We start from the raw sequence: 57,293 nt of genomic DNA, 5'->3' as shown, positions 1-57,293 counted from the left end.
GAGACCGGCATACGGCATGCCGCCGGCAAGGCGGGGTTCACCTGCGAGATCCGCACTGTGCTCAGCCCGGCCTGGACCACGGACTGGATGAGCGAGCGCGGGCGGGAGCGACTGCGCGAGTTCGGGATCGCGCCTCCCACGCCGCACGACGGTGGGCCCGTAACGCTGACCCTGCGACAGCGGCTCGTCGCCTGCCCACAGTGCGGGAGCACCGACACCGAGGAGCTGGCGCGGTTCGGGTCGACCGCGTGCAAGGCGCTGCGCCGGTGCCGGGCCTGCCGCGAGCCGTTCGACGAGTTCAAGGCGGTGCTCCCGTGACGCCCCTGCTCTCCGGACCGAGGACCGACACCGTCCGACGCCGCCGCGCGGAGTTCCACCCGCTCACCGTCGCGGCCGTGGAGCGCCTGACCGACGACGCTGTGGCCATCACCTTCGCCGTCCCCGACGAGCTCCGCGATGACTACCTCTTCCAGCCCGGTCAGCATCTCACCCTGCGCGCCACCATCGCGGGCGCCGAGGTGCGGCAGTCCTACTCGATCTGCCTGTCCCGCAACGCAGCCGAGCGATCGGGGACGGTGCGAGTGGCTTCCGCCCGCGTGGCTGAGGGCCGGATGTCGAACTGGCTGAACGACTCGCTCGCGCCCGGTGACGTCGTCGAGGTGATGACACCCCTGGGGTCGTTCACGTGTCCCACCCAGCCGGACGGCATACGCCATCACCTCGCCATCGCGGCAGGCTCGGGCATCACGCCCGTGCTCTCGCTGCTCACCTCGGTCCTCGAGGAGGAGCCCCGTTCGCGGGTCACCCTGCTCTACGGCAACCGCACCACGGGCTCGGTGATGTTCCTGGAGGAGCTCGAGGACCTGAAGAACCGCTATCTGGGCCGGTTCCAGCTCGTGACCGTGCTGTCCCGCGAGCCGCATGACGTGGAGCTGTTCACAGGACGCCTCGAGCCCGAGCGGGTGGCGCGGATCCTCGAGGTGCTCGCGCCGGTCGACACCGTGGACGAGTGGTACCTCTGCGGTCCCTACGGCATGGTCGTCGGGGCGCAGGAGCTGCTCGCCGAGGCCGGGGTCGACGCGACGCACGTCCACCACGAGATCTTCCACGTCGCCGAGCAGGAGTCCCCTCGCCGGGAGGTGGCGGTCGTCGAGGGCGCGCCCCCGGCGGCAGTGGTGACCGTCAGCCTCGACGGCCGCACGACGCGCATCGAGATGCCCTCGGTCGAGGAGACCATCCTCGACGCCACCCTGCGGGTGCGGCCGGACGCGCCGTACTCGTGCACCGGCGGCGTCTGCGGCACGTGCCGGGCGCGGCTGGTGTCCGGCGAGGTGCGGATGGACCGCAACTACGCGCTGGAGCCGGCCGAGGTCGCGGCGGGGATCGTGCTGGCGTGCCAGAGCCACCCGGTGACCGAGGAAGTCGCCCTGGACTACGACGCCTGACCGCGGGCTGCTGCCTGCTGCCTGCTGCCGGCTGCCTGCTGCCTGCTGCCTGCTCCGGAAACGTGACCTCTCGACGCGTTTTCCGTGGGCCTAGACGCCGGAGTCCCAGCATTCGTGACCACTGAACGCTTTTTGATGGTGCCTGTGGATGACGGCGGCGCGGCATACGTCCGTCCCGGCAGGCTCGGGGTATGCCGCTTCGCTCGCCCAGAGCCGGTCGGCTGGACGCGCGTCAGCCGTTTCTACGCTGCGAGGCGATCAAGGCAGGTCTGACCGACCTGGAGCTCAGCGGTCCCAGGTTTCGGCAGCTGTTCTGGGGCGTACATATCAGCGCGTCGGTGGCGCCCACCTTGGCTCTGCGGTGCAGAGCAGCCCTGCTCATCGCCCCGTCGCCAGCCCTGCTGACCCATCACACAGCGGCGATCCTGTGGGGGGCGACCGTTCCCCCCAGTCCGGCGATCCATGTCGGCATCCTTGCGGGCGCGAGACTGCGTGCCGAGGGCATCACCACCCATCGGTATGCCGGGCTCCCGGCGTCCGCTCGCCGCAACGGCCTTCCGGTGCCCACCCCTGAGCAGACCTTCCTCGACCTGGCTTCGTGGCTCAGCCTGGTCGACCTCGTGGTGCTGGGGGACTCCCTCGTGGGCCAGGGAGTGACGACCCCACAGAGGCTCGTCGACACGAGCGCCGACGCGCACGGCAGGGGAGCGCGACTTGCCCGACGAGCGGCTCGACTGGTCAGGGCAGGCGTGGACTCGCCGATGGAGACTCGGGTGCGGTTGCTGTTCGTCCTGGCTGGGCTTCCCGAGCCCGTCGTCAACTTCGCTATCCGCGACGAGACCGGCCGCACGATGTACCGGATCGACCTGTCGTTCCCCGACCTCTTCCTCGCCATCGAGTACGACGGCCGTCATCACATCGCCCGCCAAGGCCAGTGGCGCCAGGACCTCGCGCGACGCGAGGAGCTCGAGAGCGATGGCTGGCGCTTCGTCGTCCTCGTCGCGGAGGACATCTACAGCACGCCTGAACAGACCTTGGCTCGGCTCGTCAACGCCTTCGCCGAGCGCGGACGCAGAGTCCGCATCCGCCGTGAGGAGTGGCGTCGATACTTCCCAGGTCGGCAGCCCGGCTGACTCGCCCGCGATTCGTGACCACTCGACGCTTTTTGCGCGGTGCGGGGGACTACTCCAGCGCAGTTCGTGACCACTCGATGCTTATTGCCGGGGAGGGGGAAGGGGAGGCGCCTACGCCCGCTCGTAGGTCACCCAGCTGAAGCCGTCCTGGTCGTCGCGAGCCACCTCACGCCATCGGTGCGGGTCGATCGTGGGGAAGTGGACGTCACCGTCGGGCGACTGGTGGACCTCCGTGATGAGCAGGCGGTGCGCCCAGGGCATGGCCTCGGCATAGATCTGGCCGCCACCGCAGATGAAGACCTCGTCGGCCGGGCCGGCCAACGACAGTGCCTCGCTGAGGGAGTGCGCCGTCTCGACCTCGGCGTGGTGCCAGTCCTGCTGGCGGGTCACGACGATGGTTCGGCGGCCGGGCAGCACGCGGCCGATGGAGTCGAAGGTCTTGCGGCCCATCACCATGGCGTGGCCCATCGTGGTCCGCTTGAAGAAGGCGAAGTCCTCGGGAATCCGCCACGGCATGTCGTGGTCGGCACCGATGACGCCGTTGCTCCCGACTGCGGCAATGAGCGTCACGTTCGTCATGGCCCCAGGCTAGGGCTCGACCCGCTCAGACCGCGATGGGCGCCTTGATCGAGGGATGCGCCTCATAGCCCACGAGCTCGAAGTCGCCGAGGTCGTAGTCGTCGATCGAGGCCCGGGGCGTGATGCGCATCGTCGGCAGCGGAAGCGGCTCGCGGGTGAGCTGCAGGCGCGCCTGCTCGACGTGGTTGGAGTAGAGGTGGGCGTCGCCGAGGGTGTGCACGAAGTCGCCCGGCTCGAGGTCGGTGAGCTGCGCGACGATCATCGTCAGCAGCGCGTAGGAGGCGATGTTGAACGGGACGCCGAGGAAGATGTCGGCAGAGCGCTGGTACAGCTGGCACGAGAGCCTGGCCCGGTGGCCGTCCACTGCGGGCGTGACGTAGAACTGGAACATCGTGTGGCACGGCGGCAGCGCCATCGCGTCGACGTCGGCGACGTTCCAGGCGGAGACGATGTGCCGCCGGGAGTCCGGGTTGGTGCGGATCGACTCGATGACCTTGGCGATCTGGTCGACGTGGCGCCCGTCGGGCGTCGGCCACGAGCGCCACTGGTAGCCGTAGACCGGGCCGAGGTCGCCGTGCTCGTCGGCCCACTCGTCCCAGATGGTGATGCCGCGCTCCTGGAGCCAGCGCACGTTGGAGTCGCCGCGCAGGAACCACAGCAGCTCGCCGATGATCGAACGCAGGTGCAGCTTCTTGGTCGTCAGCACCGGAAAGCCGTCGGCGAGGTCGAAGCGCATCTGGTAGCCGAACACCGACCGGGTCCCCGTGCCGGTGCGGTCGGACTTGTCGACCCCGGTCGTCATCACATGGTCGAGGAGGTCGAGATACTGCTGCACGCGGGCAGCGTAACCCGCGGCGGTGACGGTCGGCGTCAGGTGGGGGCGATAACCTGCGGGGTATGAGTGCGACGTCTCCGTTCGGCCGGATGGTCACGGCCATGGTCAGCCCCATGCGTCCCGACGGGACCCTCGACCTCGACGCCGCCCAGCGTGTGGCCACCCATCTGGTCGACCACGGCCACGACGGCATCGTCGTCAGCGGCACCACCGGCGAGTCGGCCACGACCTCCGACGCCGAGAAGGTCGCGCTCCTTCGCGCCGTCCTGGAGGCGGTCGGCGACCGGGCCGTCATCACCGCCGGCGCGGGCACCAACGACACCGCCCACTCGGTCGAGCAGGCCAAGGCCGCCGTCGCCGCCGGCGCTCACGCGCTGCTCACCGTCACCCCGTACTACAGCAAGCCGCCCCAGGAGGGCCTGCGCGCCCACTTCCGGGCGGTCGCCGACGCGGTCGACGTGCCCGTCATGCTCTACGACATCCCCGGCCGCACCGGCACCGCCATCTCGACCGAGTCGCTCGTCGAGCTCGCCGACCACCCCAACATCGTCGGGGTCAAGGACGCCAAGGGCGACCTGTTCGCGATGACCGAGGTCATGCGCCAGTGCGACCTGCTGTTCTTCTCGGCCATCGACGACCTCAACCTCGCCTACCTCGCGCTCGGGGCCGCCGGTGTGGTCAGCGTGGTGGGCCACGTCGCCGGCGACCTCTATGCCGAGATGCTCGCCTGCGTCGACAAGGGCGACCTCGCCCGTGCCCAGGAGCTGCACCGCCAGGCCGTTCCCGCCGTCAAGGCGGTCATGACCATCACGCAGGGGGCCATCATGGCCAAGGCCGCACTCAAGGAGCTCGGGGTCCTCGACTCCGCAGCGGTGCGGTTGCCCCTGGTCGAAGCCACCCCGGACCAGGTCGCCGCGCTGCGCACCGGTCTCACCGAGTCAGGACTGATGTGAGCCATCCCCACCCCGAGCTGACCACCCCACCCCCGTTGGCGCCCAACGGCGTCCGCATCGTCGCCCTCGGCGGTCTGGGCGAGGTCGGCCGCAACATGGCCGTCCTCGAGCACGCCGGGCAGCTGCTCGTCATCGACTGCGGGGTGCTCTTCCCCGAGGACCACCACCCCGGAGTCGACCTGATCCTGCCCGACTTCGAGTACCTCGATGACCGGCTCGACGACATCCAGGCGATCGTCCTCACCCACGGCCACGAGGACCACATCGGCGCCGTCCCCTACCTGCTGAAGCGCAAGCCCGACATCCCGCTGGTCGGCTCCATGCTGACCCTGGCGCTCGTCGAGGCCAAGCTGAAGGAGCACCGGATCCGCCCCTACACGCTGGGCGTCAAGGAGGGCATGCGCGAGGGGCTCGGGGTCTTCGACTGTGAGTTCGTCGCGGTCAACCACTCCATCCCGGACGCGCTCGCCGTGTTCGTCCGCACGCCCGGTGGCACGATCCTGCACACCGGCGACTTCAAGATGGACCAGCTGCCGCTGGACGGCCGCCTCACCGACCTGCGCGCCTTCGCCAGGCTGGGGGAGGAGGGCGTCGACCTGTTCATGACCGACTCGACCAACGCCGAGGTCCCCGGTTTCACGACCCCGGAGAAGGACATCGCCCCGGCCATCGACAAGGTGTTCCGCGACGCCCGACGCCGGATCATCGTGGCCTGCTTCTCCAGCCACGTGCACCGGGTCCAGCAGGTCCTCGACGCTGCCGACAAGGCCGGCCGCAAGGTCGCCATGGTGGGCCGCTCGATGGTGCGCAACATGGGCATCGCGGCCGAGCTCGGCTACCTCCATGTGCCCGATGGTGTGCTCGTCGACGTCAAGCGGCTGGACCAGTTCCCCGACGACCAGGTCGTCCTCATCTGCACCGGGTCCCAGGGCGAGCCGATGGCGGCCCTGTCGCGCATGGCCAACCGTGACCACCGCATCGACGTCGGCGAGGGCGACACGGTCCTGATGGCCTCCTCGCTGATCCCCGGCAACGAGAACGCCGTCTACCGCGTCATCAACGGCCTGATGCGGCTCGGCGCCGATGTCGTCCACAAGGGCAACGCCAAGGTGCACGTGTCCGGTCACGCCAGCGCCGGTGAGCTCCTCTACTGCTACAACATCGTCAAGCCGCGCAACGTGATGCCCGTCCACGGCGAGTGGCGCCACCTCGTCGCCAACGCCGCCCTGGCAGTGCAGACCGGCATCCCGCCCGAGCGCGTCGTGCTGGCCGAGGACGGCGTCGTGGTCGACCTCGTCGACGGCAAGGCGAGGATCGTCGGGGCCGTCCCGTGCGGCTACATCTACGTCGACGGCTCTTCGGTGGGCGACTTCGACGAGGCGCTGCTCAAGGACCGTCGTATCCTGCGCGACGAGGGCTTCATCTCGGTCATCGTTGTGATGGACGCGGCGACCGGCAAGATCGCGGCCGGCCCCGAGATCCAGGCTCGTGGGTTCGCCGAGGACGACGAGATCTTCAAGCAGGTCCGGCCCAAGATCGAGCAGGCTCTCGCCGAGGCCACCGGCAACGGCGTCACCGACAGCTACCAGCTCGAGCAGGTCATGCGTCGCGCGCTGGGCGGCTGGGTCGGTGGCAAGATCCGCCGCCGCCCGATGATCATCCCGGTGGTCATCCAGGCCTGAGCGCCGGCCGGCGCCAGCGTGCCCCCGCTACCAGCGCCGCGCCGCTACCAGCTGCGCCGCGCGGCTACCACGGCCGCGCAGGGAGCGCCTCGCGCGGGTCATCGCTGGTGACCCAGCCCTGCGGGGTCTGCACGTACTCCGCCTGAGGGCCGTTCGCGGCCAGCTCGGCGACGGCGGCGAGCAGGCGCTCGACGTGGGCGGCGGTGGTCGCCAGCCCGATGCTGGCGCGCACGGCGGTCGCCGGAGCGGCGGCATACGGGTCGGTGACGTCGTCATCGAGGTCGTCAGGGAGGACGTCGAGGAGCGCGTCGACGCACAGGTGCGCGCAGAACTTGCCGTCCCGCACGCCGATCCCGTGCTCGGCCGACAGCACCGTCGACACGAGCGAGGAGTCGAGCCCGTCAATCGTGAACGTCGCGACGGCGACCCGGTCGTGGTCCTCGCCGAAGAGCGAGTAGGTCTGCACCCCCTCGATCGACCGCAGCCCGTCGAGCAGGCGGCCGCCCAGGACGCGCTCGTGGGCCTCGACGGTCTCGGCGTTTGCACGCAGCGTGTGGCAGGCGGCGGCGAGGGCCACGGCGCCCACGACGTTCGGGCTGCCCGCCTCGTGCCGGGCCGCGCCGGTGTGCCACACCGTGCCGCGCTCGGTGACCGACTTCGTCGCCCCGCCGCCGGCCAGGTAGGGGTGCGCCGCGTCGAGCCAGTCGGCCCGCCCGGCCAGGACACCTGCCCCGTACGGCGCATAGAGCTTGTGCCCCGAGAGCACGATGTAGTCGACGTCCAGCTCGGCGAGGCTGACCCGTCGGTGGGGAGCGAGCTGAGCGGCGTCGAGGACGACGCGGGCGCCGGCTTCGCGCGCGATCGCCGCCAGCCGGCGGACCGGCCAGACCTCGCCGGTGACGTTGGAGGCGCCTGCCAACACGACGAGCCGGTGGCGACCATGGCGGGTCTTCAGCGCGGTGCGCAGCAGCGTCTCGGCGTCCCGGGCGCTGCCGGGGACGGGGAGGCGGACGGTGTTCCGGTGCTTCCACGGGAGCAGGGCGGCGTGGTGCTCGGTCTCGAAGACGAAGACCGTGGTGTCCCGGGGCAGGGTCGATGCCAGCAAGTTGAACGAGTCGGTGCTGTTGCGTGTGAAGACGACCTCGTCGTGAGAACGCGCGCCCACGAACTCCGCAACCTCGGCGCGGGCCTGCTCGTACCAGGCGCTGGTCACCCGCGAGGCGTAGCCGTTGCCGCGGTGCACCGAGGAGTAGGTCCGCAGCGTGCTCTCCACTGCCTGGGCGACGCTGACCAGGGCCGGCGTCGACGCCGCGTGGTCGAAGTTCGCGTAGTCCACGACGCCGCCGAGGGTCGGCACCGGCAGGGCTGCCGTCACCACCGCGGGCACGGCGGGTGCGGCGTCGGGCCGCAGGGGCGGGACGGCGCGCAGGTGGTCGCGGGCCTGCGCCAGCGGGGCGGTGTGGCGCAGTGCGGGAGGTGGGGTACTGGCGATCGACATCGGCGGTAGCTCCTGGGTCCGGTGGGACCCGCAAGGTGCTCGCGGGTCCGCGCTTGCCGGCTGCGGGTGCAGACGGCCCGGTCGTCACCCGGAGCACCCCACCGCGGAGGAGGGTTGCTGGTCAGCAAGCCGGGGCTTCGCGCTGACACTCATGACCTGATCAAGGACTGTAGCCGCGGCCCCGGCCAGGTATCCAGCACGTGAGCGGTGGTTCTCGTCACGTGAGACCGCCCGAGGTCCTGACGGACGTCGGCTGCGGACACTCGTGATGTCTGGGGCGCGTGTGACACGTGTGTCCGGTGTGTCGGTCGCGTACCCTGCGAAGCATGGCGACTCGTCCGTCCACCTCGACGCGCTCCTCGAGCGGTCGCGGCACCGCAACGCGGCCCGCGAACCGCAAGGCCGGCGCGCCCCGCAAGGCCCCGGCCCGTGGCAAGACCGGCGGGGGCGGCCTCCCGTTGCCGCTGCGCGCGGTCAAGGGCACCTGGATGGGCGTCGCGCACGTGGCCGGTGGCGCCGTGCGCCGGGTGGGCAACAGCGCCAGCGAGCTGGACCCGGAGCACCGCCGCGACGGCATCGGCTTCTTCCTCATCGGCATGGCGATCCTCGTCGCGGCCAGAGAGTGGTGGGCGTTCCAGGGGGTCCTGGGGGACGTCGTCCACGCCGTGGTGGCGGGCACCTTCGGCCGCGTCGCGTATGCCGTGCCGCTCGGCCTCCTCTTCCTCGGCCTGCGCCTGCTGCGCTCGCCGCAGGACGACGCCGCCAACTCCCGCATCGGCATCGGCCTCGGGGCGATGACCGTGGCGGCCTCCGGGCTGGCCCATGTCGCCGCGGGCATCCCGGCGCCGCCCCAGGGCGCTGACGTCATGCGCGCCGGTGGGGGCATCATCGGTTTCCTCGCCTCGAGCCCGCTGGCGGCGGCGGTGTCCGTCTACGGGACGGTCCCGATCCTGCTCATGCTGGGCTTCTTCGGCCTGCTCGTCATGACGGCGACCCCCATGCACCTGATCCCACAGCGTCTCGGTGAGCTGCGCGACCACCTGCTGCATCGCGGTGCGCCCGTCGACGGCGAACCGGTCGTCGACGTTGAGGCGGCCGAGTCCAAGCCGCGGCGACGCCGGCGCGTCATCGACCCCGACGAGCCGATGGACGGCGACGAGGCGTTCGAGCAGGCCGCCCTCGTCGCCCCGGGCGGCCGCCGCTTCCGCCCGGGCGAGAAGCGTCCGACCTCGCCCGGCGTGCTCGCGCCGTCGGCCACGGACGCGCCGCGGCGTGCAGCCGCCGGACCGGCGGTCGAGGTCAAGACGTCGCTCGAGGCGCCGCCCACCACGCCCCTGCCGCAGCGCGTCGAGCAGCTCGCGCTCGCCGGCGACATCACCTACACCCTGCCCGACAACGCCCTGCTTGAGCCCGGCTCACCCCACAAGACCCGCAGTGCCGCCAACGACCGGGTGGTCGAGTCCCTCACGGGCGTCCTCGAGCAGTTCGACATCGACGCGCAGGTCACCGGCTTCACCCGCGGCCCGACGGTCACCCGCTACGAGGTCGAGCTCGGCCACGGCACCAAGGTGGAGCGGGTCACGGCCCTGTCCAAGAACATCGCCTATGCCGTGGCCTCGGCCGACGTCCGCATCCTCAGCCCGATCCCGGGCAAGTCCGCGATCGGTATCGAGATCCCCAATGCCGACCGCGAGAAGGTCAGCCTCGGCGACGTCCTGCGCAGCCAGGCCGCCCGGGGGAACCAGCACCCGATGGTCATGGGTGTCGGCAAGGACGTCGAGGGCGGTTATGTCATCGCCAACCTCGCCAAGATGCCCCACCTGCTCGTCGCGGGCGCCACCGGCGCGGGTAAGTCGAGCTTCGTGAACTCCATGATCACCTCGATCCTCATGCGCTCCACGCCCGACGAGGTCCGCATGGTCCTGGTGGACCCCAAGCGGGTGGAGCTCACGGCATACGAGGGGATCCCGCACCTCATCACGCCCATCATCACCAACCCCAAGAAGGCCGCCGAGGCGCTGCAGTGGGTGGTCCGCGAGATGGACACGCGCTACGACGACCTGGCGCAGTTCGGGTTCAAGCATGTCGACGACTTCAACAAGGCGGTCCGGGCCGGCAAGGTCAAGCCGCTGCCGGGGTCGGAGCGGGTCATCCACCCGTACCCTTACCTGCTGGTCATCGTCGACGAGCTCGCCGACCTGATGATGGTCGCGCCGCGTGACGTCGAGGAGTCGATCGTCCGCATCACCCAGCTGGCCCGGGCAGCGGGCATCCACCTCGTGCTGGCGACCCAGCGCCCGTCGGTCGACGTCGTCACCGGTCTGATCAAGGCCAACGTGCCGTCGCGGATGGCCTTCGCGACCTCCTCGCTCGCCGACAGCCGCGTCGTGCTCGACCAGCCGGGGGCCGAGAAGCTCATCGGTCAAGGTGACGCGCTCTTCCTGCCCATGGGTACGAACAAGCCGATGCGCGTGCAGGGGGCCTGGGTCACCGAGTCCGAGATCCAGAACGTCGTCAAGCACGTCACCGAGCAGCTCAAGCCGAGCTACCGCGACGACGTCACCGTGGTCGCCGCCAAGAAGCAGGTCGAGGACGACATCGGCGACGACCTGGATCTGCTGCTGCAGGCGACCGAGCTCGTCGTCACCACGCAGTTCGGCTCGACCTCGATGCTCCAGCGCAAGCTGCGGGTCGGCTTCGCCAAGGCCGGTCGTCTGATGGACCTGCTGGAGTCCCGCGGTGTGGTCGGTCCCTCCGAGGGCTCCAAGGCGCGCGACGTCTTGGTCAAGCCGGACGACCTGCCCGTGACCCTGGCGCTCATGCGTGGCGACGAGGTGCCCGACCCGGAGCCGGTGTTCGACGGCCAGAGCGTGGACAGGCCGAGCGCCGATGGGCGCAGCGTGGACGGGCACGCCGCGGCGGCGGGGAACGAGCGCACCGACGAGGTGGCGGTCGGCGGCTACGCCATGGACGCGCGGTACGCCGACGACCCGGTCGCCCGGCAGTATGCCGGGCTGGAGGAGGTCGAGGAGTCGCAGGACGCCTGGGAGCTGACCGGTCGGGACTGAGCCCGGCGGGCACAGACGAAATAGATCCGCTCCTGCGGTCGTTGCGCGATGGTGACCGCCGCGCCCGAGACACTTCCCGACGCCCCGACCAGCCTCCCGATCGTACTCGAGCCGACCCGTCCCGCCGCTGCCCCTGCGGGGGCGGCCGCGCCCTCCCGCCGCTCCTCGCTGCGCTTCGTCCTCGTGCTGGGCGCGCTCACGGCCATCGGCCCGCTGACCATCGACACCTACCTGCCGGCGCTGCCCTCGATCTCCCGGGACCTGGCCGCCTCGGAGTCGGCGGTGCAGGCCACCTTGACCGGCATCCTGCTCGGGATGGGCCTCGGGCAGCTGCTCGTGGGCCCGCTCTCGGATGCCATCGGGCGCCGCAAGCCTCTGATCGCCGGTATCTCCCTGCACATCCTGGCCTCGGTGCTGTGCGCGTTCGCCCCGTCGGTGGAGGTGCTCACGGTCGGACGGGTGCTCCAAGGGCTGGGCAATGCCGCGGTGGCCGTGGTCGCCATGGCGACGGTGCGCGACGTGTTCGTGGGCTCCGCCGCGGCCACGCTGCTCTCCCGCCTGATGCTCGTCTCGGGTATGGCGCCCATCCTGGCCCCCAGCCTCGGGGGCGCCATCCTGCGACTCACGTCCTGGCGCGGCGTCTTCGCTGTCCTCGGCGTGGCCGGGGTGCTGCTGGTGACGCTCGCATCCACCGCCCTGCGCGAGACGTTGCCCGTCGACCGGCGTCGCCCGGCTGCTCCGCGGGAGGTCCTCGACACCTACCGACGGCTTCTGCGTGACCGGACGTTCGTCGGGCTGGTCCTCATCGCCGGGCTCGGCTTCGCCACGCTGTTCGGGTACATCGGCGGGTCGTCGTTCGTGCTGCAGAACGTCTACGGACTGAGCGCGGCCGAGTTCGCGCTCGTGTTCGGGGCGAACTCGCTCGGCCTGATCCTCATGTCGCAGCTCAACCCGGCCCTGGTGCGACGGCATGGGCCGCGGGCCTTGCTCCGCTTCGCGGTGGTGACCGCGGCAGTCGCCGCCGTGGTGCTTCTGGCCTCCGCCTGGTCCGGCATCGGAGGGCTGTTCGGACTGCTCCTGCCGCTCTGGGTGATCCTCGCGACCTGCGGGCTGACCTTCCCCAACACGCCCGCCCTGGCCCTGAGCCGGCACGGCGAGGCAGCTGGAACCGCCTCGGCGCTGCTCGGTGCAGCCCAGTTCGCCATCGGCGGTCTGGCCGCCCCCGTGATCGGTCTGCTGGGCTCGGGCTCCGCTGTGCCGATGGCTGCGGTCATGGCCACCACGGCCTGCCTTGCCGCCGTCGTGGCGGCTCGCACGCTGCGCGTCACCACGGTGACGGCCTAGCCGCAGCTAGCCGACCGTCGCCTCCTCCGAGGGTCCGTCGAGCTCGGCGATCGTCGCCAGGCTCGGGCCGCGCTCGGCCTGCAGCGTCTTCGCGCCGGACTCGGCCTCCCGCAGGACGCGCAGGACGTTCCCGCTCGTGAGCCGACCCAGCTCGTCATCCGACCAGCCCCGGTCCGCGAGCGCCTCCAGTAGCCGCGGATAGCCGGTGACGTCGCCGAGACCCTCGGGGAGCACCTCGACCCCGTCGTAGTCGCCGCCCAGGCCGACGTGGTCCACACCGGCCACTTCGCGGACGTGCTCCACGTGCGCCACCACATCAGCCAGGGTCGCCGGCGGCTCGGGAGTGGAGGCCCGGTAGGCGGTGAGGAACGCGCCGTACTCGTCGGCGTCTGCGAGGGTGATGCCTTGCGCGGCCGCCTGGGCCGTTCCCTCGGCCCGCCAGGCCGCGGCATCCGGGTTCACGAAGCTCGGCACGAAGGTGACCATGCAGACGCCGCCGTTGCCGGGCAACGTGGCGAGGACGTCGTCGGGGACGTTTCTGGGGCTGTCACACACGGCCCGGGCCGACGAGTGACTGAAGATCACGGGCACCTGCGCGACGGCCAAAGCCTGCCGCATGGTGTCGGCCGAGACGTGGGACAGGTCGACGAGCATCCCGATGCGGTTCATCTCGCGCACCACCTCGACCCCGAACCGGGACAGGCCACCGTGGACGGGGACGTCCGTGGCCGAGTCGGCCCACGGGACGTTGCTGTTGTGGGTCAGCGTCAGATAGCGCACGCCGAGCACGTGCAGCATCCGCAGCGTGGCGAGCGAGCTGTTGATGGAGTGGCCGCCCTCCGCGCCCAGCAGCGACGCGATCCGGCCGCTGCGCCAGGCCGCCTCCACCTCGTCCGCGGTCCGGGCGAAAGCCAGCTGGTCGGCATACCGAGCCACGAGCTGGTGGCCCGCATCGACCTGCTCCAGCGTGGCACTGACGGCGTCGTCCCCACTCAGCGAGGCAGGCACGAACACCGACCAGAACTGGCCGCCGACGCCACCCTGGCGCAGCCGCGGCAGGTCGGTGTGGGTCGGCGTGCCGCCCGCGCCGACGTCGAGCCGGTCGAAGTCGTACCCGACCTGTAGGCGGGCCTCCCAGAGCAGGTCGTTGTGCCCGTCCACGACGGGATGCTCGCGCAGCACGGCGGCAACCCGGTCGGTGGAGCTGGCGGACGGACTGAGGGAGAAGACGGAGGGGGTCGCGCTGGTCATGGCGCCACGGTACCCACCCTTAGAGTGGGGCCATGAGCTCGACCGCACAGCGCAGCGTCGCCCTGGTCACCCTCGGGTGCACGCGCAACGACGTCGACTCCGAGGAGCTGGCCGGACGGCTCGCCGCCGAGGGGTGGCTGCTCGTCGACGACGCGGCCGAAGCCGACGTGGCGGTCGTCAACACCTGCGGGTTCGTCGAGCAGGCCAAGAAGGACTCGATCGACGTCCTCCTCGAGGCGTCGGCGCGCAAGGGCGAGGGTCGCACCAAGGCGGTGGTGGCCGTGGGCTGCCTGGCGGAGCGGTACGGCAGCCAGCTGGCGGAGGAGCTGCCCGAGGCCGACGCGGTGCTGGGGTTCGACTCCTATGCTGACATGTCCACCCACCTTCGGGCGGTCCTCGACGGGCACGCGCCCGCGTCGCACACCCCGCAGGACCGGCGTCGCCTGCTGCCGCTGTCGCCCGTGCAGCGCCAGGCGGGCGCGGCCGCCTTGGCGATCCCGGGTCACGGGGCCCCCTCGTCGCCCACCACCGAGGTGGTCGACGAGCCCCTCGACGGGCCCGTCCCGGCCTCCGGACCGCGAGTGATGCGAGCGCGCTTGGACGGGCGCCCCTGGGCTCCGCTCAAGATCGCGAGCGGCTGTGACCGTCGGTGTGCGTTCTGCGCCATCCCGATGTTCCGCGGGGCGTTCGTCTCGCGGCGGCCCCACGACATCCTCGCCGAGGCCCACTGGCTGGCCGAGCGCGGCGTCAAGGAGCTCTTCCTCGTCAGCGAGAACTCCACCTCGTACGGCAAGGACCTCGGCGACCTCGCCCTGCTCGAGAAGCTTCTGCCGGAGCTGACCACCGTGCCCGGCATCGAGCGGGTCCGGGTGTCCTACCTCCAGCCGGCTGAGATCCGGCCGGGTCTGCTCGATGCGATGGCGACAGTCCCTGGCGTCGTGCCGTACTTCGACATCTCCTTCCAGCACGCCTCCGCCCCGCTGCTGCGCTCGATGCGCCGGTTCGGCGGCCGCGAGGCCTTCCTCGCCCTGCTGGACGACGTGCGAGCCCGCGTGCCGCAGGCCGGCATCCGCAGCAATGTCATCGTGGGGTTCCCCGGCGAGACCGAGGAGGACCTCGACGAGCTGGAGGCCTTCCTGGTAGCGGCGCGGCTCGACGTCGTGGGGGTGTTCGGCTACTCCGACGAGGACGGCACGGAGGCCGAGACGTATGCCGCGAAGGTCCCCGACCTCGAGGTGACCGCACGCGTGGCTCGGTTCACTGCCCTGATCGAGGAGCTCAACCTCCAGCGCGCCGAGGAGCGCATCGGCGAGACCGTCGAGGTGCTGGTGGAGTCGCTGCCGGACGACGAGCCCTGGGTGGTCGGTCGCGCAGCCCATCAGGGACCGGATGTCGACGGCGTCACCTACCTCGACCCCACCGAGTTTCCCGGTGCCGCGGTGGGTGACCTCGTGCGCGCCAAGGTGGTCGGTACCGAGGGGATCGACCTCGTGGCGGCGCCGTGCTGAGCGAGTCCGCTCGCACACCTGACCCGGCCGTCACGCCGGTCTCGAGCCCCGCGCCAAGCGCCTGGAACGTCGCCAACGCCCTGACCGTGTGTCGGATCCTCCTGGTCCCGGTCTACGGGTGGCTGCTCGTCGCCCGGGGTGAGAACGCCGGCATGCGGTGGTGGGCCGCCGCGGTTCTGGTCGTGGCCACGGCCACGGACCGCCTCGACGGCGACCTCGCCCGACGGCACGGTCTCGTCACCAACCTCGGCAAGATCGCCGACCCCATTGCGGACAAGACCCTGATGGGGATGGCCTTCGTCGGGCTGTCGATCCTCGGGGAGCTGCCCTGGTGGGTCACCGTCGTGGTCCTGGTCCGCGAGTGGGGGGTCACCGTGCTGCGGTTCTTCGTGATCCGGCACGGGGTGATGCCCGCCGGGCGCGGTGGCAAGGTCAAGACGACCCTGCAGTTCTTCGGCCTGCTGCTCTACACCATGCCCTTGGAGGCGTTCCCCCATGCGGCAGCGTGGGAGCTGGTGGCGCGCGTGGTCCTGGGTCTGGCCGTGGTGGTGACCCTGGTGACCGGTCTCGACATCGTCGCCAAGGCCGTGCGGCTGCGGCGCACCAGCCTACGGACGGCGATGAAGCGTGAGCGCCGGGCGGCCGGCCGCCCATGACGAGCGCGGCGGGGCTCATCTCGGCTCTGACGGCCAGGTCACTGACCATCGCCACCGCCGAGTCGCTGACCGGTGGCCTGGTGTGCGCCGCCCTCACGGACGTGCCTGGAGCCTCGGCGGTGGTTCGGGGCGGCGTGGTGGCCTACGCGACGGACCTCAAGGCTGGTCTCCTCGGGGTCGACCCAGCCCTGCTTGCCGCCGGTGGCGCGGTCCAGGAGGAGGTGGCGCGCCAGATGGCCCTGGGCGTATGCCGCCTGCTCGGCGCCGCGGTGGGTGTCGCGACGACCGGGGTGGCGGGTCCGGACCCCCAGGACGGTCGTCCGGTCGGGACGGTTTTCGTGGCCGTGGCGTGCGATGGTGAGGCTCGGGTCGTCGAGCTGAGGCTGCAGGGGTCACGGGACACCATCCGTACGGATACCGTCTCGGCGGCCATGCGGCTGGCGACCTCGCTGGTCACGGGCGCGTAGGCCCCCGGCGCAGCGCCGGAAGATTTCGGCCCCAGCGCTGGTTGACCCCTGTGCAGCAGGGCATTCTGCAAACCTCGACGCGCGCCGTCAGGGTCGCGCGGTAACGTAAGGGCATTCGGTCCGGCGTCCAGCCAGCTCCGAGTCCTGCCAGCTCCGAACTCAGCCAGCCAAGAGGGAGGCGTCATGATCCTGCTTCGTCGAGAACTCGGTGACGTCCTCCGTGAGCAGCGACAGGCGCAGGGGCGCACCCTGCGCGAGGTCTCTGCGGCGGCAGCGGTCTCCCTCGGCTATCTCAGTGAGGTCGAGCGCGGCGAGAAGGAAGCCTCCTCCGAGCTGCTCGCGTCGATCTGTGGGGCGCTACGCCTTCCGCTGTCCGAGGTGCTTGGGCAGGTGTCCGAGCGCGTGGCCGAGACCGAGGCGCTCACCGCGCCGGTGGCACTGCCCATCCCGTCGGCCCGCATGGTGTCTGCGTCCGCTGCCTGACGACGCGGCAGGCCTCTGGGGGCGGCCGCGTCCTAGACGCGGCGATACGGGGTGGCCCGGCCGGACGAGCCGAGCGGACGTTGTGGCCTGCCCTCGTCCGTGGGGCCCACGCCGCCCTGGCAGCCCGGACAGTAGAACATCGTGCGCTCCTGGCCCGCCGGCCCGATCATCGCCACCCGCACCGTCCCCCCACAGCGGCGGCAGGGCCGACCCGAGCGCGCATGCACGTAGGTCTCCTCGCCACGCCGGCGCACCCCCGTGCTGGCCTGGACGGCATGGTGGCGGGCCGTGTCGATGAGCCGGTGCACCCGGGCGACGAGCGCGTCGACGGCCGGGACAGACAGTGTGGACGCCGCCTGCCAGGGGTGGAGGCGTTCGAGGAACAGTGACTCCGCGGCCCACAGGGTGCCGACGCCGGCGAGGTTGCGCTGGTCGAGCAACCCCGCGCCGATCGTCGTCCCGCTCGCCCGCAGCCGAGACGCCGCCGACCCGGGGTCCCAGTCGGGACCGAGGAGGTCCGGGCCGAGGTGACCCACGACCTCGTGCTCACGGTCGGTGGGGAGCACCTCGAGCAGCCCCAGGCGCAGCCCGAGGGCGGTCCAGGTATCGGTGCCGACCGCCGCGCGCAGATCCTGGCGCCGCAGCCACCTGGTCGACTGGTCGGCGGCCTCGACGCGCCACTGACCCTCCATGCGCAGGTGTGAGTGGACGGTGACGTCGCAGTCGAGCCGGTGCAGAAGGTGCTTGCCCCGGCTGACCACCTCGATGGTCGAGCTCCCTCGGAGGTCGACCGTGGCCACAGCGGGGAAGCGCAGGTCGCTGAGCACGATGGGCGCGCCCGCGAGTGCCTGGTTGAGCCGCTGGGCGGTGCGCCAGACGGTGTCGCCCTCAGGCATGGCTCATCGGCGCAGCCGCAGCCCGCGAGGAGTGGCCCGGAACCCGGCACGGCTCAAGGCCCCCGCCAGCGGGTGGTCTGACCCGAGGACGGCATCGCCATCGGCCTTCTCGACGGTGAGCCGTCCGAGGGCGCCCTCGCGGACGGCGAGAGCGAGTGCGTCCGCGGCGCTCTGGAGAGGCTGGGGCTCGTCGGTCCACGACAGCAACGTCTTCCCCCCACGCTCGACGTAGAGGACGAGCTCGCCGTCGACGAGCACCACGAGGGCCCCGGCCTTGCGGGCAGGCTGATGCCCGCGTCTCGAGGCGCCGACCGAGGAGTCGTCGCCCTCGTGGCCCGCGTGCTCGCCTTGGTCGTCACCACGCAGTGAGCCTCGATCCGGCCAGGGCACTGCCGCACCGTAGGCGTTGGCCGGGTCGGTGGCGGCGAGCACCAGGGCCGGAGTGGACGGGTCGGTCTCTGCGCCGACCACCCGAGCCCCCGCCCGCAGGCGGTCGATGGCTCCAGTGGTGGAGAACTGCGAGGCGCCCAAGGACTCGACGAAGTACCCCCGGCGCACGCGGCCGGACTCCTCGGCCGCGGCCAGGACGCGGTAGACGGCCGCGAACCCACCCGGGACGTCCTCGGCCACGACCGAGCCCCGGGTGACGACCCCGTAGCGGTCGAGGAGGACCTCGGCGGTGGCGTAGGCGCGGACCGTGGCGTCGGTCTCCACCGACGGCAACAGTGACCAGCGGCCGGCTCCCGTGGGCGGCCCGCCGCGCACGGGCATCGCCGGCCGCCCTGCTCCGCGCTGGCCCGAGAGAGCGCCCAGGGAGCCTCGGCGACCGGCATACCTCGTGGCGCGCGGGCCCGAACGGCCGCGCGTGTGGGTCGTGCGGCCACCGGCGAGGTGCGCACGAAGGGGGGTGAGGGTGTCGTTGCTCACCTGTCCCGCCCAGGTCAGGCTCCACAGGTCTGCGAGCAGGGCCTCGTCGTCGAGGCTGCCCAGGGCGTCGGAGAGGGTGCGGAAGAAGTACGCACCGCCGCCGGCGAGGGCGTCGAGTAGGGCCTGCTGCTGCTCGGAGACGGCAAGGTCGGACGGGGGGGCCAGGGTCAGGTGGGCCGTGTCCGCCAGATGCAGGGACACCCAGCCGTCGTCGCCGGGAAGTGAGCCGTGGCCGCGCCAGAGGACCTCGCCGCTGCTGGTGAGGTCGTCCAGAAGGGCGGGGGAGTAGTCGACCACCCGGCTCGGCAGGACCAGTGTCTCGAGGGCGCTCGCGGGCACCACCGCTCCGGCGAGCTGCTCGACCGCCCTGACCAGCCCCTCGCGCCCGCGCAGCCGACCGCCGATGCCCTGCCAGGTCGGCAGGAACCGGGCCAGCTCGACCGCCGGGACCGGCTCGACCTCGGCGCGCAGGGCGGCCAGCGAGCGACGTCGCAGCAGCCGCAGCACCTCGGCGTCGCAGTAGTCGAGACCGTGCAGGCCGCCACCGTTCTCGGCGGGCAGCAGCTCGCCCTCGACGACGCGGCCCGTGGCCACGAGTCGGCGGAGGGCGTCGTGGGCGACCGCCGGGCCGACGCCCCACCACGCCGCCACGGCCACAGCGGGGAACGGACCATGCGTCCGGGCGTAGCGACGGACGAGGTCGCCCAGTGGGTCGGGCACCGGGTCGAGGAACGCCTGCGGAACGCCGACCGGGAGGGAGCAGCCGAGGGCGTCGCGCAGGCGGCCGGCGTCCTCGATGGCGGCCCACCGCTCCTCGCCGGCCACTCGGGTCCGGATGAGCCGGCGCGCTCCCTCGAGGTCCACGAGCCAGACCCCGAGGGTCGTCGTGGACACCTCGTCGCGGCAGCGGCGGCGGATCTCCTCCAGTGGGAGCGGGCCCAGGGCGCGGAGCAGGTCAGCGACGTCCTCGGCGTCGCGGCAGGCTCGCTCCGGGACCAACCGCTGTAGCTCGGACTCGGTGCGGGTCACCTCTGCAGGGTCGAGCAGGTCGCGCAGAGACAGGCCCTCGCCCCGGCCGAGGAGCTCGGCGAGCAGGGTCGGGTCGAGCGACAGCGCTGCGGCGCGCTTCTCGGCCAGGGGCGAGTCGCCCTCGTAGAGGAACTGGGCGACATAGCCGAACATCAGCGAACGGGCGAACGGTGACGGCTGGGCCGACTCCACGTCGACCAGGCCCACCGCGCGGGACTCGATGGCGCGCATGAGAGCGGTCAGCCCGGGCACGTCGAACACATCCTGGACACACTCGCGCACCGTCTCGAGCACGATGGGGAACGAGGCGTACTGGCTGGCGACCTCGAGCAGCTGGGCTGCCCGTTGACGTTGCTGCCACAGGGGCTGCCGACGGTCGGGACGGCGGCGCGGCAGCAGCAGGGCCCGCGAGGCACACTCTCTGAACCGTGCCGCGAACAGGGCCGAGCCGCCGATCTCGGAGGTGACCAGGTCGTAGACGTCGTCGGCGTCGAGGCGCACCAGCTCGAGCAGCTCGGCGCCGATCCCTCGCCCCGTGGACCCCCCGGTTGACCCGTCGTCGTCGAACTCCAGGTCGGGCAGGCGGAACACAATGCCGTCGTCGCCGTGCATGGCCTGGACGTCGACACCGAACCGCTCCCGCATCCGCGCCGAGACGCACAGCGCCCAGGGGGCATGGACCTGACCGCCGAAGGGCGAGTGCACGGCGACCCGCCAGTCGCCGATCTCGTCACGGAACCGCTCGACGACGATGGTGCGGTCGTCGGGGACGTGCCGGGTGGCCTCCTGCTGCTCGGCGAGATAGGCGAGGAGGTTGTCAGCAGCCCACTCGTCGAGCCCGGCTGCCCTGACGCGCGCGCGCGCCTTAGCCGGTGAGAGTGCGATGACCTCGCGGACGAAGGCCCCGACGGCGCGGCCCAGCTCCGCAGGGCGCCCGAGCTGGTCGCCCTTCCAGAAGGGGAGCTTGCCGGGGAGGCCAGGAGCGGGAGTCACGAGCACGCGGTCATGGGTGATGTCCTCGATCCGCCAGGTCGAGGTGCCCAGCGTGAACAGGTCACCCACTCGTGACTCGTAGACCATCTCCTCATCGAGCTCGCCCACCCGCCGGCCGGCGCCCTCGGACGAGGCGAGGAACACGGCGTAGAGGCCGCGGTCGGGGATGGTGCCGCCGGAGGTCACGGCGAGGCGCTGGGCGCCCGGCCGCCCACTGAGCAGGCCCGTCACACGGTCCCAGACGATGCGGGGACGCAGCTCGGCGAACTCGTCGCTCGGGTAGCGGCCCGAGAGCATGTCGAGCACCGACTCGAGGATGGAGCGGGGGAGCGCGGCGAACGGTGTGGCGCGGCGAACGGTCTGCTCGAGATCGTCGACGGTCCAGTCGTCCATCGCGCACATGGCGACGATCTGCTGGGCGAGCACGTCGACCGGGTTGGCGGGGACACGCAGCGACTCGATCGCGCCGGCCCGCATGCGCTCGACCACGACGGCGGTCTGCACCAGGTCGCCACGGAACTTGGGGAACACCACTCCCCGGCTGACCGCGCCCACCTGGTGACCAGCGCGTCCCACCCGTTGCAGGCCCGATGCCACCGACGGGGGCGACTCGACCTGCACCACGAGGTCGACGGCGCCCATGTCGATGCCGAGCTCGAGTGAGCTGGTCGCGACGACAGCGGGCAGCCGGCCGGCCTTGAGGTCCTCCTCGATGAGGGCCCGATGCTCCTTGCTGACCGAGCCGTGGTGCGCCCGCGCCAGCACGGCGGGGGCACCCGCCGAGGCCCCGGCCTGCGCCATCAGCTGGGCTGGCGTCCGAGCGGCCTGAGCGGGCGTCACGGAAGCTTGGGCAGTAGGGGCAGCCCCCTGGTCCGCCGTCTCGAGCCGCTCCTGCCAGATCTCGTTGAGGCGGCTCGTCAGCCGCTCGGCCAGCCGTCGCGAGTTGGCGAACACCAGCGTGGACCGATGCTGGGCGACGAGGTCGACGATCCGCTCCTCGACGTGCGGCCAGATCGAGGCCCGGCGCTCGGCACCCGAGGCGGGACCGGACAGGTCGTCGGCCACTGCCTCGCCCAGGGACGACATGTCGGCGATGGGCACCACGACATCGAGGTCCCACTCCTTGGTGGAGACCGGACGCACCACCTCGACCGGGCGGCCGCCGGCCAGGTAGCGGGCGACCTCGTCGACGGGCTCGACAGTCGCGGAGAGCCCGATGCGCTGGGCGGGCCGCTCGAGCAGCGAGTCCAGGCGCTCGAGGGTCAGGGCCAGGTGGGCGCCGCGCTTGGTGCCCGCCACCGCATGGACCTCGTCGAGGATGACCGTCTCGACGCCTGCCAGCGCCTCGCGGGCCTGGGAGGTGAGGATGAGGAACAACGACTCGGGAGTCGTGATCAGCACGTCTGTGGGCGTGCGGGCGAACGCGCGTCGCTCGCCCGCTGGAGTGTCCCCGGACCGCACCGACACGGTGATGTCGGGCGGGGCCAGCCCCAGCCGCGTGGCGGCGTGCCCGATCCCCACCAGCGGGGAGCGCAGGTTGCGCTCGACGTCGACGGCCAGCGCCTTCATCGGGGACACGTAGAGGACCCGGCATCGCTTCAGCCGCTCCTGCGGCACCGTCTCGCTCGCCAGACGGTCCAGCGCCCACAGGAACGCTGACAGCGTCTTGCCCGAGCCGGTGGGCGCCACGACCAGGGCATGCTGCCCGGAGCTGATGGCCGCCCACGCCCCCGCCTGGGCGTCGGTGGGCGCCGCGAACGAGCTCCGGAACCACTCCGCGGTGGCTGGGGAGAAACGGTCGAGCACGTCGGCTGTCATGAGGTCTCCAGCCTCTCACCCCGCACCGACAGCGGTCGGCGGGCGTCCTGGCCTGTGCCTAGACTTGCCCGGTGCGTCTGAGCCGCTTCTGGGAGCTGATGAACGACGAGTTCGGCGAGGCCTACGCGGGCTCGCTCGCGCGCGGACACACCCTCCACTCCCTGGGTGACCTCACCGTGCTCGAGGCGCTCGAGCGCGGCGAGCCGCCACGGCGGGTCTGGCTCGCGGTCTGCGACGACATGGACGTCCCCGAGTCGCGTCGCCTGGGCGTCGACCGCAGACCGGCGAGGTAAGCGCCAGGTGAGCCGGGTCGACTGGTCGGCCCACCCCCTGGTGCTGGCGCCCATGGCGGGCGACCCCAGCACGGTGGCCCTGGCTGCGGCGGTGGCAGGGGAGGGCATGTTCCCCTTCCTCGCCGGCGCCTACGTGACCGTCGAACGCCTGCGCGCCGACATCGTGGCCCTGCGCGCCTCGACCTCCGCGCCCTTCGGAGTCAACCTCTTCGCGCCCTCGCCGAACCTCCCGTCGATGCTCGACGACGCCCGCACGTATGCCGCGTTGCTCGACCCGTGGGCGCAGGCCGCCGGGGTGGCCCTGGGGGAGCCGCGCTATGACGACGACGGGTTCGACACGAAGGTCGCCGCCCTTGTGGAGCTGGCGCCGGCAGTGGTGAGCTTCTCGTTCGCGTGGCCGCCCGCCGAGACCGTTGCAGCCCTGAGATCCGCAGGCTGCGAGGTGTGGGTGACCATCAACGACCCGGCCGAGGTCGCGTGGGCCGTCGAGCTCGGCGTGGACGGCCTCGTCGCGCAGGGCTGGGAGGCTGGTGGCCACCGGGGCGGCCCGCAGGACACCGGAGAGGACCAGCTGCCCGTCCGCAAGCTGGTGATGGCCGTGCGGAGCCTGACCCGGCTGCCCGTGATGGCGGCCGGCGGCGTGATGACCGGTGGAGACGCCCACGCACTCCTGTCGGCTGGAGCCACCGCGGTCGCGTTCGGCACGGCGTTCCTCGCGTGTCCGGAGGCAGGGACCGCCGACGTCCATCGCCACTCGCTGACCCACCGCGAGGCCACCACGGTGACCCGGGCGTTCACCGGGCGTAGCGCCCGTGCGCTGGTCACGACGTGGACACAACGGTTCGGACCGGCCAGCCCCGCGGCATACCCGCACGTCCATCACGTCACCGCGCCGCTGCGAGCCCATGGCAAGGCCACCGGGGAGGCGGAGCTCGTCCACCTGTGGGCGGGCACCGGCCACGCGCAGGTCCGGGAGCTGCCGGCGGCCGAGCTGGCCCGTCTGCTGACGGCCGAGCTGAAAACCGGTTGAGCGCCTGTGGGTGAGGGTCGGTAGCGTGCTACCTCGTGCCCGACGATGAGATCCTCCTGAGCGCCTCAGGCCTGACCAAGACGTTCGGGGACTTCACCGCCGTCGACGCCATCGACTTCGCCGTGCGCAAGGGCGAGTGCTTCGGCTTCCTCGGTCCCAACGGCGCCGGCAAGTCCTCGACGATGCGCATGGTGGGGTGCGTGTCGCCGGTCAGCTCCGGCGAGCTGCGCCTCTTCGGGCTCGACCCCGCCACGGACGGTCCCGCGATCCGGGCGCGGCTGGGCAGCTGTCCGCAGCGTGACACCCTCGATGAGGAGCTCACCGTCGAGGAGAACCTCTGGGTCTACGGCCGGTATTTCGGCCTGTCGCGCAAGGAGGTGCGCGCTCGGGCCGCCGAGCTGCTCGACTTCGCCCAGCTCACCGACCGGGCGGCCGACAAGGTCGAGCCCCTGTCGGGGGGCATGAAGCGGCGTCTGACGATCGCGCGCTCACTGATCAACTCGCCCGAGATCCTGCTGCTCGACGAGCCAACCACCGGGCTCGACCCCCAAGCGCGCCACGTGCTGTGGGACCGCCTCTTCCGTCTGAAGCGCTCCGGCGTCACGCTGGTGCTCACCACCCACTACATGGACGAGGCGGAGCAGCTCTGCGACCGCCTGGTCGTCATGGACCACGGCCGGATCGTCGCCGAAGCGTCGCCGCGCGAGCTCATCGACACCTACTCCACCAAGGAGGTGCTCGAGCTGCGTTTCGACGTCGAGGACCACGCGGAGTGCGTCGACCACCTGGCGGGGATCGGCGAGCGGGTCGAGGTCCTGCCCGACCGCCTCCTCGTCTACGCCGACGACGGCGACGCCGCCGCGGCGGCAGCTCACGCCCGTGGCGTGGCGCCGCTGTCGTCCCTCGTGCGCCGGTCGACGCTCGAGGACGTGTTCCTGCACCTGACCGGCCGGACGCTGGTCGACTGATGTCCCCACCCGAGGCAGACGTGGCCACGGCCCAGCCGCGGCAGGACCGAGCGGCGCGTGGTCCACGGCCGCCGCTGAGCGCTCGCGAGAGGGTGCTGGCCGTCTGGGAGTACCACGCGCGGGTCTACCGCCGGACGTGGCGTGGCTCGGTGATCTCGCGGGCGCTGATGCCGCTGCTGTTCCTGTTGTCCATGGGTGTCGGGCTGGGCTCGCTGGTCGACCATCGCGCCGGTGGCGTCCATGGCACGAGCTATCTGCACTTCGTCGTCCCAGCCATCCTCGCGGTGCAGACCATGTGGGTGGCCAACGGTGAGTCGACCTACCAGGTCCTCGGCTACATCAAGTGGAACATGACCTACCACGCCCAGCTCGCGACGCCGCTGAGCGTGCGTGACGTCCTGTCCGGTCACTTCCTGGCGGTGGCGTGCCACCTGGTCATGTCGACGAGCCTGTTCATGGTGGTCGCGGCGCTCTTCGGTGGCTTCAGCTCGTGGTGGGCGCTGCTGTGCCTGCCCGTCGCGGTGCTCGTCGGCATGGCGTTCAGCATTCCGATGTTCGCGTTCACCGCGGCTCAGGAGGGCGACAACGGCTTCAACATCCTCTTCCGGTGGATCATCACGCCGATGATGCTCTTCTCCGGCACGTTCTTTCCCATCGAGCAGCTCCCCGGGTGGATGCAGCCGGTCGCGTGGGCCACGCCGCTGTGGCACGGGGTGGAGATCTGCCGCATGATGGCGACGGGCGCGGTGGCGTGGGCGCCGTTGGCCGGTCACCTCGTCGTGCCCGTCCTGTATGCCGCGGTCGGCTGGTGGCTGGCCGAGCGCGGCTTCGCCAAGAGGCTCGTTCCGTGAGCACGGCTACGAGGTCCGCAGCATCGAGGGTGTCCGCCGCCTCGCGGATGGCGCGGCTTCTGCCCATGCCTGCGGGTGCCGGGCTCGCGCGGATGATGGTCGAGCGCAACATCACGGCTTTCCGGCGCGGCTGGGTCGCCTTGGTGACCGGTTTCGCCGAGCCGGTGTTCTACCTCTTCTCGCTGGGGGTGGGCATCGGTGCGCTGGTGCACACGGTGACGACGGACTCCGGCAGGGTCGTGACCTACGTCCAGTTCGTCGCGCCAGCGCTGCTGGCCAGCTCGGCGATGAACGGCGCGGTCTTCGACTCGACCTTCAACGTCTTCTTCAAGCTGAAGTACGCCCGTCTGTACGACGCGGTGCTGGCCACTCCGATGGGGCCACGCGACATCGCTGTCGGCGAGGTCTGCTGGTCGCTGGTTCGCGGTGGCCTTTACTCCACGCTGTTCCTCCTGGTGGCCCTGCTGGCGGGGGCGGTGCCGTCGTGGTGGGCGCTCCTCGCGCTGCCGGCAGCGGTCTTCATCGGGTTCGCCTTCGCGGCGGCCGGCATGTTCGCGACGACGTTCATGCGGTCCTGGGTGGACTTCGACTTCGTGACCCTGGCGATCCAGCCGATGTTCCTGTTCTCCGCCACCTTCTTCCCGTTGTCCACCTATCCCGAGGCGCTCCAGTGGGTGGTGCGGTGCACGCCGCTCTACCACGGCGTCGCGCTCGAGCGGGCGCTCGTGCTGGGAGACGTAGGATGGGGCGTCCTGGGCCATGTGCTCTATCTCGCGGCGCTGGGCACCGTCGGGGTGGTGGGCGCGGCCCGCCGTCTCGAGACGTTGCTGCTCTCATAGTCGACGCCACAGATGTCCCGGCGTGTCGCGCGTCGATCCCCTCTGAGTCGAACAGATGTTCGGTATGCTCGTCCACAGGTGGAGCGCCGACTGCACCGCCGCGCACAGCTCGCGAGAGCGGCCCGGGGCGACTGTCGGTGGCGACTCCTAGCGTCTGACCCACCAGCGGATCACTGCACAGATTCTGACTGACCAGTTCTCTGACTGACCAGGGTCGAAGGCAGGCGCGCCCGACTCGACAACGTGGAAAGAAGGAAGTGTGGCGAAGATGGCTGCAACAACGAGCTCGAACGGCCTCGACCAGAAGGCCAAGTCTCTCGACTCCGTCATGGGTCAGATCGAGAAGTCGTTCGGCAAGGGCGCCGTGATGCGTCTGGGCGACGACGTCCGACCGCCCATCGAGGTGATCCCCACCGGGTCGATCGCCCTCGACATCGCCCTCGGCATCGGCGGCCTCCCGCGCGGTCGGGTCGTAGAGATCTACGGCCCGGAGTCCTCCGGCAAGACCACGGTCGCGCTGCATGCGATCGCCAACGCCCAGCGGGCGGGCGGGATCGCCGCGTTCATCGACGCCGAGCACGCCCTCGACCCCGAGTACGCCAAGAAGCTGGGGGTCGACACCGACGCCCTGCTCGTCAGCCAGCCCGACACCGGTGAGCAGGCCCTCGAGATCGCGGACATGCTGATTCGCTCCGGGGCCCTCGACATCATCGTCGTCGACTCCGTCGCGGCGCTCGTCCCGCGTGCTGAGATCGAGGGCGAGATGGGTGACAGCCACGTCGGTCTGCAGGCGCGCCTCATGTCTCAGGCACTGCGCAAGCTCACCGGCGCCATCAACACCACCGGCACGACGGCGATCTTCATCAACCAGCTCCGCGAGAAGATCGGCGTCATGTTCGGCTCGCCCGAGACGACGACCGGTGGCAAGGCGCTGAAGTTCTACGCCTCGGTCCGTCTCGACGTCCGCCGGATCGAGACGCTCAAGGACGGCAGTGACCCGGTCGGCAACCGGACCCGCGTCAAGGTCGTCAAGAACAAGGTGTCCCCGCCGTTCAAGCAGGCCGAGTTCGACATCCTCTACGGCTTCGGCATCTCCCGCGAGGGTGGCCTGATCGACATGGGCGTCGAGCAGGGCTTCGTCCGCAAGGCGGGCGCCTGGTACACGTACGACGGCGACCAGCTGGGGCAGGGCAAGGAGAACGCACGGCAGTTCCTCAAGGACAACCCTGACCTGGCCAACGAGATCGAGAAGAAGATCAAGGAGAAGCTGGGCATCGGCCCGCAGGTCGACAAGCCCGCGGTGGCCGCCGTCCCTGAGGTCCCTGTCGAGTTCTGATCCGCATGACTGAGCGACACGACGCTGCCAGGGCTGCCCTCGAGGCGGCCCTGGCAGCGACGTCTGGTGGATCCGAGGCGGCATCCAGCGGGCCAGGCGCGATGCCTGGTCGACGTCAAGCGCCACCCGCTGGCGAGCCCGACCCGCACGACATCGCGCGTCAGATCGTGCTGCGTCAGCTCGCCCTGGCTCCCAAGACCCGCAAGCAGCTCGAGGACAAGCTGCGCCAGCGCGACTGCCCCGACGACGTGGCCCGGGTGGTGCTCGACCGCATGGCGGCCGTCGGCCTGGTCGATGACGAGGCCTATGCCGGCATGCTCGTGCGGTCCCAACAGGTCGGGCGCGGGCTGGCCAAAAGGGCGCTGGCCCGTGAGCTGCGCACCAAGGGCGTCGATGACCAGATCGCCCGCGCCACTCTGGACGCCATCGACCCCGAGGACGAGCGAGAGCGGGCCCGGCAGCTCGTGGCCAAACGGCTGCGGACCATGCACGGCCTCGACCCCGTGGTGCAGACCCGCCGGCTGGCGGGCATGCTGGCGCGCAAGGGCTACCCACCGGACGTGTCGATGACGGTGATCCGCGAGGCCGTCGCGAACGCTCCGGAACACCAGCGTGACTGAGCGGGCAGCCTCCCTTGCCGCACCACGTACCCTTGTCCTGCCATGAGTACCTCCACCGCCCAGCCGACGTACGACGTCCGCACCCACGGCTGCCAGATGAACGTCCACGACTCCGAGCGGCTGGCCGGGCTGCTCGAGACCGCGGGCTATGTCGACGTCAACAGCCTGCCCGCCGACGGTCGTCCCGAGGCAGCCGACGTCGTCGTGTTCAACACCTGCGCGGTGCGTGAGAACGCCGACAACAAGCTCTACGGCAACCTGGGGCAGCTGCGGCCCGCCAAGATGCACAACCCCGACATGCAGATCGCTGTCGGCGGCTGCATGGCACAGAAGGACCGCGAGACCATTGTCCAGCGCGCCCCGTGGGTCGACGTGGTGTTCGGCACCCACAACATCGGCAGTCTCCCGGCCCTGCTCGACCGGGCGCGCCACAACAAGCGGGCCGAGGTCGAGATCCTCGAGAGCCTCGAGGTCTTCCCCAGCACGCTGCCGACGCGACGCGACTCCGCCTATGCCGGCTGGGTGTCGATCTCGGTGGGCTGCAACAACACCTGCACGTTCTGCATCGTGCCGAGCCTGCGTGGCAAGGAGGCCGACCGGCGTCCAGGCGACGTCCTCGCCGAGATCGAGGCGCTGGTCGCCCAAGGCGTCGTCGAGGTGACCCTGCTCGGGCAGAACGTCAACACCTACGGCGTCGAGTTCGGCGACCGGCTGGCCTTCGGCAAGCTGCTGCGCGCCTGTGGCGACATCGACGGGCTGGAGCGCGTGCGCTTCACCAGCCCCCACCCGGCCGCCTTCACCGACGACGTCATCGCCGCCATGGCGCAGACGCCCAACGTCATGCCGAGCCTGCACATGCCGCTGCAGTCCGGCTCCGACAAGGTGCTCCGCGACATGCGCCGCTCCTATCGCAGCGCGCGGTTCCTCGGCATCCTCGACTCCGTCCGCGACCAGATTCCCGAGGCGGCGATCACGACCGACATCATCGTCGGGTTCCCAGGGGAGACCGAGCAGGACTTCGAGGAGACCCTGAGGGTGGTCCGGGAGGCGCGGTTCGCCAGCGCGTTCACGTTCCAGTACTCGATCCGTCCCGGCACGCCCGCCGCCACGATGCCCGGCCAGCTCCCCAAGGCCGTGGTGCAGGAGCGCTACGAGCGGCTCATCGAGGTGCAGGAGCAGGTCTCCTGGGCCGAGAACCGCCTCATCGAGGGTCGCGAGGTCGAGGTCCTGGTCGCGACAGGCGAGGGGCGCAAGGACAGCGCCACGCACCGCCTGTCGGGCCGCGCCCGCGACAACCGCCTGGTCCACTTCTCGGTGCCCGAGGGCGGCGAGCGTCCCCGTCCCGGCGACCTCGTCACGGTGGGCGTCACCTACGGCGCGCCGCACCACCTCGTCGCCGACAGCGCGCTCGGGGGTGGACCGTATGCCGTGCGCCGCACTCCCGGCGGCGACGCCTGGGCTGCACTCCAGGACGCCCCGGTCCCCGGGAAGCCTGCGGTCTCGCTCGGGATGCCAGGCGTCGGTCGGCCCGCCACCGCGCCAGCCACCGCGCCCGTCTCCGCCTGCCGCTGACCCGATCTGGAAGACTGCGGCGCATGACCATCCGGCCCATCGTCATCACGGGCGAGCCCGTCCTGCACCGGCGCGCCGAGCCGGTCCAGAGGTTCGACGGCGAGCTGGCCCAGCTCGTCGCCGACATGTTCGAGACCATGGACGCCGCACACGGGGTCGGTCTAGCCGCCCCACAGATCGGTGTGGGTCTGCGGGTGTTCACGTGGGAGATGGACAACGACGACGGCGTCCCCGCGCGGGGCGTCATCGTCAACCCCTATGTCAGCGCCACCAAGACGAGCACCGAGGAGCCGGACCCTCACGACGAGGCCGAGGGATGCCTGTCGGTGCCGGGCGAGAGCTTCCCGCTCAAGCGCGGCGAGCGCGCCAGCGTCAGCGGTTTCGACCTCGACGGCAACGAGCTCTCCTTCGAGTCCACGGGTTGGTTCGCCCGCTGCATGCAGCACGAGTACGACCACCTCAACGGCTTCCTCTATGTCGACCGGCTCAACGAGCGCTGGGCCAAGAAGGCCCGCAGGGCCGTGAAGCGTCAGGGCTGGGGCACGCCGGGTTTCAGCTGGATGCCGGGTGTCGACCCCGACCCGTTCGGTCACGACGACACGGACCACGGGCGCGACGAGCACCAGCACGACCTCTGACGATGAGTCGACCGGCCCAGCCGCTCGTCGTCGCGGTGGTCGGGGCGACCGCGACCGGCAAGTCCGACCTGGGCCTCGACCTCGCGGAGCGCCTTGGCGGTGAGATCGTCAACGCCGATGCCAGCCAGCTCTACCGCGGCATGGACATCGGCACGGCCAAGGTGCCACTGACGCAGCGTCGCGGCATACCGCATCACCAGCTCGACGTCATCGACGTGACCGATGAAGCGAGCGTCGCGGCCTACCAGGCCGCGGCGCGGGCGGACATCCACGCCATCCAGGCGCGCGGGGCGCACCCGGTCGTCGTCGGCGGGTCAGGTCTTTACGTCCGTGCGGCCCTGGACGTCCTCGACATCCCGCCCACGGATCCGGTCGTGCGGGAGCAATGGGAGGAGCGGGCGCGAGAGCTGGGTGTCCAGAGGTTGTTCGAGCTGCTCCGCGAGCGCGATCCGGTGGCGGCAGCGGCCATCGACCCGCGCAACGCGCGCCGGATCGTGCGTGCGCTCGAGGTCATCGAGCTCACCGGACGGCCCTTCTCGGCGTCGATGCCCAGCCGTGAGCTGGTGCAGCCGGCTGTCCTGCTCGGCCTGCGCGCCCCGCGGGACCAGCTGGACGAGCGCATCGAGGCGCGCGTGGCACGGATGTGGACCGATGGGCTGCTGGTCGAGGTGCAGCGCCTCGAGCAGCGGGGCCTGCGTGAGGGCCGGACGGCTTCGCGGGCACTCGGGTACGCCCAGGCGCTGGCCCAGCTCGACGGGACCATGACCGAGTCGCAGGCCCAGGAGGAGACGAGCAGGCTCACCCGGCGGTTCGCCCGGCGCCAGGAGTCCTGGTTCGGCGCGGACCCCCGGGTCCAGTGGCTCGACGCCGGCTGCGAGACCACCCCGGCCGACATGCTGGAGCACGCCGTGGCCCTCGTCCGCGCGGCTATCCGCGACAATGGGTCACATGGCTGACCAGACCGCCTTCACCAAGGGGCATGGCACGGAGAACGACTTCGTGCTCGTCCCCGATCTCGAGGGCGCCCACGAGCTCTCTGCGGAGCAGGTCGCGTGGCTGGCTGACCGTCGGGCAGGCATCGGCGGTGACGGGGTGATCCGGGTCGTCCCTACCGCTGCGGCCGGCGACTCCAGCGTGCGAGAGCAGGCCGCTGAGGCGCGCTGGTTCATGGACTACCGCAACGCCGACGGCAGCCTGGCCGAGATGTGTGGCAACGGGACCCGGGTCTTCGCCGCCTACCTGCGCCGCGAGGGACTGGAGACGGCCGACGAGTTCGCCATCGCGACGCGCGCCGGCGTCAAGGTGGTGCGGTTCGAGGGCACCGACCTCATCGCGGTCAACCTCGGCCCCTGGCGGCTGGCCCAGCCCACCATCGCCCGCGACGAGGGCTTCGACGCGCTCGTGCACCTGGACGGTCACGAGCCGCTGTCGGCCCTGAGTCTCGACCTCGGCAACCCCCACACGGTGGTCGCGCTGCCGGAGAGCGTGGACCTGGACTCCCTTGACCTGCACCGCATTCCGATCGTCAACCCGGTCCCCGCCCACGGCACCAACGTCGAGCTCGTCCGCCCGCTGGGGGCGGGGCACATCCGGCTGCGCGTGCACGAGCGGGGGGTGGGTGAGACGCGATCGTGCGGGACGGGTGCGGCCGCAGCTGCCCTCGCCACGCGGTTCTGGGCCGGCGGTCAGGGCGACGTCTGGACGGTCGACGTGCCGGGAGGACGGCTGCGGGTCAGAGCGCTCCCGGGCCAGGAGGTGGAGCTGGCCGGACCCGCGGTGCTCGTCGCCGACGGGGTCACGCCGCTCGTCTGACCTCGAGCACCCGGAAGCCCTTGTCCGTCGCGAAGCGCGACACGGCATACGAGTCGGGGTCCAGCTGCTCGGTGAGCCAGCGCTGCAGCGAGTCCGAGCCCAGGTTCTTCTGCACGACGAGGTAGGCCGCGCCCCCCGGCGCGAGCCGGGGGAGCCAGTGCAGCAGCATCTCGTGGAGCGCTGCCTTACCGACCCGGATGGGCGGGTTGGACCAGATCGCATCGAACCGGACGTCCTGCGGTATGCCGTCGGGCCGGCTGGCGACCACGCCGTCCAGCCCCAGCGCGGCCGCGTTGCCGCGCAGGAGGTCGAGCGCGCGCTCGTTGACGTCGACCGCGTAGACCGTCGCCTCCGGCGAGGTCAGGGCGAGGGTGATGGCAATGGGTCCCCAGCCGCAGCCGAGGTCGAGCAGGGTGCCGGAGGCCGGGGGGCTGGGCGCCTCGCGCAGCAGCACCGCTGTGCCCTTGTCGAGGCGGTCCGGGCTGAACACCCCGCCGGCGGTGCGCACGGTGACCTCACGACCTGCCAGCTCCAGGGTCACGGACTGCTGCTCCGCCGGGCTCGCCGGCTCGGCGGTGAAGTAGTGCTCGTGCGTGCTCATCGGGGGTAACGGTAGACGGCACGGCATAAACCCGTCGCCGGGCGGGTTGGAAAGATGAGATTCTTGAAGGGATATGACACTGAGACGTTCCGACATCTTCGACTCCAAGGCCTCGGCCCTCGCCGATGAGGACGGTTTCCTCATCGCCGACGAGGGCCGTTTCGACGGCGACCAGTTCGACCGTGAGGACCGCGCGGCGCTGCGCCGCGTCACAGGACTGTCCACCGAGCTCGAGGACATCACCGAGGTCGAGTACCGGCAGCTCCGACTCGAGCGCGTGGTGCTGGCCGCCGTGTGGACCGAGGGGACCGCGCAGGATGCGGACAACTCCCTGCGTGAGCTGGCGGCCCTGGCCGAGACGGCGGGCTCCACGGTGCTCGCGGGCCTGGTGCAGCGCCGGCAGAAACCCGACACGGGCACCTACCTCGGCTCGGGCAAGGCCGAGGAGCTGCGCGACATCGTCATCTCCGAGGGCGCCGACACCGTCATCTGCGACACCGAGCTGACGCCGAGCCAGCGCCGCGCGCTCGAGGACGTCGTCAAGGTCAAGGTCATCGACCGCACGGCGCTGATCCTCGACATCTTCGCCCAGCACGCGAAGTCCAAGGAGGGCAAGGCCCAGGTCGAGCTGGCCCAGCTCCAGTACCTCCTCCCACGCCTGCGTGGCTGGGGTGAGTCGATGTCCCGTCAGGCCGGTGGCCAGGCCGCCGGTGGTCAGGGCATGGGCTCGCGTGGTCCGGGTGAGACCAAGATCGAGCTCGACCGGCGGCGCATCAACCAGCGGATGGCCAAGCTGCGCCGTGAGATCAAGGAGATGAAGACGGGGCGCGACACCAAACGTGCGAGCCGCAAGGCCCATGAGGTGCCGAGCGTCGCGATCGCGGGCTACACCAACGCCGGCAAGTCCTCTTTGCTCAACCGCCTGACCGGGGCCGGCGTACTGGTCGAGAACCAGCTGTTCGCCACCCTGGATCCCACTGTGCGCCGCGCCGAGACCCCCGACGGCCGGCTCTACACGCTGGCCGACACGGTCGGCTTCGTCCGGCAGCTGCCGACCCAGCTGGTCGAGGCGTTCCGGTCCACCCTGGAGGAGGTCGCCGACGCCGACCTGCTGCTCCACGTGGTCGACGGGTCGCACCCCGATCCCGAGGGGCAGATCAGCGCCGTCCGCGCCGTGCTCGCCGATGTCGATGCTGCGGACGTCAAGGAGGTCATCGTCGTCAACAAGGCCGACGCGGCTGACCCTGAGGTGCTCGACCGGATCCGGCGCCACGAGAAGCACTCGATCATCGTGTCCGCCCGCACCGGCCTGGGACTGCAGGAGCTGCGTGAGCTCGTCGCCCGCGAGCTGCCCCGGCCCACCATCGACGTCGAGGTGCTGCTGCCCTACGAGCGTGGCGACCTGGTCAGCCGGCTGCACGACGAGGCCGAGGTCCTGGCGAGTGAGCACACCGAGAGCGGCACGAGGGTGACCGCGCGGGTGCACGCGGACCTCGCGGGCGAGCTCGCGGCATACGCCGCCTGAGCCTTCGCTGCGAGGCACCATGGACATCAGGCTGGGCGGGCTCGACACGGCTCAGGTGGCACGGCTGCTCGACGAGCACCTCGAGGACATGCACCGGTTCTCACCGGCAGAGAGCGTGCATGCTCTCGACCTCGACAGACTGCGGGCGTCCGGGCTGACGTTCTGGAGCCTGTGGGACGGTGACGAGGTGCTGGGATGCGCAGCCCTACGGGAGCTCACGACCAGCCACGGCGAGCTCAAGTCGATGCGCACCGCGACAGCCCACCGCAGACGGGGCGTGGGTGCGGCCCTGCTCGACCACGTGGTGGGGGAGGCGCGCGCCCGCGGCTACTCGCGGCTGAGTCTCGAGACCGGCCCCACGGCCGAGTTCGCCCCAGCGCGGTCCCTGTATGCCGCGTACGGCTTCCACACCTGTGGTCCCTTCGGCCCGTATGCCTTGGACGAGTTCAGCGTGTTCATGACCCTCGAGCTCGACCTCGACTCGGAGCCCGCGGTCACCTGAACTGGCGGGTCTAGGCTCTCGGCATGAGCGACAGCGCGGGGGTCATCGGCGTCACCGGGGTCACCGGTCATCTCGGTGGGCGCATCCGCGAGCTCCTGACGGGTGGCGGTCATCCGCTCGTCCTCCTCGCGAGGGCGCCGCAGAAGGTCACGACCGGAGCGGGGGAGGAGGTCCGCGCCTGCGACTTCGTCGACCAGGAGCGTGCGGTCCAGGCCTTGCAGGGCGTGGAGACGCTGCTGATGGTCTCGGCGGCGGAAGCGGTCGACCGCCTCGACCAGCACCGGGCGTTCGTCTCCGCGGCGGCCGAGGCCGGGGTGCGCCAGGTGGTCTACACGTCGTTCCAGGGCGCCGCACCGGACTGCACCTTCACCTTGGGCCGCGACCACTGGGCGACTGAGGTGGCGCTGCGGGCGTCCGGGATGGCGTACACGTTCCTGCGGGACAGCTTCTACGCGGACTTCATCCCCTTGATGGCTCAGGACGGGGTGATCCGGGGGCCGGCCGGCGACGGGCGCGCCGCTGTGGTCGCCCGCGACGACATCGCGGCGGTGGCCGAGGTCGTGCTGAGGGATCCCGATACGCATGCGGGCGCGACGTACGACCTCACCGGTCCCGAGGCCCTCACGCTGGCCGAGGCGGCCGCGCTGGTCACGGAGGTGACCGGGCGGCCCACCAGGTACGTGAACGAGACCATCGACGAGGCGTATGCCTCCCGCGCGTCCTACGGAGCTCCCGACTGGGAGGTGGACGCCTGGGTGTCGACCTACACGGCCATCGCGGCGGGAGAGGTCTCAGCGGTCTCCGACGCCATCCCGCGGCTGACCGGCCGGCCTGCCACGAGCCTGCGCGAGCTCCTTCAGCGGATGTGAGCCGGCGCGGGCTCGGAGACAAGCGACCTCTCAGCGACGGCCGACCCTCTCAGAGGCGGCCGACCTCTCAGAGGCGGCGCAATGCGGTCGTGAGGACGACCGGCTCACCTGCCTCGTCGGAGGCATCGAGGTCGACCGTCGCCTCGATCACCCAGTCGTGGTCGCCCGCGGGGTCAGCCAGGGTCTGCCGGGCCTGCCACAAGCGGTCCTGCGGGCTGGTCGTGACCTGCAGCATCGCCGGCCCCCGAGCATCGCCATCGGTACCGATGCTGTCGTGCTCGGCGTAGTAGGCGCCGAGCGCCTCGTCCCACGCAGCCTCGTCCATCGGCCCGTCGTCGAGAGCGGCCAGCTCCTCGAACCGGTCGCGGCTCGCGAGCTCGACCCGGCGGAACATGGCGTTCCGCACCATGACCCGAAATGCCCTCTCGTTGTCCGTGATCGGACGGGAGGGGCGCGTGCCGCCATGGGCGTGCAGACCTTCCAGCTCTTCGAGCCGCTCGTTCGCGTCGGGGTCGGTCAGGGCCTCCCACTCGTCGAGCAGGGAGGAGTCCGTCTGCCGCACGGTCTCGCCCAGCCACTCCAGCAGGTCGTCGAAGCTCTCGCTGCGATGCGCGGCGGGAACCGTCTGTCGCAGCGTGCGGTAGGCGTCGGTCAGGTAGCGCAGGACCAGGCCCTCGGAGCGGGAGAGCTGGTATGCCGAGACGTACTCGGTGAAGGTCATGGCCCGCTCGTACATGTCGCGGACCACGGACTTGGGGGACAGCGCCGACTCCGAGACCCACGGATGGCTCTGGCGGAAGATCTCGAAGGTCGCCTCGAGGAGGTCGCCCAGAGGCTTGGGCCAGGTGACGTCCTCGAGGAGCGTCATCCGCTCCTCGTACTCGATGCCGTCAGCCTTCATCTCGGCGACAGCCTCGCCGCGGGCCTTGAACTGCTGCGCCATGAGCACCTGCCGTGGGTCGTCGAGGATGGCCTCGACCACCGAGACGACGTCGAGTGCATGGCTTGGGGAGTCGGGGTCGAGGACGTCCAGGGCAGCCAGGGCGAGCGGTGCCAGGGGCTGGTTGAGGGCGAAGTCGCGTTGGAGCTCGCCCCGCACGGCGACCGTGCGGCCGTCGGGTCCGGGAGGCGAGACCCGTTGCAACACACCGGTATCGAGCAGGCTGCGGCCGAGGGTGATGGCCCGTCGTGACAGCCGGGCCTGCCCGCGCGGGGTCTCGTGGTTGTCACGCAGGAGGCCGCTCAGCGCGCGCACGGGGTCGCCGGGACGCTGCACGACGTTGAGGATCATGGCGTGGTCGACCCGCATCCGTGAAACGAGCGGCTCTGGCTCGGCGGCCACGAGCTTGTCGTAGGTCTGCTCCGTCCAAGACACCTCGCCGTCGGCGGGCTTGCGGCGCTGGACCCGCTTGAGCTTCTTGGGGTCGTCGCCGGCCTTGGCGACGAGGCGGGCGTTCTCGATGACGTGCTCGGGCGCCTGGACGACGACGGAACCGCTGGTGTCGTAGCCGGCCCGTCCTGCGCGCCCGGCGATCTGGTGGAACTCGCGCGCCTTGAGCACTCGTTGCCTCGAGCCGTCGAACTTGACCAGCCCGGTGAACAGCACCGTCCGGATCGGCACGTTGATACCGACGCCCAGGGTGTCGGTGCCACAGATGACCTTGAGCAGACCGTCCTGGGCCAGCTGCTCCACGAGCCGGCGGTAGCGCGGCAGCATCCCCGCATGGTGCACCCCGATGCCCGCGCGCACCAGCTTGGAAAGGGTCCGGCCGAACCCAGCAGTGAACCTGAAGCCCCCGATCCGCTCGGCGATGGCGTCCTTGTCGGCCTTGATCGCGGACTTGAGGGCGAGCAGTGCCTGTGCCTGCTCCAGGGCTGCCGCCTGGGTGAAGTGGACGACGTAGACGGGCGCCTGATGGGTGGTGAGCAGCTCCTCGATCGTCTCCGGCAGGGGAGTGAGCGCCCACGAGAAGCTCAGGGGCACCGGGCGTTCGGTGCCGGTCACCAGGGCGGTGGGTCGGCCCGTGCGGCGGGACAGGTCGTCCGAGATCGCGCTGATGTCTCCGAGCGTCGCGGACATCAGCACGAACTGGGCCTGGGGGAGCGCCAGCAGTGGCACCTGCCAGGCCCAGCCGCGGTCCGGCTCGGCATAGAAGTGGAACTCATCCATGACGACCAGACCGACATCGGCGTCGGTGCCCTCGCGCAGCGCCAGGTTGGCGAGGATCTCAGCGGTGCAGCAGATGATCGGCGCATCGGGGTTCACTGACGCGTCGCCGGTGAGCATGCCGACCTCGGAGGCTCCGAAGATCTCGCAGAGGGCGAAGAACTTCTCGCTCACCAGCGCCTTGATCGGTGCCGTGTAGAAGCTCACCCGATCGGTGGCGAGAGCGGCGAGGTGCGCGCCGATCGCGACCAGTGACTTGCCCGACCCGGTCGGGGTCGACAGGACGACGTTCTCCCCGGCCAGAAGGGCAAGCATCGCCTCGTCCTGGTGCGGGTAGAGGGGCAGGCCGCGCCCGCGCGCCCAGCCCTCGAACGCGGCATACACCTCGTCGGGGTCCGCGACCCCGGCGGGGAGCAGCTCCGTGAGGGTCGTCGTGGTCAGGTCGTTCGGGTCGGGCGTCATCGCCGCTCATCCTGTCAGCAGCCGGTGTCGGGGGTGCCCGGTAGCCTTCCCGGCTGTGACGGGCACTCTGGATATCAGCCGGGCGGAGACCACCTTCGAGGCGCCGCAGGTGCACCGCGTCGAGCAGCTCACCGACGCGCGGCGGGCCGAGGTGCTCGACCTCTGGTGCCGGGTGAACGACGCCGGCGGGGCTGTGGGGTTCCTGCCCGGCGCGCCGCGGGCGCGGGTGGCCGAGGCGCTGGCCGTCCATGAGGCCCAGATGGCGGCCGGCAGCGCGGTCGCGGGCGCCCTCCTCCTGCCCGATGGGGGGCTCGTCGGCTGGGCCTGGTGGGTCCGGGGACCCAACCCGCTGCTGGCCCACGGCCGATGGCTCCACCGCGTGATGGTCGACCCGACCCGTCAGGGCTCGGGCCTCGGGCTGGTGCTCATGGCCGGCATGCACCGGTTGGCTCGCGAGGACGGTGTCGAGCTCCTTCAGCTCGGTGTGCGCAGCGGGTCCGGGGCGAGCTCGTTCTACGCCCGGTGCGGATACGTCGAGGTGGGCCGCATTCCTGGCGCCATCCGGGTCGCCCCCGGAGACGACCGTGACGACGTCACCATGGCGCGGCGGGTCGACGGCGCCCCCTTGGTGCCCCACGGCGGCAGCTGAACGACCTGTCGGCGGCACGGCATACCCTGTCCGCATGGCCACCCTCGACGAGCTGTTGCACGCCGCCGTCCAGGGAGTCGGGGGAGTCGAGCGCCCAGGGCAGGTCGAGATGGCCCACGCCGTCGAGGATGCCATCGCCACCGACGAGCACCTGCTCGTCCAGGCCGGCACCGGCACCGGCAAGTCCCTGGCCTATCTCATCCCCGCCGTCATGCACGCCCGCCAGACCGGCAAACCGGCCGTGGTCGCCACGGCCACGTTGGCGCTCCAGGCCCAGATCGTCGACCGCGACATGCCCCGCCTGGCCGAGGCGATCGCACCGCTGTTCGGCCGCCGACCGACCTATGGCCTGGTCAAGGGCCGACGCAACTACCTGTGTGCCCACAAGCTGGAGGGCGGCTTTCCGGACGACGAGGAGGGGCTGTTCGACGTAGGTGAGGTCGACCGGGCCGCCTCTCGGCTGGGTCAGGAGGTCGTGCGCCTGCGCGAGTGGGCCGACCAGACCCAGTCCGGCGACCGTGACGAGCTGGTCCCAGGCGTGAGCGAGCGAGCCTGGCGCCAGGTCTCGGTGAGCGCCCACGAGTGCCTGGGCAGCAAGTGCCCGATGATCGCCGACTGCTTCGTCGAGCGCTCCCGCGAGGCGGCCAAGGAGTGCGACGTCATCGTCACCAACCACTCCTTCATGGCGATCGACTCCTTCGAGGGGCGCCAGATGCTGCCCGAGCACGACGTGCTGATCGTGGACGAGGCCCATGAGCTCGTCGACCGGGTGACCTCCACCATCACCGACGAGATCACCGCGTCCATGGTCGCGGCCGCCGCGAAACGGGCCGGGCGGCTCGCGGAGTCCACGGAGGCGGTGGATGACGCGTCGGTGTTCCTCCAGGGCGTCCTGGACGAGCTGCCCGAGGGGCGGCTGAACGGCATCCCGGACGCCCTCTCCCTCGCCCTCGCACGAGTCCGGGACACCGCCCGGCAGGTGCAGAGCGAGCTCAAGCCAGAGCGGGGAGTGGAGCCCGACGGGGCACGTAAGGTGGCACAGGCCGCCGTGGACGAGATCTTCGAGAACTCCTCGCGCATCCTCGAGCAGCGTGAGCTGGACGTGGTGTGGGTCAACCGCGACCCGCGTCGCGGCTCGGTGCTGCGGGTCGCGCCGATGAGCGTGGCGATGGCCCTGCGCGACAAGGTGTTCGGCGACCGCACCGTCATCATGACGTCGGCGACGCTGGAGCTGGGCGGCACCTTCGACGCCGTCGCTGGGACGATGGGGCTGCGTGGTGAGGGCGCGCCATCCTGGCGCGGTCTCGACGTCGGCAGCCCGTTCGACTACCCCCAGCAGGCGATCGCCTACGTCGCCCAGCACCTGCCCGCGCCCGGTCGCGACGGCCTCAGCCCGCAGACCCTCGACGAGATCGAGGCCTTGGTGCGCGCGGCCGGGGGCCGCACCCTGGGCCTGTTCTCCTCGATGCGGGCGGCGCGTGAGGCGACCGAGGCGATGCGTGACCGCTTCGACGGCGACATCGGCTTCCTCTGTCAGGGCGAGGACCAGATCACGACGCTCGTCAGGCAGTTCGCCCGCGACCCTGCGACCTGCCTGTTCGGCACCCTCACCCTGTGGCAGGGGGTCGACGTGCCGGGATCGGCCTGCCAGCTCGTCATCATCGACCGGATCCCGTTCCCCAGGCCCGACGACCCGCTCTCCTCGGCTCGGGCCCAGGCCATCGGGCGGATGGGCGGCAACGGGTTCATGGCGGTGTCGGCGACGCACGCCGCGCTGCGGCTGGCTCAGGGGGCAGGGCGACTCATCCGCCGTGCGGACGACCGGGGCGTCGTCGCCTTCCTCGACTCGCGGATGATGACCGCTCGGTATGCCGGCTTCCTCCAGCGCTCGCTCCCTCCGTTCTGGCCGACGACCGACCGCGAGCGAGTCCTCGCGGCGCTGCGCCGGCTCGACGAGACCGCGGCACCGCCGGTGACGGTCCACGAGCCTGCGCTGCGAGGGGTCGCCGGAGCCGTCGCGGGCACCACGATGGGACGTGTCGGCGAGGACGCGACCGAGCACCCCCGTCCCGTGGCTTCCGACCCGCCGCCGGCCGAGTCGGCGCGGACGGCGGTGACGGGCGGTCATGCCTGGACGGCCGAGGCCGACGAGGAGCTGCGCGACGGGGTCGAGCTGGGCCTGGGTCTCGACGAGCTCGCCGAGAGCCTCGAGCTGCCCGCCGAGGTCGTGGCGGCACGGCTCAAAGGACTCGGCCTCGAGGCGTCCGCGGAGTCCGGCGAGCTGTCGGTCGGACCCACGGGTGGACTCTCGGTCGGGACCGACGGGGCCTTGCGGTGACGGCGACCTCGGCCCGTTCCGTCCCGCCACTGGTGCTGGTCAGCGGACCTGAGAGCATCCTCGCCGAGCGGGCCTTGAGCGCGACCCTCGAGGAGCTGCGTGAGGCGGCTCCAGAGCTGGAGGTCATCAGGCTCGCTGCAGCGACCTATGAGCCCGGGGCGCTCGCCCTGCACGCCAGCCCGTCTCTCTTCGGTGGCGAGAAGTGCCTGGTCGTCGAGGACCTCGACGAGGCGCCGGACCACCTCCAGGAGGACCTCCTCGCGTTCCTCGCGGCACCCGAGCCCGACCTGACACTGGTTGTCACGCACAAGTCCGGTCAGCGCGGCAAGAAGGTCCTCGACACGCTGAAGAAGCAGCAGGCCCGGGTTCTCGAGGCCCCCGCCATCAAGAGCGACCGTGACAAGACCGACTTCGTCATGCACGAGTTCCGCCGGGCGCGGCGCAAGGCGACCCCCGAGGCGGTGCGGGCTCTCGTCGAGGCGGTCGGGCGCGACGTCCGCGAGCTCGCCGCAGCCTGCAGCCAGCTGGTCGCCGACACCACTGGCGTCGTCGACGAGTCCCTCGTCGCCAGGTACCACGGCGGCAAGGTGGAGGCGACCGGGTTCCGGGTGGCTGACGCCGCCGTCGCCGGGGAGGCCGGCGAGGCTTTGAGGCTGCTGCGTCACGCCATCGCGACCGGCGTCGACCCGGTGCCCATCGTCGCCGTGCTCGCCCAGCAGCTGCGCCAGCTGGTCAAGGTGGGATCGGCGGGCCGGGGCCGCTCGGCCGACATCGCCCGTGACCTGGGCATGGCGCCGTGGCAGGTCGACAAGGCCCGCCGCGGCCTGTCGGGTTGGGGACCCGAGGGACTGGCCGAGTCCATCCAAGCCGTGGCGCTGGCCGACTTCGAGGTCAAGGGTGGTGGCCGCGACCCGGTCTACTCCGTCGAGCGCGCCATCCTGACGATCACGGCGTCGCGCACCGGCCGCTGAGCCGGGCTCACGCGACGATGCCCCCGCGGCATACGCGTTTTGGGGGTGGAGGCCTGTCGCTGGTAGATTGACCCTCCGCGTGCGCGCATGGTCGTGCGCGCATGCAGCGTCACCCAGAGTCCCTCAACCACAGGTGCCCCACGCCTGGTCCCGAGGGGCTTCTGCCGCCCTCTAACGGCAAACCACCGACCAACCAAGAGAGACACACCTGTGGCAAACATCAAGTCCCAGCTCAAGCGGATCAAGACGAACCGCGTGGCGACCGAGCGCAACAAGGCCGTCAAGAGCGAGCTCAAGACCTGGATCCGCAAGTTCCAGAAGGCTGCGGAGACCGGCGACGCCGCGGCCGCGCAGGACGCGCTCAAGGCTGCTTCGACCAAGCTCGACAAGGCCGTGAGCAAGGGCGTCATCCACGCGAACCAGGCCGCGAACAAGAAGTCCGCCATGGCGAAGAAGGCCGCGTCGCTCTGACGCACTCTCGCTAGCGCATCACGAGGGCCGGTCACCTACAGGTGGCCGGCCTTCGTGTCGTCCACCCTCACGTCCTGTCCACCCCTCGCGTCGTGAGCGCCTCGGGTCGCGCGCCTACCGCTCGTCGCGTACCGCCCGGGTGACCTCGTCGAAGCGTCGTCGGTCCAGCACCGCGCCCTCGCGGCGCACGGCCGCGGCGTCGATCCGCAGGATGCGGTCGACGCGGACCTCGCTGGGCCGTCCCTGGTGGTCCCACGGTCCGGAGCCGATGTCGTGCCAGACGCGGCCGTAGCGGGCCTCCTGGGCGGCGTCGCGGTCGTGGTCCTTGCTCGTCAGCATCAGCGCCAGCAGCCACGGCTCGTCCCGGCCGATGACCAGAACCGGCCGGTCCTTGCCGCGCCGGTGGTCCTCCTCGAACGGCACCCACGTCCAGACGATCTCGCCGGGGTCGGGGATGCCGTTCGGAGAGGGTGAGTACGACATCCTGGGGACGCCCGTGAAGTCACCGGGGTAGGCCGCGCGGCCAGCCGCGCGCGGCTCCGTCCCGGCGCGCGGTCGGGTCCCGGTCGCAGCGCGAAAGAGTCTGGCCAGCAGGGTGCGCGCGGTCGGCATGGCGCCACGCTAGCGCCCTGACCTTGGCTCTGTTGGTGCTGAACCGCCCGCCTTCCCGGCGTTAAAGCACCGACAGAGGCGGGTGGGAATGCCTCGGCGTCGGCCTGCGGTTGCACCCTGCGTGACCGATGCCCTCACCGCCCCTGCCCAGCCCGTGGGCGCCGATCTGCAGGTCCGGTCCTCCCGCACCACCCTCGCGCTGCTGGCACTTGCGGCCGGCGGCTTCGCGATCGGCACGACCGAGTTCGTGACGATGGGACTTCTCCCCGAGGTCGCGAACGGCGTCCATGTCGACATCCCGACCGCGGGTCACCTGGTCTCGGCCTACGCGGCCGGAGTCGTCGTCGGCGCTCCCGTTCTGACGACGCTGGGGTCGCGGCTGCCGCGCAAGCGCCTGTTGCTGTGGTTCATGGGCGCCTTCGCCGTCGCGAACGTGCTCTCCGCTCTGGCGGGCAGCTACGGCTGGCTCATGGCGGCTCGCTTCCTGTCGGGTCTGCCGCATGGCGCCTACTTCGGCGTGGCCTCGCTGGTCGCCGCCTCCCTCGTGCCGCCCCACCGGCGCACCTGGGCGGTGTCGATGGTGCTCGCTGGGCTGACGGTGGCGAACATCGTCGGCGTGCCGCTCACCACGCGGCTCGGCCAGACCTACGGCTGGCAGTGGCCGTATGCCGTCGTCGGCGGCATCGCGCTGGTCACCGTGCTGGCGGTGTGGCGCTGGGTGCCGTTCTGCCCACCGGACGGCGGTGTGACGATGCGCTCGGAGCTGTCCGCCCTGCGGCGGCCGCAGGTGTGGCTCGCCCTTGGCGTGGGGACGGTCGGCTTCGGCGGCATGTTCGCCACGTTCTCCTACATCTCGCCGACGATGACCGGGCTCGGCGGCTTCACGACCTCGGCGGTCCCGCTGATCCTGGCGCTCTACGGCGTGGGCATGACGGCCGGCGCGATGCTCGCGGGCCCGGTCTCCCGGGTGGGGCTGCTCCGGGGGATCATGCTCTGCCTGGTCGTCATCGCGGCGCTGCTCTTCGCCTTCGGTCCCGCGGTGCAGGCGTCCCAGGCCCTCGCCCTCGTCGCTGTCTTCCTCCTGGGCCTGCTGCCGAGCGTGATGGTGCCGATGCTCCAGACCCGGCTCATGGACGTCGCGCACGAGGGCCAGGCCCTGGCCGCGGCACTCAACCACTCGACCCTCAACATCGCCAACGCCCTCGGGGCGTGGCTCGGGTCGGTGGTGCTGGCCGCCGGGCTGGGCTACGAGTGGCCCTCGCGCGTCGGCGGCATACTCGCCGTGCTCGGGCTGGGCGTCGCCGCATGGTCGGCCGGCCTCGAACGTCGCCACGCCTGAGTCCTTGATGGATCCGGGTGGCCAGGACAGCCCGAACCCATCAAAGGCTCAGGTGAGGCTGAGGGGCAACGGTGCGTCACCGGCATACCGGCGCGCATGGGAGACTGTGCTGATCGCTGTCCCGACGTCCGTGAGGTACTGAGCACCCGTGTCACCCATGGCCCGCACCGCGCTGCAACCGCACGCGACGCCGCCGGAGCTGATCCGGAACTTCAGCATCATCGCCCACATCGACCACGGAAAGTCCACGCTCGCCGACCGGATGCTGCAGGTCACCGGCATCGTGGACGCTCGCGCGATGCGCGCCCAGTACCTCGACCGCATGGACATCGAGCGCGAGCGCGGCATCACGATCAAGAGCCAAGCGGTCCGTATGCCGTGGGAGCTGGACGGCGCGACGTACTGCCTCAACATGATCGACACCCCAGGTCACGTGGACTTCACCTACGAGGTGTCGCGGTCACTGGCCGCGTGCGAGGGCGCGGTTCTGCTGGTCGATGCCGCGCAGGGCATCGAGGCCCAGACGCTGGCCAACCTCTATCTCGCGATGGAGAACGACCTCGCGATCATCCCGGTGCTCAACAAGATCGACCTGCCCGCCGCCCAGCCCGAGAAGTTCGCCGAGGAGCTGGCCGGGCTCATCGGCTGCGAGCCCGAGGACTGCCTGCGTGTGTCGGGCAAGACGGGGGTCGGGGTCGAGCCTCTGCTCGACCGGATCGTCGAGCAGCTACCGCCGCCGATCGGCGACCCGGATGCGCCCGCCCGGGCGATGATCTTCGACTCCGTCTACGACACCTACCGGGGCGTGGTCACCTACGTCCGCGTCATCGACGGCAACCTCAACCCCCGCGAGAAGATCGCGATGATGTCCACCCGGGCCACCCACGAGCTGCTCGAGATCGGGGTGAGCTCGCCCGAGCCGACTCCGGCCAAGGGGCTGGGCGTCGGCGAGGTCGGCTACCTCATCACCGGGGTGAAGGACGTGCGCCAGTCGCGTGTCGGAGACACCGTCACCAACGCCGCCAAGCCCGCCGGCGAGGCCCTGGGCGGCTACCGCGACCCCAAGCCCATGGTGTTCTCGGGGCTGTACCCGATCGACGGGTCCGACTACCCCGACCTGCGCGATGCGCTCGACAAGCTGAAGCTCAACGACGCGGCCCTGGTCTACGAGCCGGAGACGTCGGCGGCGCTCGGCTTCGGCTTCCGCATCGGGTTCCTGGGGATGCTCCACCTCGAGATCGTGCGCGAGCGGCTGGAGCGCGAGTTCGACCTCGACCTCATCTCGACCCTGCCCAACGTCGTCTACGAGGTCACGATGGACGACGGCAAGAAGCTCACCGTGACCAACCCGAGCGAGTTCCCCTACGGCAAGGTCACCTCCGTCACCGAGCCCGTGGTGCGGGCGACGGTCCTGGCCCCGAGCGAGTTCATCGGGGCGATCATGGAGCTCTGCCAGCAGAAGCGCGGCAGCCTGCGCGGCATGGACTACCTGTCCGAGGACCGCGTGGAGATGCGCTACACCCTGCCCCTCGCGGAGATCGTGTTCGACTTCTTCGACCAGCTGAAGTCGCGCACCCGTGGCTACGCCTCGCTCGACTACGAGCCCGACGGCGACCAGGTGGCCGATCTGGTCAAGGTCGACATCATGCTGCAGGGCGAGACGGTCGACGCGTTCAGCTCGATCGTCCACAAGGACAAGGCCTACGCGTATGGCGTGATGATGGCCGGCAAGCTCAAGGACCTCATCCCGCGCCAGCAGTTCGAGGTGCCGATCCAGGCCGCCATCGGGTCGCGGATCATCGCCCGCGAGAACATCCGCGCGATCCGCAAGGACGTCCTCGCCAAGTGCTACGGCGGTGACATCAGCCGCAAGCGCAAGCTGCTGGAGAAGCAGAAGGCCGGCAAGAAGCGGATGAAGAACATCGGTACCGTCGAGGTCCCGCCTGAGGCCTTCATCGCCGCGCTGTCGAGTGACGCGGGCGACAAGGCGAAGAAGTAGACCGTCGGTTACTGACCGGTAACCTTGAGCGCATGGTCGACACCTACGCGCTCTACCGGCGGCTCGCGGCATACCCCCAGGGGACCCGGCTGTTCTCTCTCGTCTTCGAGCAGGCGGCGCCCTACTTCCGCACCGCCCGTCCACGCTTCGTCGCCCTCGGCCCCAACCGGGCGGAGCTGACCATCAGGAAGCGCCGCCGCGTGCAGAACCACCTCGGCACCGTCCACGTGATCGCCATCTGCAACGGGCTCGAGGCGGCCATGGGTGCGCTCGCGGAGGCCACCATCCCGCCGACCCGTCGATGGATCCCGCGGGGCATGGAGGTCGAGTACACCGCGAAGGCCACCAGTGACATCCGCTGTGTCGCCGAGACCGACCCCTCTGACTGGGCGCGCGCCGGCGACGTCGAGGTGCCCGTGCGTGTCACGGCAGTCCGCGACGACGGGACTCCTGTGGTGCAGGGGACCATCCGCCTGTGGGTCACCGACAAGCCGGGCGCTCGACGGCGCTGAACAGCCCAAAGGCACGTATGCCGCCGCGTCCCCTCACACCGGGACGGTGGACTCCTCGACCGTCCCCAGGTCCACCGGCACGGCAGGTCCCTGCCACCCCTGCTCCGCGACGGTCCACAGGTACAGCAGGTCTCGGGGCCAGACCTCCTCGTCGGCCGTCTCCAGCTCCTGACGCGTCCACCAGCGATGCTCGGTCATGGTGAGCAGCTCAAGCTCGGTGTGCCCGTCCGTGCTCACCTCGAACGCCGCGCAGCGCACCAGCCAGAACTCCTCGGTCTGGGTGGTCACGACGTCGCTGTAGCCGTGCAGGACCGTGCGGGTAGCGACCGGCCCGACGAGATCGGACTCGAGGATGACCAGGCCGGTCTCCTCCTCGATCTCACGGACCGCCGCTGCCCGGTCGGTCTCGCCCGGGTCGACCCCACCACCTGGCGTGATCCACCAGTACGGCACCGGCGACAGCCCGAGGTCGCAGTCGCGGAACAACAGGAGGCGCTCCCGGTCGTCCACCAGGAGCACCCGCATGGCGCGCCGCTCGCGACGCGGCCGGTCGGCCGGCGCCGGGACCGGTCCGAGCGCCGCCGTCACGCGCGCAGCCTGGCGCGCAGACTCTGGACCTGCGCTTGGGTCCACCCGTGCTCGCGCAGCCACCCAGCGGCACCTTCGTGGCGCTCGGCGAGCACGGCCAGGAGTCGCTGCATCGTCTCGGCGCGGGGGATCTGGCGGGTGATCGGCTGGCCACGCAGCACCTCGGCGTAGGCCGGTCGCTCGCTCAGCCGCGCCACGACCTGCTCGACCCGCTCGGCGCTTGCGACGTAGTCCGCCACGATGTCCGCGTCGGACACCCCGGCCACCGACAGGGCCATGGCCACCACTGTGCCCGTGCGGTCCTTGCCGGCCGCGCAGTGCACGATCGTGGCGCCCGTACTCCCGGCGACGACCTGGAGCGCCGCGCTGACCGAGTCGGGGCGCTCGGCCAGGTAGCCGAGGTAGTGGCTGGTCCAGTAGTCGTCGTCGCGGCGAGGCGGCCGCGGCCGTCCGCTCTCCTTGGACCAGGGGAGCGCCAGAGCGGCAGCAGCAACGTCCTCGCGGTCCCCGGCGAACATCGAGTGGTAGTGGTGGGGCACGAGCTCACGCGCCCGCAGCGGGCCCGGACCCTCGAGGTGGACCTCGACGGTGCTGCGCAGGTCGACGATGTCAGTCACCCCGAGCGTGTCGACCAGGTGGGTCACGTCGGCGTCAGAGAGCTCTTGGAGGTTGTCGGAGCGCAACAGCCGCCCGCTGGCCACCTCGCCCCCGTCGACCGTGGGCAGTCCACCCACGTCGCGCATGTTGGCGACGCCGTCGAGCTCGATCCAGCGGGGGGTGCTCACCCTGCGACCCTAGCCAGGTGCGGGCGACCCGTCGCGGCCGGGACCGTACCGGCTGAGACAATGGCGGCATGCCCAGCGCCCTGCCCGACGGCGACCCCGCGCCGCCGGACGGCCGGCTCCCCGAGGCATCTCTTGCGACGCTCGCCGGCCACCCGTTCGGCATCTATCTCCACGTGCCGTTCTGCTCGGTGCGGTGCGGCTACTGCGACTTCAACACCTACACGCTGGGCGAGCTGGGCGCCGAGGGCGCGAGCCTGACAACCTTCGCCGACGCCGCGCTGCGCGAGGTGGAGTTCGCCGCGGGCGTCCTGGGCGACGCACCGCAGGTCGACACGGTCTTCGTCGGTGGCGGGACGCCCACGATGCTTGCCGCGACCGACCTCGCAAGGATGCTGCGCGGCATACGAGAGACGTTCGGGCTCCGGGCCGACGCAGAGGTGACCACGGAGGCGAACCCCGACTCCGTCACCCCCGAAGCCCTGCAGACCCTCGCCGACGCCGGGTTCACCAGGGTCTCGATCGGGATGCAGTCGGCGGTGCCCCACGTCCTGCGCACCCTCGAGCGCACGCACGACCCGGCCAACGTCGAACGGGCGGTTCGGGCGGCGCGCGGCGCCGGGCTCCAGGTCAGCCTCGACCTCATCTACGGCACGCCGGGCGAGAGCCTGGACGACTGGCGCACGAGCCTGCGCACGGCCACAGCTCTGGAACCTGACCACATCTCGGCCTACGCCCTCGTCGTCGAGGACGGCACCAAGCTGGCCGCCCAGGTGCGCCGTGGGCAGGTGCCTGCGCCCGAGGACGACGACGAGGCGGCCAAGTACGAGATCGCCGACGAGCACCTGTCTGCAGCCGGCTACGGCTGGTACGAGGTGAGCAACTGGGCCCGGCGCGAGGACGCGCGGTGCCGCCACAACGAGGGCTACTGGGCGGACGGCAGCTGGTGGGGCGTCGGCCCAGGGGCGCACAGCCACGTGGGCGGCGTGCGGTGGTGGAACGTCAAGCACCCCAACGCGTATGCCGCCCGCGTCGGTCAGGGGGTGAGCCCGGCCCATGGCCGCGAGACGCTGACAGCCGAGCAGCGGTACGACGAGCGGGTGCTCCTCGGCGTGCGGCTGGTCGACGGGTTGGCGCTCGACGTCCTGGAACCGGCAGGGCGTACTGCCGTCGCGGGCCTGATCGCCGACTCCCTGGTGGAGGCCGCACCGGCCCTGCGCGACCAGCGGGTCGTGCTGACGAGACAGGGCCGTCTGCTGGCCGACACCGTGGTGCGGCGGCTGCTGGGTCTGCGCTAGGCCCGGGGCTCACTTCACCCAGTCGGGCGTCATCGGGTAGCGGTACCACTCGCCGTTGTTGGCCTTGACCGCCGCGATGATCTGGAAGACCACCGACGCGATCGCCGTGGCGATGAGGAGCGGGATGCCGATGAGGACGAGGGAGAGCAGCCCGAAGACGATGTAGGCGATGACCAGGACGAGCTGGAAGTTCAGCGCCTGGGCTGCATGGAACCGGATGAACGGGCCACGGTCGCGCAGCACGAGGTAGATGACGAGGGGACCGAGAAACGGCAGCCCCACGAAGGCCGCCACGAACGGCGAGAGGTGGACCAGGGTCGACCACAGGCGCTCGTCGGACTGCGACATGGGGTTGGGCGAGGGGACGCCGCCGTAGTTCTGGCTGCCTTGGGGCGGCTCGACGGGGTCTGGCTGGTCGCTCATGGCTGGTCCTCCGCACTTCGGATGGGGCTTCGCACCCAGTCAAACGCATCCTTGGCCCGTTCGACAGCGCTTTCGGGGTGCGTTCGGGGTGCGTTCAGGGGACGGTCAGGGCCCACCCTGACCGGTCGGGGTGGGTTCGGTGACGAAGTCGATGAGCTCCTCGACGCTGGCCAGCAGCGACGGCTCGAGGTCGGCATACCCGCGCACGGTCCCGAGGATCCGCTTCCAGGCCTGGGCGACGTCCGCCTGGGTGCGGTGCGGCCACCCGAGGTGCTCGCAGATCCCGTCCTTCCACGACGTGCCCCGTGGGATGACCGGCCACGCCGTGAGCCCGAGCCGCTCGGGCCGCACCGACTGCCACACGTCGACGTACGGGTGGCCGAGGACGCGCACGTGGGCGGCATACGGGCCGCCGGCGGCCTGCTGGACGATGCGGTGTTCCTTGGTGCCCGGCACGAGGTGGTCGACCAGAACGCCCATGCGGCGCCCAGTCCCCGGCTGGAACTCGGCGATCGCGCCCGCGAGGTCATCCACGCCGTCGAGCATCTCCACCACCACGCCCTCGATGCGCAGGTCGTCGCCCCAGACCTTCTCGACGAGCTCGGCGTCGTGACGCCCCTCGACGAAGATCCGCGACCCACTCGCCACCCGGGCCCGCATTCCCTCGACCGCTCGCGACCCGGAGGCCGTGCGCGAGGCGGCCTGGCGCGCTGCGGCGAGGTCGGCGCGAGCGGCCGCCTTCGGGGGAGTCAGGACGACCGGTGCGCCGTCGAGCAGGAACCCCGGACCGAGCGGGAAGCCCCTGGAGCGACCGCGCCGGTCCTCCAGGTGGACGACGTACATGCCGCCGGCCTTCTCGACCCGCACGACCGCACCGCACCAGCCGGTCTGCACGTCCTCCACGACCAGCCCGCTCTCGGCCTCCACGTCGCGCGAGCGGCCCCGGGGCGGCACGCGCCAGTCGCCGGAGAGGACATCGGAGCCATAGCGGTCGTTCACGGCCCCGACCGTATGCCGCGGGCGAAGGTGCCGCCGGCTGCCGCGCCGGGTGTGAGCGGACTGGCTCACCGGAGAACCTCGCCGGCCAGGGAACGTCATAGACTTGGCACTCGTAGAGTGTGAGTGCCAACCGCTACCCCACGTGAGGAGGGTCTATGAGCGAGGAGCGCCGCCTGGCCGTCCTCCGGGCGATCGTCCAGGACTACGTGGAGACCTCGGAGCCCGTGGGCTCGAGGTCGCTTCTGGAGCGCCACCAGCTCGGGGTGTCGGCCGCCACCGTCCGCAACGACATGGCCGCGCTGGAGGAGGAGGGGCTGATCGCGGCCCCGCACACCTCGGCGGGCCGCGTGCCGACCGACGCCGGCTACCGGCTGTTCGTCGACCGGCTCAGCTCGGTCAAGCCCATGTCGGCCGCGGAGCGGTCGGCCATCGCGGCCTTCCTCCAGGGCGCTGTCGACCTCGACGACGTCGTGGAACGCACGGTGCGGCTGCTTGCGTCGCTGACCCGGCAGGTCGCTGTGATGCAGTACCCCTCGCTGACCCGGTCGTCGGTGCGACACGTCGAGCTCGTGCCCATGGGCGCCCAGCGGCTCATGGTCGTGCTCATCGTCAACACCGGCCGGGTCGAGCAGCGCGTCATCGAGACCGCCGGTGCCCACGACGGCCTCGACCTCACCGACGCCGAGGGCGAGCGGGTCCTGAACCGCATCCGCGCCCAGGTCAACGCGCTGGCGGTCGGCCGGCGGCTCGTCGATGCTGCGGCCACCCTCGAGGCCCTGCCCGAGCAGTTCGAGCCCTCCGCGCGTGACCTCGTCCGTCAGGTCGTCGGTGCGCTCGACGACGCGCTGGTCGAGGAGCGCGAGGAGCGGGTGGTGCTCGCAGGCACGGCCAACCTCGCGCGCTTCGGCACCGACTTCCCTCTCACCATCGGCCCGGTCCTCGAGGCGCTGGAGGAGCACGTCGTGCTGCTCAAGCTGCTGAGCACCGCCCGCGAGACCAGCGACGCCGTATCCGTCCGCATCGGGCACGAGAACCCGTTCGCCGGCCTGCAGACGACCTCCGTGGTCTCCACCGAGTACGGCACCGGGGCCGACCTCGTCGCAGGTCTCGGTGTGCTCGGGCCGACCCGCATGGACTACCCCACGACCATGGCGTCGGTGCGCGCTGTCGCGACCTACGTCTCCCGAATCCTCGCGCCGTGACGCGCGCAGCCCGGACCGCCGCCGACGCCGGTCGCCAGCGAAACCGCCCCACTGACAAGGACATCCGTTGAACGACTACTACCAGGAACTCGGGGTCTCGAGGGACGCCTCACCCGAGGACATCAAGCGCGCGTACCGCAAGAAGGCCCGCACGCTGCACCCGGACGTCAACCCCAGCCCCGAGGCTGAGGAGCAGTTCAAGAAGGTCTCCCAGGCCTACGACGTCCTGGGCGACCCCGAGAAGCGCCGTGCCTACGACATGGGCGCTGACCCCTATGCCGCCGGGGCAGCGGGCTTCGGCCAGGGGTTCTCGTTCAGCGACATCATGGACGCCTTCTTCGGCGGGGGAGCCGGAGGCCCCCAGCGTGGCCCGCGCTCGCGCCAGCGCCGCGGCCAGGACGCCCTCGTGCGCCTCGACATCGACCTCGCCGACGCGGTCTTCGGCGCCGAGAAGGAGCTCGTCATCGAGACGGCGGTGGTCTGTTCCACCTGTCACGGTGACGGCGCGCAGCCCGGCACCTCGCGGCGCACCTGTGACGTCTGCGGCGGTCGCGGCGAGATCCAGCAGGTGCAGCGGTCGTTCCTCGGCCAGGTCATGACGACGCGGCCCTGCATGACCTGTCAGGGCTACGGCGAGGTGCTCGTCAGCCCCTGCTTCGAGTGTTCCGGCGACGGACGGGTCCGGACCCGCCGCACGCTCAAGATCAAGGTCCCCGCCGGCGTCGACACCGGCACCCGTATCCAGCTCGGCGGCGAGGGTGAGGTGGGCCAGGGTGGGGGACCGGCCGGCGACCTCTACGTCGAGATCAACGTGCGGTCCCACGGCACCTTCCAGCGCCGCGGTGACGACCTGCACTGCACCGTGGAGCTGCCGATGACGGCGGCCGCCCTGGGCACCACACTCAAGCTCGACACCTTCGACGGGTCCCAGGAGCTGGAGATCCGCCCGGGCACCCAGGCCGGCGACGCGATGACCCTGCGTGGGCTGGGCGTGACCCACCTGCGCGGCACGGGCCGCGGCGACCTCGTCATCCACGCGAACGTCGTCACCCCGACCCGGCTGGACGACCAGCAGGAGGAGCTCCTGCGTCAGCTCGCAACGCTGCGCGGTGAGGAGCGGCCCGAGGGCCACCTGGCGCCGGCCAACCACGGGCTGCTGGGCAAGCTGCGCGACGCGCTCAAGGCCAAGTAGAGACCCCGCCGGTGACCTTGCCCCTGTTCCTCGTGGCGCCCCGGCTGGTCGAGGGAGCCGCCCCTGGCGGGACGCTCGTGCTCGACGGTCCGGAGGGACGCCACGCGGCCACGGTGCGGCGGATCGCCGCCGGCGAGCAGCTGATGCTGTCCGACGGGCTTGGCCTGCGGGTCACCTGCGACGTGGTCGAGGCGGCCAAGACCGAGCTGGCACTGCGCGTCGTCGAGGTCGCCCACGAGCCCGAGCCGGTGCCCCGCTTCGTCCTCGTGCAGGCGCTCGCCAAGGGCGACCGCGACGACCAGGCGGTCGAGTCGGCGACCGAGCTCGGGGTCGACGAGATCGTCCCCTGGCAGGCCGCCCGCTGCATCGTGCAGTGGCGCGGTGACCGGGGCGACAAGGCCCGGCGCAAGTGGGAGGCGACCGTCGGGGCCGCGAGCAAGCAGTCGCGTCGCGCGCGCGTGCCGGTGGTCGCCCAGCTCGCCACCACGTCGGCGCTCGTCGCGCGCGTCCAGGCCGCGGCCGCGGCATACGTGCTGCACGAGGACGCCACGAGCACCCTGGCCGGGCAGGCTCTGCCGACCGGCGGAGACGTGCTCGTGGTGGTCGGTCCCGAAGGCGGGATCACGCCCGAGGAAGTGGCGCAGCTCGAGGCGGCAGGCGCGGTGGCCGTCAGGCTGGGGCGCAGTGTGCTGCGCTCGTCCAGCGCCGGGCCGGCCGCGCTCGCCGTACTGAGCGCGGCAGGGCGATGGCGCTGACTGTCATGGACGCAGGGTCCAGCTGCGCGACGACGTATTGGACGCTGGCTGGCAGCGCTCGGACCGTTCTTGCCTCGGTGTTCTCTTCACGAGATGCCTGCACCGATCGATACACGGCGATGCCGGCGATGGCCAAGAAGATCTAAACGGCTAGGCACTTCACATCGCCCCTTTAAACGCCCGCTGCCGCCCGCAAACGTGGTCACTCTGGCTCACGTGAGTCCTGACGAGACGGTCTGTACGCCCGCGCTCAGCATGGCCGGCCGCTGGTCAGTCGAGCCCGCGGTCACCAGGTACTCGGCAACGTCGGTTATCGACCGGGTCGAGATGCAGATCGAGCACATGCTCGCCGGCGGCAGCCCCGGTGCCTGAGACCGCGTTCGAAACCCTGCACCGATGGCAGAGCTGCTGTGTGGAACAGGGAAATTGCAAGGCCCCTGCACCTGAACGCCCACACATCCACAACGCTCTAGATCGCCCGGTTACGGCCGGCTTGGTCGCCCTTCTCGTAGCCAAGATGGTCGCTCATCTCCTCATCGAGCGCGGCCTCGACGACCATCTTGGTCCGCTGCTGCCGTCACCGTTGGTCGGGTCCGGCGTCTATCGAGGTGAAGGGTCCCTCAGGGCCCCCGCCCTGTCCGGGTGGGGTTCGGCTCGTGTACCGGTCACGCCGCGGTCGGCGTTCGTAGGGTCTCGCTGACTTATCCAGAGGATCGACCTGTAGGCGAGGGCCGTGCACACCTATTTCACCGGTGACCGACCGAATGGCAGGCTCCATCTCGGCCACTACGTCGGGTCGATGAAGACCAGGCTCGCCCGCCAGCACACCGGCGAGCAGTACCTGATGATTGCCGACTATCTCGCCCTTACCGACAACATCGACGACCCCCGCGCGATCGCGGCCAACGTCCTCGAAATCGGGACCGACTATCTCGCTTGCGGAATCGACCCGCGTCACACCACCTGCTTCGTGCAGTCGGACGTGCTGGAGCTGCAGGCGCTCACTGCGATCTACCTGAACCTGGCAGACTGCGCCGAGATTCTCGACAACACGGCGAAGAATGAGGAGATCGACCGGCGCGGCTTCGGATCGGCGGCTCCCGCCGGAATGTTCACCTACACGGTGAGCCAGGTCGCCGATATCACGGCGTTCGGCGCCGACCGTGTGCCTGTTGGCACTGATCAGATCCCCCTGGTCGCGTTCGCTGCCGATATCGTTCGTCGCTTCAATAGTGCGTTTGGGTCGACGCTGGTCGTCCCCGAGCCCGATCTCGCCTCCACGGGGCGCCTGCCGGGTTTCGACGGCAGGCCGAAGATGGGCAAGTCCCTCGCCAACACGATCGACCTTTCCGACAGCGATGACACGATCGTCGACAAGCTGGCCAAGCTGCCGATCGATCTGCACCGTCCAGATGACGCCTGGGGCGTCTACTACCGGGAGTTCACCGGCGCTGACCCGCAGGATGAGGCTGCCTCCGGCGAGGTTATGACCGCGCGCATCCGCAGCAGGATCACAGAGGCGGTCAACGCCGCCATCGCCCCAATCCGAGAGCGCCGGGCGACTTATGCCGCCGACCCTGCCGAGGTGGCGCGCCTCTTGACTGATGGCGGCGTGCGAGCCAGCGAGGTGGCCACCGAGACCCTTCGCAACGTCAAGACCGCCGCAGGTCTCAGATACACCCCAGCCCGGCCCCGCTAAGAACGGAGAGCACCCGATGAGCATTGCCCTTGACATCGAGCCCCGGCAGCCGCGACACGCCATCCACCCCGCCTTCGAGGACACGCTGGACCAGCGAGCCGCTCGAGCTGCCCACGCGGTCGAAGGCCTCGCACGTTACGAGGACTACGGCATCCGCCGCACGTTCCACGGCTTCTACTACATCTCGCACTACTACCCACTGCGTGCGATGCGCGACGTGGACCTCAAGACGATCGAGACGCGTCTGCGTGACCTCGAGGAGCAGACGTTCGAGACCTACATCCACTTTCCCTACTGCGAGTACCTCTGCACGTTCTGCCATTTCTACAAGAAGCCGTCCGGTTCGGTCACCACGCTGCTGGACAAGGAGGACGTGGCGCTGAATCGCGTCGAGCGCGAGATGCGGATGTACCGCGACCTGTTCGGTGGCCCGATTCAAGCTCACTCGCTCCAGCTCGGCGGCGGCACGCCGTCGATGATCTCCAACAAGCGGCTCGTGGCGCTCCTGGAGACGGTCCGCGAATGCATGGTTCTCGACGACGACGCCGAGATCAAGATCGAGATCTACCCTCAGGACTACGAAGAAGGCGACCTGAGGGAGAAGCTGCAGATCCTCAAGGACTTCGGCTTCACCGACCTCGTTGTCGACCTGGAGAGCGGCAACAAGGAGACCCTCGACTACATCAACCGGCCGCGGTCTTCCCTCGAGACCTACCTCCGCGTGCTCGACGTGGCCGTGAGTGCTGGTCACACGTCGTTCATCACAGCCCTCATGGCCGGTCTGCCCAGGGAGACGTTCGAGTCTCTCGATCGC

At 70.9% G+C, this 57,293-nt stretch carries 52 protein-coding genes and 1 riboswitch (2 of these 53 cut by a window edge); of the genes, 39 read left to right on the top strand and 13 right to left on the bottom strand.

Annotation, left to right across the window (positions count from 1 at the left end; all coding sequences use genetic code 11):
- The 3 genes from paaD to VGN50_RS03695 form a co-directional block, all read left to right on the top strand.
- Positions 1-318, top strand: partial view of a 1,2-phenylacetyl-CoA epoxidase subunit PaaD gene (gene paaD, locus VGN50_RS03705; protein WP_327443295.1) — the 3' portion only. It extends 183 nt beyond the left edge of the window; only the last 318 of its 501 coding nucleotides appear in the window; its start codon lies beyond the left edge, outside the window; the stop codon is at positions 316-318.
- A complete protein-coding gene (gene paaE / locus VGN50_RS03700; RefSeq protein WP_327443294.1) occupies positions 315-1,445 on the top strand; it encodes a 1,2-phenylacetyl-CoA epoxidase subunit PaaE in 1,131 nt (376 codons plus the stop codon). The genes paaD and paaE overlap by 4 nt, the downstream gene beginning before the upstream one ends.
- Positions 1,446-1,636: 191 nt before the next feature.
- Entirely contained in the window at positions 1,637-2,578 is a 942-nt protein-coding gene (locus tag VGN50_RS03695; RefSeq protein WP_327443293.1) for a hypothetical protein, read from the top strand.
- Between the two features lie 111 nt (positions 2,579-2,689).
- Here VGN50_RS03695 and VGN50_RS03690 read toward each other — a convergent pair whose 3' ends face one another.
- Both VGN50_RS03690 and VGN50_RS03685 read right to left on the bottom strand, forming a co-directional pair.
- On the bottom strand, positions 2,690-3,157 hold the full coding sequence (locus VGN50_RS03690) for a dihydrofolate reductase (RefSeq protein WP_327443291.1): 468 nt from the start codon (positions 3,155-3,157) through the stop codon (positions 2,690-2,692).
- A 25-nt stretch (positions 3,158-3,182) separates the two neighbouring features.
- Positions 3,183-3,992 (bottom strand): thymidylate synthase, encoded by an 810-nt coding sequence (locus tag VGN50_RS03685; protein WP_327443290.1) that lies wholly within the window; start codon positions 3,990-3,992, stop codon positions 3,183-3,185.
- Positions 3,993-4,054: 62 nt separating this feature from the next.
- On the opposite strand from VGN50_RS03685, the gene dapA reads away from it, so the two are divergent.
- The gene (gene dapA, locus VGN50_RS03680) at positions 4,055-4,945 is read left to right on the top strand and encodes a 4-hydroxy-tetrahydrodipicolinate synthase (RefSeq protein WP_327443289.1); all 891 of its coding nucleotides are present in this window, start codon (positions 4,055-4,057) and stop codon (positions 4,943-4,945) included.
- Positions 4,942-6,627, top strand: a complete 1,686-nt coding sequence (locus VGN50_RS03675) for a ribonuclease J (RefSeq protein ID WP_327443288.1) — start codon at positions 4,942-4,944, stop codon at positions 6,625-6,627. The genes dapA and VGN50_RS03675 overlap by 4 nt, the downstream gene beginning before the upstream one ends.
- A 64-nt stretch (positions 6,628-6,691) precedes the next feature.
- Here VGN50_RS03675 and VGN50_RS03670 read toward each other — a convergent pair whose 3' ends face one another.
- The gene (locus VGN50_RS03670) at positions 6,692-8,125 is read right to left on the bottom strand and encodes an aminotransferase class V-fold PLP-dependent enzyme (protein ID WP_327443287.1); all 1,434 of its coding nucleotides are present in this window, start codon (positions 8,123-8,125) and stop codon (positions 6,692-6,694) included.
- A 44-nt stretch (positions 8,126-8,169) separates the two neighbouring features.
- A riboswitch (SAM riboswitch) is annotated at positions 8,170-8,282 on the bottom strand.
- Between the two features lie 169 nt (positions 8,283-8,451).
- Between VGN50_RS03670 and VGN50_RS03665 the strand changes: the two genes are divergently transcribed.
- Positions 8,452-11,193: a DNA translocase FtsK gene (locus VGN50_RS03665; RefSeq protein ID WP_327443286.1), complete on the top strand. Its 2,742-nt coding sequence runs from the start codon at positions 8,452-8,454 to the stop codon at positions 11,191-11,193.
- A gap of 48 nt (positions 11,194-11,241) precedes the next feature.
- Positions 11,242-12,537, top strand: a complete 1,296-nt coding sequence (locus VGN50_RS03660; RefSeq protein ID WP_327443285.1) for a multidrug effflux MFS transporter — start codon at positions 11,242-11,244, stop codon at positions 12,535-12,537.
- Between the two features lie 6 nt (positions 12,538-12,543).
- Here VGN50_RS03660 and VGN50_RS03655 read toward each other — a convergent pair whose 3' ends face one another.
- Complete coding sequence (locus VGN50_RS03655; RefSeq protein ID WP_327443283.1) at positions 12,544-13,788, bottom strand: dipeptidase; 1,245 nt, start codon at positions 13,786-13,788, stop codon at positions 12,544-12,546.
- A gap of 32 nt (positions 13,789-13,820) precedes the next feature.
- On the opposite strand from VGN50_RS03655, the gene rimO reads away from it, so the two are divergent.
- The 4 genes from rimO to VGN50_RS03635 all read left to right on the top strand — a co-directional run bounded on the left by rimO (position 13,821) and on the right by VGN50_RS03635 (position 16,902).
- Entirely contained in the window at positions 13,821-15,296 is a 1,476-nt protein-coding gene (gene rimO / locus VGN50_RS03650) for a 30S ribosomal protein S12 methylthiotransferase RimO (protein ID WP_327443282.1), read from the top strand.
- Positions 15,290-15,952 carry a CDP-alcohol phosphatidyltransferase family protein gene (locus tag VGN50_RS03645; protein WP_327443281.1) on the top strand — a complete coding sequence of 221 codons (663 nt, stop codon included), beginning with the start codon at positions 15,290-15,292 and terminating at the stop codon, positions 15,950-15,952. Before rimO ends, VGN50_RS03645 begins: the two co-directional genes overlap by 7 nt.
- Positions 15,949-16,419, top strand: a complete 471-nt coding sequence (locus VGN50_RS03640) for a nicotinamide-nucleotide amidohydrolase family protein (RefSeq protein ID WP_327443280.1) — start codon at positions 15,949-15,951, stop codon at positions 16,417-16,419. Before VGN50_RS03645 ends, VGN50_RS03640 begins: the two co-directional genes overlap by 4 nt.
- A 183-nt stretch (positions 16,420-16,602) precedes the next feature.
- Positions 16,603-16,902, top strand: a complete 300-nt coding sequence (locus VGN50_RS03635) for a helix-turn-helix transcriptional regulator (protein WP_327443278.1) — start codon at positions 16,603-16,605, stop codon at positions 16,900-16,902.
- A 32-nt stretch (positions 16,903-16,934) separates the two neighbouring features.
- Here the strand turns inward: VGN50_RS03635 and VGN50_RS03630 are convergent, their stop codons facing one another.
- Entirely contained in the window at positions 16,935-17,798 is an 864-nt protein-coding gene (locus tag VGN50_RS03630; protein WP_327443277.1) for an Fpg/Nei family DNA glycosylase, read from the bottom strand.
- 3 nt (positions 17,799-17,801) lie between these two features.
- Complete coding sequence (locus VGN50_RS03625; RefSeq protein WP_327443274.1) at positions 17,802-22,565, bottom strand: ATP-dependent helicase; 4,764 nt, start codon at positions 22,563-22,565, stop codon at positions 17,802-17,804.
- A 71-nt stretch (positions 22,566-22,636) separates the two neighbouring features.
- On the opposite strand from VGN50_RS03625, the gene VGN50_RS03620 reads away from it, so the two are divergent.
- From VGN50_RS03620 to dapF, 11 genes are all read left to right on the top strand, one after another.
- Positions 22,637-22,858, top strand: a complete 222-nt coding sequence (locus VGN50_RS03620) for a DUF3046 domain-containing protein (protein ID WP_327443273.1) — start codon at positions 22,637-22,639, stop codon at positions 22,856-22,858.
- Positions 22,859-22,865: 7 nt separating this feature from the next.
- Positions 22,866-23,888 carry an NAD(P)H-dependent flavin oxidoreductase gene (locus VGN50_RS03615; RefSeq protein ID WP_327443272.1) on the top strand — a complete coding sequence of 341 codons (1,023 nt, stop codon included), beginning with the start codon at positions 22,866-22,868 and terminating at the stop codon, positions 23,886-23,888.
- Between the two features lie 35 nt (positions 23,889-23,923).
- A complete protein-coding gene (locus VGN50_RS03610; protein WP_327443271.1) occupies positions 23,924-24,856 on the top strand; it encodes an ABC transporter ATP-binding protein in 933 nt (310 codons plus the stop codon).
- Positions 24,856-25,707 (top strand): ABC transporter permease, encoded by an 852-nt coding sequence (locus VGN50_RS03605; protein WP_327443270.1) that lies wholly within the window; start codon positions 24,856-24,858, stop codon positions 25,705-25,707. The genes VGN50_RS03610 and VGN50_RS03605 overlap by 1 nt, the downstream gene beginning before the upstream one ends.
- Entirely contained in the window at positions 25,704-26,546 is an 843-nt protein-coding gene (locus VGN50_RS03600; protein ID WP_327443269.1) for an ABC transporter permease, read from the top strand. The genes VGN50_RS03605 and VGN50_RS03600 overlap by 4 nt, the downstream gene beginning before the upstream one ends.
- Positions 26,547-26,814: 268 nt before the next feature.
- Positions 26,815-27,882 carry a recombinase RecA gene (recA, locus tag VGN50_RS03595; protein WP_327443268.1) on the top strand — a complete coding sequence of 356 codons (1,068 nt, stop codon included), beginning with the start codon at positions 26,815-26,817 and terminating at the stop codon, positions 27,880-27,882.
- Positions 27,883-27,887: 5 nt separating this feature from the next.
- Positions 27,888-28,502, top strand: coding sequence for a regulatory protein RecX (locus VGN50_RS03590; protein WP_327443267.1), 615 nt, complete (start codon positions 27,888-27,890; stop codon positions 28,500-28,502).
- Between the two features lie 42 nt (positions 28,503-28,544).
- Positions 28,545-30,074, top strand: coding sequence for a tRNA (N6-isopentenyl adenosine(37)-C2)-methylthiotransferase MiaB (gene miaB / locus VGN50_RS03585; RefSeq protein WP_327443266.1), 1,530 nt, complete (start codon positions 28,545-28,547; stop codon positions 30,072-30,074).
- A 23-nt stretch (positions 30,075-30,097) separates the two neighbouring features.
- Positions 30,098-30,712, top strand: coding sequence for a peptide deformylase (def, locus tag VGN50_RS03580; RefSeq protein WP_327443265.1), 615 nt, complete (start codon positions 30,098-30,100; stop codon positions 30,710-30,712).
- Between the two features lie 2 nt (positions 30,713-30,714).
- On the top strand, positions 30,715-31,668 hold the full coding sequence (gene miaA / locus VGN50_RS03575) for a tRNA (adenosine(37)-N6)-dimethylallyltransferase MiaA (RefSeq protein ID WP_327443264.1): 954 nt from the start codon (positions 30,715-30,717) through the stop codon (positions 31,666-31,668).
- On the top strand, positions 31,661-32,524 hold the full coding sequence (gene dapF, locus VGN50_RS03570) for a diaminopimelate epimerase (protein ID WP_327443263.1): 864 nt from the start codon (positions 31,661-31,663) through the stop codon (positions 32,522-32,524). The genes miaA and dapF overlap by 8 nt, the downstream gene beginning before the upstream one ends.
- On the opposite strand, the gene VGN50_RS03565 is transcribed toward dapF, so the two are convergent.
- Positions 32,508-33,125 carry a class I SAM-dependent methyltransferase gene (locus VGN50_RS03565; protein ID WP_327443262.1) on the bottom strand — a complete coding sequence of 206 codons (618 nt, stop codon included), beginning with the start codon at positions 33,123-33,125 and terminating at the stop codon, positions 32,508-32,510. The genes dapF and VGN50_RS03565 overlap by 17 nt on opposite strands.
- Before the next feature lie 73 nt (positions 33,126-33,198).
- Between VGN50_RS03565 and hflX the strand changes: the two genes are divergently transcribed.
- From hflX to VGN50_RS03550, 3 genes are read left to right on the top strand one after another with little or no spacing between them, the layout of a single operon-like run.
- Positions 33,199-34,650 carry a GTPase HflX gene (hflX, locus tag VGN50_RS03560; RefSeq protein ID WP_327443261.1) on the top strand — a complete coding sequence of 484 codons (1,452 nt, stop codon included), beginning with the start codon at positions 33,199-33,201 and terminating at the stop codon, positions 34,648-34,650.
- 19 nt (positions 34,651-34,669) lie between these two features.
- On the top strand, positions 34,670-35,152 hold the full coding sequence (locus VGN50_RS03555; RefSeq protein ID WP_327443260.1) for a GNAT family N-acetyltransferase: 483 nt from the start codon (positions 34,670-34,672) through the stop codon (positions 35,150-35,152).
- A gap of 23 nt (positions 35,153-35,175) precedes the next feature.
- Positions 35,176-36,021 carry an SDR family oxidoreductase gene (locus VGN50_RS03550; protein ID WP_327443259.1) on the top strand — a complete coding sequence of 282 codons (846 nt, stop codon included), beginning with the start codon at positions 35,176-35,178 and terminating at the stop codon, positions 36,019-36,021.
- Between the two features lie 67 nt (positions 36,022-36,088).
- Here the strand turns inward: VGN50_RS03550 and VGN50_RS03545 are convergent, their stop codons facing one another.
- Positions 36,089-38,650 carry a DEAD/DEAH box helicase gene (locus VGN50_RS03545; protein ID WP_327443258.1) on the bottom strand — a complete coding sequence of 854 codons (2,562 nt, stop codon included), beginning with the start codon at positions 38,648-38,650 and terminating at the stop codon, positions 36,089-36,091.
- A 55-nt stretch (positions 38,651-38,705) separates the two neighbouring features.
- Between VGN50_RS03545 and VGN50_RS03540 the strand changes: the two genes are divergently transcribed.
- The 4 genes from VGN50_RS03540 to rpsT all read left to right on the top strand — a co-directional run bounded on the left by VGN50_RS03540 (position 38,706) and on the right by rpsT (position 43,079).
- Positions 38,706-39,299: a GNAT family N-acetyltransferase gene (locus VGN50_RS03540; RefSeq protein WP_327443257.1), complete on the top strand. Its 594-nt coding sequence runs from the start codon at positions 38,706-38,708 to the stop codon at positions 39,297-39,299.
- A 34-nt stretch (positions 39,300-39,333) separates the two neighbouring features.
- The gene (locus tag VGN50_RS03535; protein WP_327443256.1) at positions 39,334-41,637 is read left to right on the top strand and encodes an ATP-dependent DNA helicase; all 2,304 of its coding nucleotides are present in this window, start codon (positions 39,334-39,336) and stop codon (positions 41,635-41,637) included.
- On the top strand, positions 41,634-42,608 hold the full coding sequence (gene holA / locus VGN50_RS03530; protein ID WP_327443255.1) for a DNA polymerase III subunit delta: 975 nt from the start codon (positions 41,634-41,636) through the stop codon (positions 42,606-42,608). Before VGN50_RS03535 ends, holA begins: the two co-directional genes overlap by 4 nt.
- 210 nt (positions 42,609-42,818) lie before the next feature.
- Positions 42,819-43,079: a 30S ribosomal protein S20 gene (gene rpsT / locus VGN50_RS03525; RefSeq protein ID WP_327443254.1), complete on the top strand. Its 261-nt coding sequence runs from the start codon at positions 42,819-42,821 to the stop codon at positions 43,077-43,079.
- Between the two features lie 114 nt (positions 43,080-43,193).
- On the opposite strand, the gene VGN50_RS03520 is transcribed toward rpsT, so the two are convergent.
- Positions 43,194-43,691, bottom strand: a complete 498-nt coding sequence (locus VGN50_RS03520) for a type II toxin-antitoxin system PemK/MazF family toxin (protein WP_327443253.1) — start codon at positions 43,689-43,691, stop codon at positions 43,194-43,196.
- 121 nt (positions 43,692-43,812) lie between these two features.
- On the opposite strand from VGN50_RS03520, the gene VGN50_RS03515 reads away from it, so the two are divergent.
- The 3 genes from VGN50_RS03515 (at position 43,813) to VGN50_RS03505 (ending at position 47,541) form a co-directional block, all read left to right on the top strand.
- Positions 43,813-45,030 carry an MFS transporter gene (locus VGN50_RS03515; RefSeq protein WP_414694544.1) on the top strand — a complete coding sequence of 406 codons (1,218 nt, stop codon included), beginning with the start codon at positions 43,813-43,815 and terminating at the stop codon, positions 45,028-45,030.
- A 157-nt stretch (positions 45,031-45,187) separates the two neighbouring features.
- Positions 45,188-47,029 carry a translation elongation factor 4 gene (gene lepA, locus VGN50_RS03510; RefSeq protein WP_327443252.1) on the top strand — a complete coding sequence of 614 codons (1,842 nt, stop codon included), beginning with the start codon at positions 45,188-45,190 and terminating at the stop codon, positions 47,027-47,029.
- Positions 47,030-47,061: 32 nt separating this feature from the next.
- A complete protein-coding gene (locus VGN50_RS03505) occupies positions 47,062-47,541 on the top strand; it encodes a hotdog fold domain-containing protein (protein WP_327443251.1) in 480 nt (159 codons plus the stop codon).
- A gap of 33 nt (positions 47,542-47,574) precedes the next feature.
- Here VGN50_RS03505 and VGN50_RS03500 read toward each other — a convergent pair whose 3' ends face one another.
- Entirely contained in the window at positions 47,575-48,129 is a 555-nt protein-coding gene (locus VGN50_RS03500) for an NUDIX hydrolase (RefSeq protein WP_327443250.1), read from the bottom strand.
- Complete coding sequence (locus VGN50_RS03495; protein ID WP_327443249.1) at positions 48,126-48,914, bottom strand: tyrosine-protein phosphatase; 789 nt, start codon at positions 48,912-48,914, stop codon at positions 48,126-48,128. The genes VGN50_RS03500 and VGN50_RS03495 overlap by 4 nt, the downstream gene beginning before the upstream one ends.
- Positions 48,915-48,982: 68 nt before the next feature.
- Between VGN50_RS03495 and hemW the strand changes: the two genes are divergently transcribed.
- Positions 48,983-50,209 carry a radical SAM family heme chaperone HemW gene (gene hemW, locus VGN50_RS03490; protein WP_327443248.1) on the top strand — a complete coding sequence of 409 codons (1,227 nt, stop codon included), beginning with the start codon at positions 48,983-48,985 and terminating at the stop codon, positions 50,207-50,209.
- A 9-nt stretch (positions 50,210-50,218) separates the two neighbouring features.
- Here the strand turns inward: hemW and VGN50_RS03485 are convergent, their stop codons facing one another.
- Positions 50,219-50,632 carry a DUF4870 domain-containing protein gene (locus VGN50_RS03485; RefSeq protein ID WP_327443247.1) on the bottom strand — a complete coding sequence of 138 codons (414 nt, stop codon included), beginning with the start codon at positions 50,630-50,632 and terminating at the stop codon, positions 50,219-50,221.
- Between the two features lie 105 nt (positions 50,633-50,737).
- Complete coding sequence (locus VGN50_RS03480; protein ID WP_327443246.1) at positions 50,738-51,631, bottom strand: DUF3097 domain-containing protein; 894 nt, start codon at positions 51,629-51,631, stop codon at positions 50,738-50,740.
- A 155-nt stretch (positions 51,632-51,786) separates the two neighbouring features.
- On the opposite strand from VGN50_RS03480, the gene hrcA reads away from it, so the two are divergent.
- From hrcA to VGN50_RS03450, 6 genes are all read left to right on the top strand, one after another.
- The gene (gene hrcA, locus VGN50_RS03475) at positions 51,787-52,833 is read left to right on the top strand and encodes a heat-inducible transcriptional repressor HrcA (protein WP_327443245.1); all 1,047 of its coding nucleotides are present in this window, start codon (positions 51,787-51,789) and stop codon (positions 52,831-52,833) included.
- Between the two features lie 67 nt (positions 52,834-52,900).
- A complete protein-coding gene (gene dnaJ / locus VGN50_RS03470; protein WP_327443244.1) occupies positions 52,901-54,025 on the top strand; it encodes a molecular chaperone DnaJ in 1,125 nt (374 codons plus the stop codon).
- An 11-nt stretch (positions 54,026-54,036) separates the two neighbouring features.
- Positions 54,037-54,780 (top strand): 16S rRNA (uracil(1498)-N(3))-methyltransferase, encoded by a 744-nt coding sequence (locus VGN50_RS03465; RefSeq protein WP_327443243.1) that lies wholly within the window; start codon positions 54,037-54,039, stop codon positions 54,778-54,780.
- A 216-nt stretch (positions 54,781-54,996) separates the two neighbouring features.
- Positions 54,997-55,152, top strand: coding sequence for a hypothetical protein (locus VGN50_RS03460; RefSeq protein ID WP_327443242.1), 156 nt, complete (start codon positions 54,997-54,999; stop codon positions 55,150-55,152).
- Between the two features lie 361 nt (positions 55,153-55,513).
- The gene (locus VGN50_RS03455; protein ID WP_327443241.1) at positions 55,514-56,479 is read left to right on the top strand and encodes a hypothetical protein; all 966 of its coding nucleotides are present in this window, start codon (positions 55,514-55,516) and stop codon (positions 56,477-56,479) included.
- A 16-nt stretch (positions 56,480-56,495) separates the two neighbouring features.
- Positions 56,496-57,293, top strand: the start of a protein-coding gene (locus VGN50_RS03450) for a radical SAM protein (RefSeq protein WP_327443240.1). It continues 801 nt past the right edge of the window; 798 of the gene's 1,599 nt are visible here — the first part of the coding sequence; its start codon is at positions 56,496-56,498; the stop codon falls past the right edge of the window.

The organism is Pedococcus sp., assembly GCF_036000045.1.
Taxonomy (GTDB): Bacteria; Actinomycetota; Actinomycetes; order Actinomycetales; family Dermatophilaceae; genus Pedococcus.
This window is presented reverse-complemented; position numbering and strand designations above follow the sequence as displayed.

Coding starts and splice junctions, on each gene's coding strand:
- VGN50_RS03695 (WP_327443293.1), top strand. CDS start 1,637: ATGCCGCTTCGCTCGCCCAGAGCCGGTCGGCTGGACGCGCGTCAGCCG.
- VGN50_RS03690 (WP_327443291.1), bottom strand. CDS start 3,157: ATGACGAACGTGACGCTCATTGCCGCAGTCGGGAGCAACGGCGTCATC.
- dapA (WP_327443289.1), top strand. CDS start 4,055: ATGAGTGCGACGTCTCCGTTCGGCCGGATGGTCACGGCCATGGTCAGC.
- VGN50_RS03670 (WP_327443287.1), bottom strand. CDS start 8,125: ATGTCGATCGCCAGTACCCCACCTCCCGCACTGCGCCACACCGCCCCG.
- VGN50_RS03665 (WP_327443286.1), top strand. CDS start 8,452: ATGGCGACTCGTCCGTCCACCTCGACGCGCTCCTCGAGCGGTCGCGGC.
- VGN50_RS03660 (WP_327443285.1), top strand. CDS start 11,242: ATGGTGACCGCCGCGCCCGAGACACTTCCCGACGCCCCGACCAGCCTC.
- VGN50_RS03655 (WP_327443283.1), bottom strand. CDS start 13,788: ATGACCAGCGCGACCCCCTCCGTCTTCTCCCTCAGTCCGTCCGCCAGC.
- rimO (WP_327443282.1), top strand. CDS start 13,821: ATGAGCTCGACCGCACAGCGCAGCGTCGCCCTGGTCACCCTCGGGTGC.
- VGN50_RS03640 (WP_327443280.1), top strand. CDS start 15,949: ATGACGAGCGCGGCGGGGCTCATCTCGGCTCTGACGGCCAGGTCACTG.
- VGN50_RS03635 (WP_327443278.1), top strand. CDS start 16,603: ATGATCCTGCTTCGTCGAGAACTCGGTGACGTCCTCCGTGAGCAGCGA.
- VGN50_RS03630 (WP_327443277.1), bottom strand. CDS start 17,798: ATGCCTGAGGGCGACACCGTCTGGCGCACCGCCCAGCGGCTCAACCAG.
- VGN50_RS03625 (WP_327443274.1), bottom strand. CDS start 22,565: ATGACAGCCGACGTGCTCGACCGTTTCTCCCCAGCCACCGCGGAGTGG.
- VGN50_RS03605 (WP_327443270.1), top strand. CDS start 24,856: ATGTCCCCACCCGAGGCAGACGTGGCCACGGCCCAGCCGCGGCAGGAC.
- recA (WP_327443268.1), top strand. CDS start 26,815: ATGGCTGCAACAACGAGCTCGAACGGCCTCGACCAGAAGGCCAAGTCT.
- VGN50_RS03590 (WP_327443267.1), top strand. CDS start 27,888: ATGACTGAGCGACACGACGCTGCCAGGGCTGCCCTCGAGGCGGCCCTG.
- miaB (WP_327443266.1), top strand. CDS start 28,545: ATGAGTACCTCCACCGCCCAGCCGACGTACGACGTCCGCACCCACGGC.
- def (WP_327443265.1), top strand. CDS start 30,098: ATGACCATCCGGCCCATCGTCATCACGGGCGAGCCCGTCCTGCACCGG.
- miaA (WP_327443264.1), top strand. CDS start 30,715: ATGAGTCGACCGGCCCAGCCGCTCGTCGTCGCGGTGGTCGGGGCGACC.
- dapF (WP_327443263.1), top strand. CDS start 31,661: ATGGCTGACCAGACCGCCTTCACCAAGGGGCATGGCACGGAGAACGAC.
- VGN50_RS03565 (WP_327443262.1), bottom strand. CDS start 33,125: ATGAGCACGCACGAGCACTACTTCACCGCCGAGCCGGCGAGCCCGGCG.
- hflX (WP_327443261.1), top strand. CDS start 33,199: ATGACACTGAGACGTTCCGACATCTTCGACTCCAAGGCCTCGGCCCTC.
- VGN50_RS03555 (WP_327443260.1), top strand. CDS start 34,670: ATGGACATCAGGCTGGGCGGGCTCGACACGGCTCAGGTGGCACGGCTG.
- VGN50_RS03550 (WP_327443259.1), top strand. CDS start 35,176: ATGAGCGACAGCGCGGGGGTCATCGGCGTCACCGGGGTCACCGGTCAT.
- VGN50_RS03545 (WP_327443258.1), bottom strand. CDS start 38,650: ATGACGCCCGACCCGAACGACCTGACCACGACGACCCTCACGGAGCTG.
- VGN50_RS03535 (WP_327443256.1), top strand. CDS start 39,334: ATGGCCACCCTCGACGAGCTGTTGCACGCCGCCGTCCAGGGAGTCGGG.
- VGN50_RS03520 (WP_327443253.1), bottom strand. CDS start 43,691: ATGCCGACCGCGCGCACCCTGCTGGCCAGACTCTTTCGCGCTGCGACC.
- lepA (WP_327443252.1), top strand. CDS start 45,188: ATGGCCCGCACCGCGCTGCAACCGCACGCGACGCCGCCGGAGCTGATC.
- VGN50_RS03505 (WP_327443251.1), top strand. CDS start 47,062: ATGGTCGACACCTACGCGCTCTACCGGCGGCTCGCGGCATACCCCCAG.
- hemW (WP_327443248.1), top strand. CDS start 48,983: ATGCCCAGCGCCCTGCCCGACGGCGACCCCGCGCCGCCGGACGGCCGG.
- VGN50_RS03485 (WP_327443247.1), bottom strand. CDS start 50,632: ATGAGCGACCAGCCAGACCCCGTCGAGCCGCCCCAAGGCAGCCAGAAC.
- hrcA (WP_327443245.1), top strand. CDS start 51,787: ATGAGCGAGGAGCGCCGCCTGGCCGTCCTCCGGGCGATCGTCCAGGAC.